45 protein-coding genes (2 of these 45 cut by a window edge) are annotated in these 57,671 nt (G+C 43.1%); 12 read left to right on the forward strand and 33 right to left on the reverse strand.

The features are described 5' to 3' along the window. From F6K46_RS09720 to F6K46_RS09775, 12 genes are all read right to left on the reverse strand, one after another. Positions 1-674, reverse strand: the 5' portion of a protein-coding gene (locus tag F6K46_RS09720; RefSeq protein WP_293052024.1) for a glycosyltransferase family 2 protein. 337 nt of this gene lie to the left of the window's left edge; the window shows 674 of its 1,011 coding nt (coding positions 1-674); it begins with the start codon at positions 672-674; its stop codon lies off the left edge, out of view. A gap of 223 nt (positions 675-897) precedes the next feature. Further along, positions 898-2,313: an O-antigen ligase domain-containing protein gene (locus F6K46_RS09725; protein WP_293052021.1), complete on the reverse strand. Its 1,416-nt coding sequence runs from the start codon at positions 2,311-2,313 to the stop codon at positions 898-900. 238 nt (positions 2,314-2,551) lie between these two features. Beyond that, positions 2,552-3,346 carry a 2OG-Fe(II) oxygenase gene (locus F6K46_RS09730; protein ID WP_293052018.1) on the reverse strand — a complete coding sequence of 265 codons (795 nt, stop codon included), beginning with the start codon at positions 3,344-3,346 and terminating at the stop codon, positions 2,552-2,554. A gap of 146 nt (positions 3,347-3,492) precedes the next feature. Next, on the reverse strand, positions 3,493-4,851 hold the full coding sequence (locus tag F6K46_RS09735) for an oligosaccharide flippase family protein (RefSeq protein WP_293052015.1): 1,359 nt from the start codon (positions 4,849-4,851) through the stop codon (positions 3,493-3,495). A 136-nt stretch (positions 4,852-4,987) separates the two neighbouring features. Further along, on the reverse strand, positions 4,988-6,010 hold the full coding sequence (locus tag F6K46_RS09740) for a glycosyltransferase (RefSeq protein WP_293052012.1): 1,023 nt from the start codon (positions 6,008-6,010) through the stop codon (positions 4,988-4,990). A 63-nt stretch (positions 6,011-6,073) separates the two neighbouring features. After that, complete coding sequence (locus tag F6K46_RS09745) at positions 6,074-7,339, reverse strand: glycosyltransferase family 4 protein (protein ID WP_293052009.1); 1,266 nt, start codon at positions 7,337-7,339, stop codon at positions 6,074-6,076. Between the two features lie 261 nt (positions 7,340-7,600). After that, complete coding sequence (locus F6K46_RS09750; protein ID WP_293052006.1) at positions 7,601-7,801, reverse strand: hypothetical protein; 201 nt, start codon at positions 7,799-7,801, stop codon at positions 7,601-7,603. A gap of 235 nt (positions 7,802-8,036) precedes the next feature. Next, positions 8,037-10,229 carry a polysaccharide biosynthesis tyrosine autokinase gene (locus tag F6K46_RS09755; protein WP_293052003.1) on the reverse strand — a complete coding sequence of 731 codons (2,193 nt, stop codon included), beginning with the start codon at positions 10,227-10,229 and terminating at the stop codon, positions 8,037-8,039. Between the two features lie 619 nt (positions 10,230-10,848). Beyond that, positions 10,849-12,072 carry a glycosyltransferase family 2 protein gene (locus tag F6K46_RS09760; protein WP_075901544.1) on the reverse strand — a complete coding sequence of 408 codons (1,224 nt, stop codon included), beginning with the start codon at positions 12,070-12,072 and terminating at the stop codon, positions 10,849-10,851. 38 nt (positions 12,073-12,110) lie between these two features. After that, on the reverse strand, positions 12,111-12,329 hold the full coding sequence (locus F6K46_RS09765) for a hypothetical protein (RefSeq protein ID WP_293052000.1): 219 nt from the start codon (positions 12,327-12,329) through the stop codon (positions 12,111-12,113). Between the two features lie 230 nt (positions 12,330-12,559). Then, positions 12,560-13,603: a glycosyltransferase gene (locus F6K46_RS09770; RefSeq protein ID WP_229415390.1), complete on the reverse strand. Its 1,044-nt coding sequence runs from the start codon at positions 13,601-13,603 to the stop codon at positions 12,560-12,562. Between the two features lie 353 nt (positions 13,604-13,956). Next, positions 13,957-15,684: a cellulose-binding protein gene (locus tag F6K46_RS09775; protein WP_293051994.1), complete on the reverse strand. Its 1,728-nt coding sequence runs from the start codon at positions 15,682-15,684 to the stop codon at positions 13,957-13,959. A gap of 442 nt (positions 15,685-16,126) precedes the next feature. On the opposite strand from F6K46_RS09775, the gene F6K46_RS09780 reads away from it, so the two are divergent. Further along, positions 16,127-17,794 carry an alkaline phosphatase family protein gene (locus F6K46_RS09780; protein ID WP_075906314.1) on the forward strand — a complete coding sequence of 556 codons (1,668 nt, stop codon included), beginning with the start codon at positions 16,127-16,129 and terminating at the stop codon, positions 17,792-17,794. A 155-nt stretch (positions 17,795-17,949) separates the two neighbouring features. Here F6K46_RS09780 and F6K46_RS09785 read toward each other — a convergent pair whose 3' ends face one another. From F6K46_RS09785 to F6K46_RS09815, 7 genes are all read right to left on the reverse strand, one after another. Further along, the gene (locus F6K46_RS09785) at positions 17,950-19,092 is read right to left on the reverse strand and encodes a glycosyltransferase family 4 protein (protein ID WP_229415389.1); all 1,143 of its coding nucleotides are present in this window, start codon (positions 19,090-19,092) and stop codon (positions 17,950-17,952) included. A gap of 178 nt (positions 19,093-19,270) precedes the next feature. After that, the gene (locus F6K46_RS09790; RefSeq protein WP_293051988.1) at positions 19,271-20,302 is read right to left on the reverse strand and encodes a GNAT family N-acetyltransferase; all 1,032 of its coding nucleotides are present in this window, start codon (positions 20,300-20,302) and stop codon (positions 19,271-19,273) included. 191 nt (positions 20,303-20,493) lie between these two features. Next, positions 20,494-20,664 carry a hypothetical protein gene (locus tag F6K46_RS09795; protein WP_293051985.1) on the reverse strand — a complete coding sequence of 57 codons (171 nt, stop codon included), beginning with the start codon at positions 20,662-20,664 and terminating at the stop codon, positions 20,494-20,496. Positions 20,665-20,889: 225 nt separating this feature from the next. Then, positions 20,890-22,032: a dTDP-4-amino-4,6-dideoxygalactose transaminase gene (gene rffA / locus F6K46_RS09800; protein WP_075901536.1), complete on the reverse strand. Its 1,143-nt coding sequence runs from the start codon at positions 22,030-22,032 to the stop codon at positions 20,890-20,892. 133 nt (positions 22,033-22,165) lie between these two features. Further along, entirely contained in the window at positions 22,166-23,353 is a 1,188-nt protein-coding gene (locus F6K46_RS09805; RefSeq protein WP_075901534.1) for a glycosyltransferase, read from the reverse strand. A 755-nt stretch (positions 23,354-24,108) separates the two neighbouring features. After that, the gene (locus tag F6K46_RS09810) at positions 24,109-24,732 is read right to left on the reverse strand and encodes a hypothetical protein (protein WP_075901532.1); all 624 of its coding nucleotides are present in this window, start codon (positions 24,730-24,732) and stop codon (positions 24,109-24,111) included. 216 nt (positions 24,733-24,948) lie between these two features. After that, the gene (locus tag F6K46_RS09815; protein ID WP_293051977.1) at positions 24,949-26,388 is read right to left on the reverse strand and encodes a nucleoside transporter C-terminal domain-containing protein; all 1,440 of its coding nucleotides are present in this window, start codon (positions 26,386-26,388) and stop codon (positions 24,949-24,951) included. Positions 26,389-26,609: 221 nt separating this feature from the next. On the opposite strand from F6K46_RS09815, the gene F6K46_RS09820 reads away from it, so the two are divergent. Both F6K46_RS09820 and F6K46_RS09825 read left to right on the forward strand, forming a co-directional pair. Next, positions 26,610-26,870 (forward strand): hypothetical protein, encoded by a 261-nt coding sequence (locus F6K46_RS09820; protein WP_070394031.1) that lies wholly within the window; start codon positions 26,610-26,612, stop codon positions 26,868-26,870. Positions 26,871-27,016: 146 nt separating this feature from the next. Further along, the gene (locus F6K46_RS09825) at positions 27,017-28,984 is read left to right on the forward strand and encodes an ABC transporter ATP-binding protein (RefSeq protein ID WP_293052213.1); all 1,968 of its coding nucleotides are present in this window, start codon (positions 27,017-27,019) and stop codon (positions 28,982-28,984) included. Between the two features lie 175 nt (positions 28,985-29,159). On the opposite strand, the gene aroF is transcribed toward F6K46_RS09825, so the two are convergent. Further along, positions 29,160-30,068 (reverse strand): 3-deoxy-7-phosphoheptulonate synthase, encoded by a 909-nt coding sequence (aroF, locus tag F6K46_RS09830; protein WP_293051974.1) that lies wholly within the window; start codon positions 30,066-30,068, stop codon positions 29,160-29,162. 539 nt (positions 30,069-30,607) lie between these two features. Between aroF and F6K46_RS09835 the strand changes: the two genes are divergently transcribed. Next, entirely contained in the window at positions 30,608-32,212 is a 1,605-nt protein-coding gene (locus F6K46_RS09835; protein WP_366510653.1) for a helicase C-terminal domain-containing protein, read from the forward strand. A gap of 93 nt (positions 32,213-32,305) precedes the next feature. On the opposite strand, the gene F6K46_RS09840 is transcribed toward F6K46_RS09835, so the two are convergent. Continuing rightward, positions 32,306-33,451 carry a succinylglutamate desuccinylase/aspartoacylase family protein gene (locus F6K46_RS09840; protein WP_293051971.1) on the reverse strand — a complete coding sequence of 382 codons (1,146 nt, stop codon included), beginning with the start codon at positions 33,449-33,451 and terminating at the stop codon, positions 32,306-32,308. Positions 33,452-33,677: 226 nt separating this feature from the next. Between F6K46_RS09840 and F6K46_RS09845 the strand changes: the two genes are divergently transcribed. Further along, the gene (locus F6K46_RS09845) at positions 33,678-33,830 is read left to right on the forward strand and encodes a hypothetical protein (RefSeq protein WP_293051968.1); all 153 of its coding nucleotides are present in this window, start codon (positions 33,678-33,680) and stop codon (positions 33,828-33,830) included. Between the two features lie 191 nt (positions 33,831-34,021). On the opposite strand, the gene F6K46_RS09850 is transcribed toward F6K46_RS09845, so the two are convergent. The 6 genes from F6K46_RS09850 to F6K46_RS09875 form a co-directional block, all read right to left on the reverse strand. Continuing rightward, positions 34,022-34,444, reverse strand: coding sequence for a polynucleotide kinase (locus F6K46_RS09850; RefSeq protein WP_293051965.1), 423 nt, complete (start codon positions 34,442-34,444; stop codon positions 34,022-34,024). A gap of 461 nt (positions 34,445-34,905) precedes the next feature. Beyond that, positions 34,906-35,541 carry an ATP/GTP-binding protein gene (locus tag F6K46_RS09855; RefSeq protein ID WP_293051963.1) on the reverse strand — a complete coding sequence of 212 codons (636 nt, stop codon included), beginning with the start codon at positions 35,539-35,541 and terminating at the stop codon, positions 34,906-34,908. A gap of 567 nt (positions 35,542-36,108) precedes the next feature. Continuing rightward, positions 36,109-36,480: a roadblock/LC7 domain-containing protein gene (locus F6K46_RS09860; protein WP_009149020.1), complete on the reverse strand. Its 372-nt coding sequence runs from the start codon at positions 36,478-36,480 to the stop codon at positions 36,109-36,111. 261 nt (positions 36,481-36,741) lie between these two features. Next, positions 36,742-37,296 carry a protoglobin domain-containing protein gene (locus tag F6K46_RS09865; RefSeq protein WP_070394025.1) on the reverse strand — a complete coding sequence of 185 codons (555 nt, stop codon included), beginning with the start codon at positions 37,294-37,296 and terminating at the stop codon, positions 36,742-36,744. A gap of 634 nt (positions 37,297-37,930) precedes the next feature. After that, positions 37,931-38,497, reverse strand: coding sequence for an ATP/GTP-binding protein (locus F6K46_RS09870; RefSeq protein ID WP_364305769.1), 567 nt, complete (start codon positions 38,495-38,497; stop codon positions 37,931-37,933). A 252-nt stretch (positions 38,498-38,749) separates the two neighbouring features. Further along, positions 38,750-39,853 carry a saccharopine dehydrogenase NADP-binding domain-containing protein gene (locus F6K46_RS09875; protein WP_075901514.1) on the reverse strand — a complete coding sequence of 368 codons (1,104 nt, stop codon included), beginning with the start codon at positions 39,851-39,853 and terminating at the stop codon, positions 38,750-38,752. Between the two features lie 615 nt (positions 39,854-40,468). On the opposite strand from F6K46_RS09875, the gene F6K46_RS09880 reads away from it, so the two are divergent. Together F6K46_RS09880 and F6K46_RS09885 are read left to right on the forward strand one after the other, a co-directional pair. Continuing rightward, on the forward strand, positions 40,469-41,053 hold the full coding sequence (locus tag F6K46_RS09880; protein ID WP_075901512.1) for a helix-turn-helix transcriptional regulator: 585 nt from the start codon (positions 40,469-40,471) through the stop codon (positions 41,051-41,053). A 789-nt stretch (positions 41,054-41,842) separates the two neighbouring features. Next, positions 41,843-43,201 carry a chloride channel protein gene (locus F6K46_RS09885; RefSeq protein WP_293051954.1) on the forward strand — a complete coding sequence of 453 codons (1,359 nt, stop codon included), beginning with the start codon at positions 41,843-41,845 and terminating at the stop codon, positions 43,199-43,201. Positions 43,202-43,337: 136 nt separating this feature from the next. On the opposite strand, the gene F6K46_RS09890 is transcribed toward F6K46_RS09885, so the two are convergent. Next, the gene (locus F6K46_RS09890) at positions 43,338-44,576 is read right to left on the reverse strand and encodes an RNA-guided endonuclease TnpB family protein (protein ID WP_075901508.1); all 1,239 of its coding nucleotides are present in this window, start codon (positions 44,574-44,576) and stop codon (positions 43,338-43,340) included. 324 nt (positions 44,577-44,900) lie between these two features. Here F6K46_RS09890 and nrtS point away from each other — a divergent pair, with 324 nt between their 5' ends. The 3 genes from nrtS to F6K46_RS09905 all read left to right on the forward strand — a co-directional run bounded on the left by nrtS (position 44,901) and on the right by F6K46_RS09905 (position 51,710). Beyond that, positions 44,901-45,122 carry a nitrate/nitrite transporter NrtS gene (gene nrtS / locus F6K46_RS09895; protein WP_075901506.1) on the forward strand — a complete coding sequence of 74 codons (222 nt, stop codon included), beginning with the start codon at positions 44,901-44,903 and terminating at the stop codon, positions 45,120-45,122. 14 nt (positions 45,123-45,136) lie between these two features. After that, the gene (locus F6K46_RS09900) at positions 45,137-45,946 is read left to right on the forward strand and encodes an aminotransferase class IV (protein ID WP_293051950.1); all 810 of its coding nucleotides are present in this window, start codon (positions 45,137-45,139) and stop codon (positions 45,944-45,946) included. Between the two features lie 523 nt (positions 45,947-46,469). Beyond that, positions 46,470-51,710, forward strand: a complete 5,241-nt coding sequence (locus tag F6K46_RS09905) for a PAS domain S-box protein (RefSeq protein WP_293051947.1) — start codon at positions 46,470-46,472, stop codon at positions 51,708-51,710. A 220-nt stretch (positions 51,711-51,930) separates the two neighbouring features. Here F6K46_RS09905 and ftsE read toward each other — a convergent pair whose 3' ends face one another. Further along, positions 51,931-52,602 carry a cell division ATP-binding protein FtsE gene (ftsE, locus tag F6K46_RS09910; protein ID WP_293051944.1) on the reverse strand — a complete coding sequence of 224 codons (672 nt, stop codon included), beginning with the start codon at positions 52,600-52,602 and terminating at the stop codon, positions 51,931-51,933. A gap of 66 nt (positions 52,603-52,668) precedes the next feature. Between ftsE and F6K46_RS09915 the strand changes: the two genes are divergently transcribed. Then, on the forward strand, positions 52,669-52,836 hold the full coding sequence (locus F6K46_RS09915; protein ID WP_293116974.1) for a hypothetical protein: 168 nt from the start codon (positions 52,669-52,671) through the stop codon (positions 52,834-52,836). A 428-nt stretch (positions 52,837-53,264) separates the two neighbouring features. Here the strand turns inward: F6K46_RS09915 and F6K46_RS09920 are convergent, their stop codons facing one another. Further along, positions 53,265-54,044, reverse strand: coding sequence for a WecB/TagA/CpsF family glycosyltransferase (locus tag F6K46_RS09920; RefSeq protein ID WP_293051938.1), 780 nt, complete (start codon positions 54,042-54,044; stop codon positions 53,265-53,267). Positions 54,045-55,402: 1,358 nt separating this feature from the next. On the opposite strand from F6K46_RS09920, the gene F6K46_RS09925 reads away from it, so the two are divergent. Then, positions 55,403-55,549, forward strand: coding sequence for a hypothetical protein (locus F6K46_RS09925; protein ID WP_293051935.1), 147 nt, complete (start codon positions 55,403-55,405; stop codon positions 55,547-55,549). On the opposite strand, the gene F6K46_RS09930 is transcribed toward F6K46_RS09925, so the two are convergent. The 3 genes from F6K46_RS09930 to trpC form a co-directional block, all read right to left on the reverse strand. Continuing rightward, positions 55,550-56,704, reverse strand: a complete 1,155-nt coding sequence (locus F6K46_RS09930; protein WP_293051932.1) for an alanine--glyoxylate aminotransferase family protein — start codon at positions 56,702-56,704, stop codon at positions 55,550-55,552. Between the two features lie 411 nt (positions 56,705-57,115). Continuing rightward, positions 57,116-57,400, reverse strand: coding sequence for a DUF5340 domain-containing protein (locus F6K46_RS09935; RefSeq protein ID WP_293051929.1), 285 nt, complete (start codon positions 57,398-57,400; stop codon positions 57,116-57,118). Positions 57,401-57,466: 66 nt separating this feature from the next. Beyond that, positions 57,467-57,671 carry the end of an indole-3-glycerol phosphate synthase TrpC gene (gene trpC, locus F6K46_RS09940; RefSeq protein ID WP_366510656.1) on the reverse strand. Its footprint extends 686 nt past the window's final position, so the window shows 205 of its 891 coding nt (coding positions 687-891); the start codon falls outside the window, past its right edge; its stop codon occupies positions 57,467-57,469.

The following is a 57,671-nucleotide window of genomic DNA, read 5'->3' on the forward strand; positions in this document are numbered from 1 at the left end:
AGGCAAAAGTCCATTTCCTCGTAATACATGAAATAAGCTTCATCGATCAGGCCAACCTGCTCAAACACTTCCCGACGAATAATCATACTTGCCCCAGCTACCCAATCCGTTGGACAGGGTTGCTCAGGTATCGGTGGCCAAACTACCCACTTCGATAATAATCTGGATACGATACCGAGACGCAAACCAGAATCTAGCTCACTGAGGACGGTATGAAACCGAAATGCTGAACACTGAGGGGTACTGTCAGGCTCTTCCAGGCGAGAGCCAGCAATACCCACCTGGGGATGGTCACTCATAAACTCGACCAGGGTTTTGATTGCCCTAGGACGAACAATGGTGTCTGGATTGAGCAACAACACATAATCCGGTGGGTGATTAGACTTCAGGGCTGGGCGGATCACAGCGTTATTGCCAAAGGCAAATCCACCATTGTGCTCTAGTGCCATCACCGATGCCCAACTACCCCAGTTTTCGTTTGCGATCGCATTTTTAATGGCTACAGCCGATCCATCCCCAGAGGCATTATCTGCCACTACTACCGTAGTATTCGATAAACCTGGGATTTCATCCGCTAGAGAGCGTAAGCAGTCTATAGTTAAACTAGGGGTTTTGTAGTTAACAATTACTATAAGTAAAGAATTTACGTTATTGTTTTTTATTTCATTAGACATAACTAAATTTTGCTGTTTTTTTTCTTAGATAAATAATTATTATTTGTTAGTTACTTTAATTTTTTTTTTATAAAAAAATAGCGTTTTTAATCGTAATAATTTAAACAGATTTTTTACCCGACTCCCGACTCCCGACTCCCGACTCCCTATTCCCTATTCCCTATTCCCTATTCCCTATTCCCTATTCCCTATTCCCTACTCCCTACTCCCTGCTATATCATCCCTAATTCCGTTGAACTTGTCTTCGTTGATTCCGATTTTGATTCCGATTTTGATTCCGAGAACGCTGGGCTACCAATGCCGGGACTTTTTTAACCTTATTGGTTGTAGGTTCTTGGATCACCAATCCTGATAGTCCTCCACAAGCCAATACAAAGACAGGATTACCATGGGCATTGAGCAGAAATTCCACCATGTACAACGCTACAGCCACGGTCAGCACCGCCACTGGTGCCGCTTGCCGCTTTGGCCACAACTCCGCTGGACAACGGAACCAAAACATAGTCAACACCGGCATTAGTAAGGATGTGGTCAGGCTGGCTAGTCCAACGGTACCAGTTTCACCAAAAGCAAGAATCCACAAACTATCTGGAACTGTAACTTGCTCACCCTTGTCATTAAAGATCAGACTTCTTCCCCATCCTCCCCAGCCAAACACGATCCGTTTCCGTGCTTTATCTACAAGTAGCTCTTCATTATCAAATCTAAACTGTAAGGATTGGATACGGTCTGCAGGAACCACATTCGATACATGTGAGATAATCTGATCACTAACGTAGGTTTCAGTCTGTGAGTTAATGTATAAGTAAGAACAAATAACCCCAATTAGGATAAAGACTGGCAAAGCAGTACGAAATTGCTTGCCCACAAACAAGATCCCAACTCCTAAGAGTAGTAAGAAATAGGCACCAGTGGATTTGCACAATATAAATGTGATCAACACGGCAGCTACCAGCCACTTCATCGGAATATTCCACAGTTGTTTGATCACCCCAGTGTGCCATAGCCAAATTCCCACTAAACTAGCTGCCATCATCCACAGACCCACTGGCAAACCGTGGATCATAAATACTGTCGGTCTCCATCCCCCGTAACGCATTGTTTGGCCAAAGTCAGGATGAGCATGGAAGCCGTATAATATCCTATGGAGCTGGGGACTAAAGCGAATTTCGAACAAACATAGGGGAACATATACCAACCCGCCCATGAAAATGCCAATTGCCAATTCACGTAATCCACTCAAGTTATTGAGATAGATTCGACCGAGAAAATAGGGTACTCCCCAGGTCAAGGTTTGCGTCAAAACAGTAGAGAACCCATCGTAAGCCCCCAAGCCATTCGTAATAGATGAAGCCAATGGACATAGGCACCAAATCAGCATGGGCAAGTCAATCCAGCTGAATTTAAAGGAGCTAAAACGCCCAACATCGTATATAAACGTAGCCAACAAAATACCGTAGCAAGTTGCCGACATCTTAGTATAGTCAGGTAGACCAGGCAAAGCATATTCTGCCACGGGTAGGAATAGCCATGCTACGATAAAACTCACAATGACTGCCCGCTGAGCTGGAATTCTCATGAAGAGATAAAGCACAACTGGAATCCAGCCGAACATGACGATGGGGACTAAAAAACTCATTGGCTTTTTTGGGCATGAACGTGAACAGAGTTGCTTGAGTAATTATCAGCTATCAGTTATCAGCTATCAGCTATCAGCTATCAGCTATCAGCTATCAGCTATCAGCTATCAGCTATCAGCTTATGGGCTACGCCCACGCTACTTGAGGTGCCAAAGGCCAACGGCTGACGGCTGACGGCTGACGGCTGACGGCTGACGGCTGACGGCTAACCACTGACCGCTGACCACTGACCGCTTACTAACTAATTAAGTTATTCAGAAATTTTTTGACTTTGGTTACTGGAGATTTTTTAAGTTGTAATTTTTCTCCTGGTCGAGCCTTAAATAATGTGGAATGATCGCCACCCTTGGAAAGCTCTTCAGCTGGTCTGCCATTGCTGTAGTAGTAAAGTGCCAAAGATTTCCGAGTCCTTCCTTCTGGACAAGTTAATGGATCAGGATGTCCGTGATAGGAAAAATCTGTAGTACTGAATATGACACATCGGTTGAAGATGGGGAGAATTTTTTTCTGAGACTTTGTCATCTCTTTATCCCACATTTCAAAATAACCACCATAGTCTTCTTCCCAATCTTTGTTGAGATATATCAGAAGATTTAAGCGGCGGTCAAGGCGCAATTTTGTATGGCGATTGAAATCAGCATGGATTTTTAAGTAACCACCTTTTTCGATCTGATGCAAGCCACCACCAACAAAATGAGGGTCAGGGATGATTCCATCAATGCCAGTTAAGGTTTCTAAAAAGTTAAGGAAAGTTGATGAATTGAGCTGATACAAAAAAAATCGGGTGTATTCTCCCATTTGAATTTCCGATTTTGAGGCCAGTTTTTTTTCTGGGGCAGCCTCAAACTTTTGCCAATCAATTTCATCAGATTTAGGAAACTCATTCAGAATATTATCTAGGATATCCTCTGGAAAGAAGTTATCCATGATAATGTGTGGAAATGGCTCAGCCTGGGCGTAGGCTTCACAATTATCCTTCGCCAAGTTAGTTAACTTTTCTGGATCTAGGCAATAGTTTAATTTTGAATCCATTTTATTATCCAATTTTAGTCTCTTAGTCAATTTATATGGGTGGTATTTTTTTGATTAGTAATTAAGACTAGTTATTTTTGTAGGAATTGTGATAATTTTTATTTTCTGCTCCCTGCTCCCTGTTCCCTGCTCTGCTGTTCCCTGTTTTAAAAAAGTCCACTGATGGGATATCCAAACCCCAACATATATCGAGCCCAAATCACCCACATCAGTAATGTCAACAGTAGTGAAGTAGCCCAGAGGTCTTGCTTAATAAAGGAAAGCCCTTCACGACAAAGACCATAAGTTATTACTAGATAAGGGAGAATGTCATTGAAGGCAATCACGACTACTGCTCCGAGTGGTCCATTGCCAAACTTTTGCATCACATAAAATCCTAGGGGTATACCAATACAAACATTAAGACTCTTGACTAGTTGACTGTAAGCGTTATAGTTTGGCTTTCCAAGAGCCATCAGAGCTTGCTGAACTGTATCAATCAATAATGCAGGCCAGATGCCTAGGGTCAAGATTGGTAACATCCAAGCTGCTTCATAAAACCTCTCATCATATAAGACAAAAATCGCAATATCTCCAAAAGCAGTACTGACTGTCAACATCAATGCTGCAACCACTAGGATAAGTTGGCGATTGTACCAAATCTTAATCCGAAAGGTTTCCCGAGGCAAGTCAGCCAGTTGAGAAAACGTTGGCAAAAGCACCTTGGAACTAATTGCCGAGATTACCTGAGAAGGTAGGTACGCTAAATTAAAGGCAACACCATAAATTCCCAATAACTCAAATGAAAACAATTTGCCTAGAATTAGTCGGTCGGCTTGGGTCGCGAGAAAGGTAAGCGCCGTTGAAATAAATATCCATTTCCCGAAGGAAAAGATGCTGTTGGCTGCCTCTTTCTCCCAGGTAAAGCGGTTTGATATTCCGGGAATTAACCAATGACTCATTACCATTTTGACCAATGCCGTCAGCACATTTCCAATAGCAAGAGCCCAGATTGTCCGATTGACAAAAGCCCAAGCGACCATCAAGATCAGGCCGGACACTTGCCCCACCAGCTCAAACATCATGATCTTGCCAAATGCCATGTGGCGGTTGAGGCTCCACACAGCAGTGGAGTTGAATCCCTCAATCAGTGGGATCACACCAATGACTGGCATCAGCCCTAACAGCTGCGGGTTATCATAGAAGTGGGCAATCGGCCAAGTAATTATCAGACAAGCCACCCACAGCAAAATCCCCCGACAAACCTGAATAGTCCAGATAGTATTCAGAAAAACTGGGTCATCCCCACGTTTATTCTGGATGATGCTTGCACCAATCCCGACATCGGAGAATAACCGTAAGCCAATGATGAAAACGTTGGCTAGAGCCATTAAGCCGAAAAACTCTGGTGCAAGCAGGCGGGTCAGAACAAGATTACTTGCCAGTCTCAGAAACTGACTTGTTCCATAACCAGCTACTGTCCAAATAGCCCCACGGAGGAGTTGTTTTTTAAGTGATGAGGACATGGTTAGATTTCCGAGTAGGTAGACGGGATGGGTGGGGTTGCAGACTTAAAGGCATCAGATAATTTGGTTAGTTTTAAAGATTGGCTCTACAGCTGATATCTGAGCATGTTGTGTAATGTAGGTTTTAGGTTTTAAGTTACAGCGACGTAGATACTACTTGTTGAGCACCAGATGAATACTCGCGAACGTTTTTTTGCCAAAAACGGGCTGGCTCTTGAGATGAGAAATAACGACTGATATAGTCGTGAGCATTGCGTGAAATATTGTCACGAAGTTCTGCATTCTCTAGTTCCAAAAGACATCGTGCTGCAGCCTCAGGAGTCTCGGCAGCCATAGCAGTCTTACGGTGTTCCATGCAGAAATTTGCCCCACGGGCAGTCTTACCGACTACCACAATTCCTGCTGCCATGGATTCTTGGGGAGGAAGGGCACAACCCTCAACCTCTGCAGATGCCAGGAAGACTTGTGCTCGTCTAAACTGCTTTGCTAGTTCGTGAAAGGGAAGTCCATCCACACGCTCAAATTTCCAGTAGGTACCACCTAGCTTTTGATACCATTCCTCAGTCTCGGTGATGAACTCAGGACCTTTTCTGGGAAAGGCGAAGACCAAACCTGCTTCTCTTTCTGCTTGAGGAATAAATGGAAATGCCTTGTTGTCAACGACATTGGGAACGATCTCAATGTCCTTGCCAGGATAAGTAGCTTCGCATATTTCCTTCATGAAGGGAGAGTCTGTCCAAAGAGCCACACGGCTATCTCGATAGTCAAAATCAGCTTTAACTAAAATTGGAACCTGCAGATAAGCGATCGCTGGTCCTTTGACATCATTGATCAATAGTGTGAGCCAATCAGGAATAATGCATACATCATCCGGACGACGATCTGCCCAACGGATAAAGGGTAAATTGTGAATCCCCCAAGTATTACCAAAGGTGTTACGACCAGTCATGGTGGCAATTACTGCATCAGCCCCAGATTCCCGAGCGGCCAAGCAGTGACGCATGATATTGAGGTCTCCGCCGTTTACTTCGGATTTATAAAGCCACCTACGCCTGACCCAACTCTGAATTGGCTTTAGCTTAGGACGACGAAGGACACGGTATATGAGCTGCCAAGTGGTGCTTGTGGAAAAGTCTGAAAGCAAAAATACAAAACGCATCAGCTAATTTTTATAAATAAGGGAAATTATTAAAAATGCTTATATCTTGCCCCGATTCACAATTTAAATGCGTGAGAGCTTAGGATTGCTTGGTGGTGCCTCAATGGGAACTTGCTTTGGAGGTAGTTCAGGATTAGACCGAAATAGGGCTGACAATTTCTTAGCTTCTGTTGCGACATCATGCCGCTTAGCAACCCGCTCCGCCCCAGCTTTACCCATTTCCTCCAGGGTTTCCACCGGGGAGTTTAAGGCTTGAGCCATTGCTGCGGTTAAGGCTTCAACAGAACCGGGTGGCACCAGCCAACCACAGCTGCCATCACCCACCAACTCCGGTATCCCGGCAACATAAGTAGTAATCACTGGACGAGCCAGGGCTAACGCTTCCATGAGCACGACTGGTAATCCTTCCGCAAAGCTGGGCAGTACCAGGGCTCGTGCTGCTAAAATTTGTTGCTGAACCTCAGTATTACTAGCCCAGCCAGTAATCTCAATGTGGTCTTGCAAACCCAACTGGGCAATAGTCCCTTCAATTTGCGTACGCAACGGTCCATCACCCACTAGTACCAACTTGAACTGCAAGCCCTGAGCCGCTAACTGATGCGCCGCTTCAATCAAGAGTAGATGTCCTTTTTGTTCACTGAGGCGACCAACGCAAACTAAGCGTGGCACGTCTGGTATGGGGGTGTGGGGTTTACTCAAAAACATCTGATCCACACCACAGTGGATCACATGGATTTTTGACCACTGATTGTGGCTGCACCATCGATAAAGCTGGCTTTTGCCAAAGGAACTAACAGCGACCACAAAAGCAGCTCGGTTGATTTTTTCTCTTAAAGCTAAAAGTTGAGATTTATCAAACTCTTCTGGACCATGAACTGTGAAGCTGTAAGATGGTCCACCGAGAGCATGACATAACATCGCTACTGTAGTTGAGTTTGTTCCGAAGTGGGCGTGAACCCTTTCAATATCTGACTCAGAAAACCAACCCAGCAGAACGCAAGCCTCAGCTAAGTAGGCTAGATGATTCAAAACTCCTCGGTCTGAACCCCAGCCGATTTTGAGGGTCAGCCCTAAGGTCTTCAAAAGACGTATCGGTCTGGTTAAGGCAGTGCGTAATAGGCTAAAACACAAGCCCACGATGCCAACTCCTAAGACAAATCGAGTCTTCTGTAGCTCTAGTTGATCGGCTGGATCAACTAGTTGAGAGGCGCAGGAACGGATAGAAAAACGTTTGACTTGAATACCGCAAGCCTCAAGACCTGCAATCTCTCGCCGGATGAAGCTGTGACTTACCTTAGGATATTGATTAACTAGATAGGCAATTGTCATCGTGAACTCGGGGCAACGGTATGTCTGTTTCTAGGAATTTTTCGTAGATTGACACCTTATCTAAGAGATGGAATAGATCGAGAAAAATCTTCAAATGTTTCAAGGGATGTCACCCCTTCATTAACATCACTTGATTAGACTCCATGTCCGTACCAATTTTGCTGCTTCCTCAGACTAAAGCAAGTTTGGTGACAGTATCTTCCTAATTGTTCTTACTAAGTGTGAACTCAGAATCCGGATTGCGATCGAATCGGGGATAGGTCATATCCTGTCCGGCAGAATAAGTTTTGGTTGTTCGCGCACGCGTGGCCTTTTGGCCAAGGTTGGCAGGTTGAAGGTTAGTTTTGGTTGTTCGCGAAGCGTGGCCTTTTGGCCAAGGTTAGTTTTGGTTGAAGGTTGAAGGTTAGTTTTGGTTGAAGGTTGAAGGTTGGCTGGTTGAAGGTTGGCTGGTTGAACGCGCACGCGAACAACCAGCTAACCTTGGCCTTTGGCCACGCTACGCGAACAAACCTTCAAATTCAACCTTAAAACCTTAAAACCTTAAAACCTTGGCCTTGGCCTTTGGCCACGCTACGCGAATGGCCACGCTACGCGAACAACCCTTCACCCCTTCAACCTTCAACCTTCAACTTTCAAATTTCAACCTTTAACCTTCAACTTTTAACTTTCAACTTTCAACCCTTCAGCAACCGATGTTCTAGGGTGAGACAGTCAGGGAAGATGGTTGGACACGATTAACTACTACCCCCAGACAGGTTAAGCCAAACCTGTCTATTTGATCGAGGACTTGCTTGAATTGAGATTTCTTAGTTCCTCTTAATCCGACCACCATCAAGATTCCATCAGTATTGGCAGCCAGGAAATTGGCGTCTGTATAGTTCAGTAGATTAGGAGTGTCATAGATAACCAGGTCAAATTTTTCCTGAAAATGCCCCATAATCTTTTCCATGCGAGTAGACGCCAGATCTTGAGCAGAATCTACTAAAGATTGCCCAGAAGTCAACACAAAAAGATTATCTGAGAAAGGCGATCGCTCCATCACAACCTCTTGGTCGTTTGATAGCAAATCCCTCAGTCCTGGCAAGTTCTGTAAATTCAAATTGGTGTGAAGTTGAGGTGAATGGAGATTAGCATCTACTAATAGAACTCGCTGACCTTTGGAGGCTGCCATGTGTGCTAGGTTTAAGGCTACACTAGACTTACCATCCCCAGCCATAGCCGAGCAAATGGCGATGGAGCGCAGGGGTGGATTACAGAAGCGAAAATGCATGTTAGTGTAGAGAGAGTCGAATGCTTTTTTAAATCGATGATCCTCAGATTTATTGTCATCATCATTGTTAAAATCTACACTATAATTATTGAATAGTTCAGGATTTTTACTAAATGGTATTTCTCCTAAAACAGGGAAATTATGGCCTTCTTCAATATCCTTTATTTCATAAAATATATTCCGAGACTTATCATAAAGGATAACTGTACCCATCCCTAAGCTTAAACCGCCCATAACTCCTAGAAATATCAACTTATTCTGACTAGATTCTGCGATCGGTTGACCGGTCGGATCGCGTAAAAGCTGAGGTTTAGAAACTATCTCCCAAGGCACTTCACGTTGAGCTTTCTCCACCTGCAAGGTCTCTTTCTGAGTTTCCAGTTGGTTGAGAGTTTGAGTAGCAATTTGTAACTGCCGCTGTAGATCATTATACTTACGGACAAAAATCGGGAATTCTTGGACTTCGCGATCAACAGTGTTTTTGGTTTGTATCAGTGCCTGATTACGAACCTGTAGTACCTCAATTTGGTTGGTGGTATCAACCAATTGTTGAATCAGTTGTAAACGAATTGGATTTTGAAGGCTTCGCACTCGGGGGTTAATCGGTTGACCTCCTAAGTTCTGACCCAGAATCCGTTGTACTTCCCGATTGAGAAGGTTTTCTAGGTTTTGCCGTTGCTCTAGTAGGGTTTGAATATTAGGGCTCTCTGGCTGAAAGCGGGCGGATTCTATCGCAATTTGACTTTCTATTTCTTTAAGATCTGCCAGTAACTTCTGATAGTTTGGATCTTCACTCAAGGCAGAAGAAGCTAAAGCTTCCGTTGGCGATAGTTTTAATTGTCTTTGTAAGCTGTTTTTTAATTTTATTAGCTCTTGTAGCTGCCTGGTTGTATCTCTTGTTTGATCGCCAATTTGACGAACTTTATCTGACAATTGTCCCCCATCAAATTGAGGATTAATTAGCTGATACTGCTGTTGCAAAGTTTGCAGATTTCCTTGGAGGCTACTAACTCGATTCTGTAATTGAGGAAGTTGATCATTAATAAATTTTACCCCTTGACCAAGGCGGGTTGTGCGGTCTTCTAAACTATACTTTTCATATTCTTCAGCTGTTGTTTCTAAGACCAACTCTACTAGTTTGGGATCTGTCCCACTATAACTAACTGATAGGATTTTAGTATTTTCACCTTGACTTTCTTCTTCGAGACGTTCAACTGTTAAAGAATACTGAAGTAGCCCAAGGTTAAACTCTGGATACTGGAATTTAATTTTGTTGACGATTTTAGATAAGATTTCAGGACTGGTTAGGATTTTAATCTGAGTTGCATAGTCCAGTTCAAAATTTCCCGCACCAGGTATTGTTCCCTGACCCCGAGTAAGTGTCATTGGTTCAGTGGATATTGCTGCAGCAGATGTGACTGGTTCAACTAACAGCTGAAAATTACCTGAATATGTAGAGGGAGATTTGCTACTCAAAAAGGTAGCAGCAACAGTCACTAAACCTGCAATCCCTGCAACCACCATGGCTTGGCGTCGGGCAATCCTCAAAAGCGGACCGAGATTTAATCCTTTTTGAGGAGTATTTAACTCATCTTGCTCGTTTAATGTTAGTTGTTGCAATTGTCTGCCCCTTTACTAGTTGATAAGGTTTCAGCCCCCTGTTGTATATCCAAGAGGATGCTAATTTTTGCAGGGAGACACTAATAATTACCAACTCTCAGGGCAATAATCCGGATTGTCCAGGTTTATAACCCTTTTCACATCGATGCTATAGTTGATCGATGTAGAAGCAAAATTTATCCATATTATGGAGTGCCGTAAACTCCTTTTGTTTCGGTTATTTATAGTATTTTTTTTACAATACTTTTGTCATGTCAAACTTGATTAATATTAATAAATGCAAATCAAGTTGATACCAATTATTTTAATTACTGCTACAGATAACTTTAATCTTACCATCTCCTCATATCGATCTGTAGTCCGACTGTAAATACTTGGTAATATCCACCAGTTTACTTTTAGTTAATTATACACTTATGATCCTACTATATTTTATAGTATTTATGGGCAAAATATAAAATATTTATCTCCAAAATAGGTAAGCCCAAGGATACTTCCGTGGGCTAAATAATGATATTAAAAATTTAATTAACCCTGACTCTCAAACAATTACTTAACAATCCTATACCTAGGCTAAAGAAGAGACCAGATAATGATCTCTCCTAGTAGAATCAGTTGATTACGATGATGGGGTATCGACTGCATCTCGTTCTGTGCGAATCCACTTGGTCTGAGGTTCCACCAGAAAAGCCAGATAGAGAGGAATTTTCCACAGAATGTAAATCGGCACAGCTAAGAGCATCAGGATCGGAAAGTCTGCTCGGCAAAATTTAGCCCAACCTTCAACAATCGCAATTAACAGCAGCACTCCTTCTATGAGTAAGACAATAGTACTTATCCATGATCCTCCTAAGGCTACCCCGAGTAAAGATCCCCCTGTAGCAGCCACCCAAATTAGAACCAATAGGGACAATGGTGGCACACATAAGTCTAATGCGATCGCTAATAGGTCGAAACGTCTTTGACGAACAGACTCTTTGAGCAACTTAGGAACTTGGTTGAGCAAAGTCTCGATATGACCATGCTCCCAGCGTGACCTTTGACTTTTTGCTGAAGCGTCTTTCATCAAACGACCTGTGACTCCTGCTTGTTGGCAATATATTGGGGAATGTCCAGTGATCGCTAAATCCAAAGCCAACTGCATATCATCAACTGTTTTACTGCCAGCCAAACAGATTTTGCTAATCACTGACCAGGGGAACGCCATTCCTGAACCTGTTAACAAACAAGGTAAGCCCAGTCGATGTAACCCACTCGGACGGACTGTATTTTTGAATTTCACCGCCAGGGTAGAGATCAAATCCTTTACTACCGGTTTGTCTGGTTGTGTCATTAAGTAAGTTGACTGAACCGGTCGTTGTGTAGCGATCGCAAGGCGGGAAATCCGTGAAATTGTTCCTTCAGCAACCATACAGTCTGCATCAACCACCACCACGACATCCGGTGGATTAGGCTCAATAAAGCCCATACCGAAGTCTAAGGCATATCCCTTACCTCTACGCTCATGATCCTGTCGTTCAATTACAATAGCGCCAGATTTCCGAGCCACTGCTGCCGTGTCATCAGTGCAATTATCAGCAATGACTATTAGTTGGTCTTGCTCTGTAAGCTGAGGTAGTAATGTTTCCAGGGTGGCACTGATATCAGAGGCTTCATTGTGAGCTGGAACTAAAACAGCCACCGTTGGTCGGGGTTTGCTAGCATCCCACCATGGCTCAGATGCCTTAGGCAAAATTGCTGCACTACATTGAATCAAAAGAACTGTAATTGGAACGATCAGGGCAAATGCTATTACCAAGAATGGAATATCAATCAATGAGATTAATGGCTGATTAGCTAACACAATTGAACATCCTTAAAGCTTAAACTAAGTTATTTTTTTTAGGGAACAGGGAACAGGGAATAGGGAACAGGGAATCGGGAATAGGGAATAGGGAATAGGGAATAGGGAATCGGGAATAGGGAATAGGGAATCGGGAATCGGGAATCGGGAATCGGGAATCGGGAATCGGGAATAGGGAATCGGGAATCGGGAATAGGGAAGATTGAAAAAATCCTGTTTATCTCATACTTATGAAAAACCCTGTATATTACATCCACTAAATACTCGTTATTTTTGTCAATTTAACCAGTTATAAATTATAGAAAATTCGCTAAACTTATATAGATTAAATAAAAAAATAAAAAATTAAATAACTATCAAATTTATAGAGGTTTTAAAATCTCATCATATCTGTTTTATAATGTTCCCGATTCCCGATTCCCGATTCCCGATTCCCTGTTCCCTTTTTCTATCAATCCTTTGTTCACAACTCAAATACAAACGCTATCTAACTGTTACTATTAAGTACAGTTTTGTACTCAACCAAGTTACTACGCTGTCCTAGCAATCGATTTAGGTGAAATTGAATCTGACCTTGGACTTGAGGAAACTTGCCGATCATGCAAGAGAGACTATAAAGTAAAGCATCTTTTGAGCTCAAACCTGTTTGGGACTTATGACGATAGATCCGGTAACTGATCAGAGGATAACCAAGCAACAGCAATAAGCTCAAGCCATGGGTGAGCCATGCGATCGCAAATACTAACAGGGGTAAGAGTAATCCCCAGAACCAAATGCTCCGGCTTTCTTTCACCCAATGGCGTTCTGGAGTGTGACCGTGTAACCAGGCTCCCTCAGCGTAAGCATGACCTGCTCTTAAGAACCGCTTCCAGCACTGACTAAAACGAGTCATTTGGGCATCATGCCAAGTCATTTCAGCATCTAGGCGAAAAATCTTCCAACCCCTTTGGCGCAGGCGCAGGCACAGTTCCGGTTCTTCACCAGCAATTAGGGTAGGATTAAACCCTCCGACTTGTTCAAAAGCTTCTGTACGCATCATGGCATCACCACCACAGGCGGAAGCTTCACCCACTGGTGTATCCCACTCCATGTCGCACAATCGGTTATATATAGATTTTTCAGGGAAGCGTTCTCGTCGGCGACCACAGACTACAGCGACATTAGGGTTGGCTTCCAGTTCCCCTTGAGCATAGTCGAGCCATCCCCCTACTACCTCACAATCCCCATCCACGAATTGGACAAACTTAAGATTTGGCTCTAAATGTTTGAGATAGATATATCCCGCATTCCTAGCACGAGCTGCAGTAAACGGTTTAGATAGGTCGAGTCCAATCACCTCTACCCCTAAAGAATGAGCGATTTCCACACTGTTATCTGTGGAGCCAGAATCGACATAAACCACACGAGCGGCGTTCTTAATCACAGACAGTAGACACTGACGTAGGCGTTCACCTTCATTGCGTCCAATCACAACTAATCCAATTTGCTTCACACCTTGGGGTTTGTATTCTACAGCTGAGAGATTGTTCATCGTTTAACTGCTTTGAGAATTTAGCTCTTTTCTTGGACGAGGCAAAGAATTGAAACGTAGAGGTAGCACTGAAACGCTGTTTCCCTGTAAGCATATGCGCTACGCGCACGCGTGCGCGTTCAGCCGTCAGCCGTCAGCCGTCAGCTTATTTTATTCAAAAACACCGATTGCGCTACGCGCACGCTGCGCGAACAGTAGTGTGGCCATAAGTTTTTAGCTGATAGCTGATACGCGACACGCTGATAGCTGAATGCTTATGTTTCCCTAACGCTATCGTTGTTGGTGAAAGATTTTAGCCAGATTAAACTGTAGCAGATTCACCCTTGTACAGCTTTCTAGGGAAGTTTACAGAATCAGGAATTTTGATCGATAAAGTCTATGAGAGCATCATACTTGGGTGAACTCTTTTGGTATACATGTTCTAAAGCACCCCAGCTCCCCCATTTAGTCGGCTTCTTGATATCAGAAAAGTGCATAAATAAGCCACCGCCCTGATTCTTCCATTCATTCAGGAGTTGTGTATAAATTTTGTACATTTCTGGATGTCTATTAAGCTCAATGAAAAACTCAGTTAGTTTTTGATTATCGGACTTGACAAGATGTTGACCACCTTCGTAAACCACTAACTGTAGTTTTCTCTTAGCTGCTACTTTTTGATGATAGTTAAAAATTTGATCAATATCACTTAAACTCTCATAGTCTTCTTCTGTGGGAAGTAAACCCCCGGATTTGATCTGCTTAAACGCTTTTGACACTCCGCCATCGGGTTCATTCAACCAAGATTCTATGGTGCTTTCGTTTTCTTCCGCGTTTAAGCTGCCATTAAAATATCCCGCGATCGCAAAAGCATCAATACTATGTTGATAACAAGGAGTATTACCCTCTGCTACCCACAAAGGACAATCCAAAGCAGCATTTTCCAAACCAAGCCATACGGTATGGGTAGCCATAACAGACACAACGTTATTGCTGTCACTACCAAATACCTTTTTCCAAATATCAGACATTTGAGCAGTACGCATGCCATACCATTGCATGTATGCATCTCCTTTATCCTTGCCCCACCTAGCTTGACCTTGAGCTAAGGCATAGTTAGCTTGTTGGAATTGCCAATTCCACACTTCATTAGACAGTTCCACATAAACCCTTAGATTTGGATCTAAGGTATCTTTAACTATTTGGGAAAAATTAGTTATATACTCATCTGTAGCTTGATGGGGCATATTAAACCATGGATCAGCACCAATTCGATTGGCCAGTTTAACCATGATTTCTACAGGTACACCTTTACCGTAAGCGTAGGAGGCATCATCTACTTTTGGTCTATTTGCCCATTCCCCTTGCTTAGAATGATTGGTTTCCATCCAGTCCATAAAACGGATGGCTTTAAATTTTTTAATTTTATTGATGAATTCAGGATTAAATAGTTCAGACTCGTAAGTATCTTCATACTTAGCTTGAACAACACGAATGTTGCGAATATAATTCCCTGTTTGATTAGGATCCGTAGAGGTAATTATTAAATAGATACTAGCCCCAGATGGAGTGACATTAATTACATCTCTTCCTGGCCTTGACGCTACCTCATCTTTGGTAGCATCAAACTTGTATTCTATAGTGCCTTCTCCATCGTATAAAACCACATACTTTCCAGCTGGATAATTTTTCATCCCTGTAAAAAGTAGTGTAGCCACACGAGTATATTCAGGAGAAGCTTCTGGAGCAGGTAAAGACTTAACCCAGCCGTGTTCGTCTAAATCGAGTTTATCGTATTCCTCAGTATCCCATGAACCACTACAGCCTGTTTCTCCAGAGACACATTGAGTAATCCATGGTCTCGAAGATTTGAAGGCATCTAAGAAAGGAAGTTCAGTTGACCAATCAGCAATTCCATTCAGGTTAGTTCCTAAGTTACTAGTTTTATCCAGAGAGTTTTGAACCGTTGATTTACTTAAAAAACTATTAAATTTTTGATAAAATTGTTCAGGATATGTTGGATTAAGCGCAATGAATAAAGTTATACAAAAACTAAAAAAAAATAATGTAATTATTTGGATTTTTTTAAAAAATCTACTGTACACTAATTTTAACTATCAGGGCTAGCAAAACTGACTTTATAATTGGAAGTTATTGGTAAGCTGACTTCACTCAAGTAGCGTTCGTGGCACAGGCTTATAGCCTGTGACGCACGCGCATTAGCTGACTGCTTACATGGCTGGTAATTATCACCACTAATATATACTTAATAAAAAACAGCTATCCGGATTTTTGCTCTAGAGATTTTTATCAAAAGCTTACGCTATATATGAATTTCAGTTAATCTTGTTATAAAGTTATAATAACGAGAAGGATTTTTATAAATCCATAGGTAAAGATCAAAGCAGGGGTATAACGGTAAACTTAGCTGTTGTATAACATAGACCAAATCGAGTTTAATGTCACTCTAAGACTTGCCAAGATTCACGAATGCCCCTGGTTAAGTTGCAGGTTGCATCTCCAGTATTAACATTTACTTTCAGAGAAATGAACAAGCCCGTTATTGCCATTGGACTGGATGCAGCTGAGCCCTCTGTCCTTGAGAAATGGATGTCTCAGGGACATCTCCAGACTATGCGTCGTCTGCGCGACCAGGGAACCTATGGACGCCTAAAAAACTTTGAAGCGTTTAGTGCAGAAACCCCTTGGACAACATTTTTGACTGGCTGCTCGCCTCACACAACTGGGTACTGGTCTCCCTTGGGATTTCGAGAAGGTAGCTATGAGTGCTACACCAAGGCCGCCTATGACTATAGTGAGTATCCTCCATTTTATGCCCTGGGTGAAGATTATCGAGTGGCAGTTTTTGACATGCCTCAAACTCGGCTTTCTGAGAAGGTAAATGGTCCGCAGGTTTTAGCTTGGGGAGCCCATTCTCCTCAAGTAGCTAGTGGGTCTTTACCGACTTCACTGTTTCAAGAACTGGTTGACAAACATGGAGAACATCCAGGACTCCATAAAGACTATGCAGTGTGTCTTGATTTAAAAGGAACACTTCGACTTCGGAAAGTTCTTGAGACAGGGATCTCCCGTCGCGCTACTATTTGTCAAGATCTCTTGCAACGAGGTTCTTGGGACTTGTTTTTAACAGTGTTTGGCGAAGCCCATGCACTGGGTCACAATTTCTGGCAGTTGAGTCAACCGGAGCATCCTCTGTATGAGCATTTTAGTTCCCGTGTTTCAGGTGATCCAATGCTCGAAGGCTTTCAAGCCATTGATCGGGCAATCGGCAAGATTTTAGCCAAAGCACCAAAGGATGCTCATGTCGTCATTTTCTCCGCTCATGGCATGGGTCCTAACACCATGGATACCCCCAGCACGACCTTCCTGCCTGAGTTTCTATATCGCCTGAGTTTCCCTGGCAAATTTGGCCTGGCTAATGGTACTGAGTTGGGAACACCCCCTGAACCGATAATTACCAAAATGAAATGGAACTATTGGGAGCGGCATCTGTGGGGTACCAAGTACGATCCTAATCCCATTAAAAGGTTTTTGAGACGAGAAACTCCCACCAAGCTTTTCAAACTAATCGAGCCATGGTTAGATTCTTCTCAAGAACCCGATCTAATCTCGCCATTCAGGCTAGCTAAGCAAACCGATGTAGTACCTTTCCAACCAGCCGCTTGGTATGCACCGGTCTGGCACAAGATGAAAGCGTTTGCCCTACCAAGCTTTTCAGAAGGATATATCCGCATCAATCTTCAGGGACGAGAACCCCAAGGATTGGTACCGGAATCCGAGTATGATGCCTTCTGTGATGAACTGATCCAAAAGCTTTACGCTCTTAAAGATGCCCGAAAAGGTGTACCGATGGTCAAGGATATCATCAGGACACGGAAGTCGCCCACTGAGCGAAATTGTAAGCTGTCTGATGCCGACTTGGTACTTGTCTGGCAAGATGAGTATGCCACAGATGTGGTGGAAAGTCCTGATGTTGGACGTATTGGTCCTGTACCCCATTATCGTTCTGGCAGCCATCGCCCTGAGGGATTTATCATCGCCGCAGGTCCAGATATTGCGTCCGGTGTTGATTTCGGAGGCGGTCATGCTCTTGATCTTCCCCCCACAATTTTGGAATTGATGGGTGCACCAATTCCTGAATACTTTGAAGGTAAGCCACTACCATTGCTAGCAAAAGAGCTTGTCAACGGTTAATATGCTTACTGCCTTAGAGTGTGGTCAGAAACATTGCCCTCATAGTTAAGTCTTTGTAAATTAGAAATGAGGGATAAGGTAAAGAGGGGATGAGGAGATTTTTACTCCTCTTTCCCCTCTTCATTTTATTCCAAATCTCACAAATCCGACAGGAATCAATTGAACATGCTTATCATCACACGATGTATACGTTCTGCCCATGTATCCCAATTGAGAGACTGATCGTATTCCTCTCTAGAAGACTTGACTAATTGTTCATAGACTGCCCGATCACCAAAGTTATTTGCTATCACACTAGCATACTGATCACTTGAGGCAGATAACGGTAACATATAACCATTTTTCCCATCTTTAATAATTGTCGGAATTCCTCCGACATCAGTTGTGATTACAGGGAGACCAAATGCATTAGCCTCACAAATCACAATTGGTGAACAATCAGCACGGGTGGGAAACATCAAAAAATGGGATTGCAAAAATAATTGATTAAGTTCCTCTCGTTGCTTAGGATTATTTTTATTCAAAAAAGGAATGACCTTTAGCCGCTCATGCTTAATGTCATCCGGTGGCACACAACCAAGCATAACTAGCTCAGCGTCAATTCCCATGTTCAGCAGAGACATCAGAGTTTCAAAGGCAATATTTCCACCTTTTCTCTGCCAATCTTTACCAATAAACAATAAACGGCAACGGGAAGCATTACACTTGGAAAATAGTTGATATACTGACGGGATATCATCTAAATTTGCTCCAAAGGGAATTACTTCAACTTTCTCTGGATCTGCCTGATAGTCGCTAATGGCAGATTTTGCAGCCCATTCTGAAGAATAAACTAGTTTATGAGATTTTGATAATACAGCAAATTCATGTTTTTCTCCTAGTTCAAATTCTTCTATATTTCGATAAATTTGATAGTAGTCATTGTTGATTAGCTTCGGAGTAGCATCGGATAAAAAAATAATAGGAATACTAGTGTCAATTAAACTTAATTCTCCTGATGCAACGGGGGCAAAAAGTAAATCACATGGTGTTTCCTTTAACTGTCTTTGAACGTTAATTATGAATCGATTGAGCTGTTCATTGTGATCAGAAGACTTTAAACCTAAAAATGAATCGATTAATTGGATAGGCTTGACTAGCTTATGCCAATAGGATACTTTTCTGGGATTGCCGAGATTAATCAACTTAAGGTCTCTTGATGCCAGAGACCTATGCATATAATAAAGGGTGCCAGAAAAAGTATTTTTATCTAAATAATTCTGAGAAGAGAAAAAACCAACTTTCAAGGGCTGCATCATCGGTTTTACAAAGGTTGAATCTTGCTATCAAACGTACCGCTTAAATTATAGCTCACTATTAGTTTATGATTTGATGTTGCACCATGACTATTATTCAAATAATTGATAATTTATTGATTTACCAGGATTTAGCTGGTTAATGTCATGGTTTTTAGATATAAAAAATAAACCCTTTGGCCTAGTTAGCTCTAGGGTAATACGGCATTAGGATTTTCTTTAAAGGTTTTAGGGGTTTGACCATGCGCCTCAACTTATGATCAACATAGATCATATAACAGTCAAGAGGCTCGGCTCCAAAACTTTTCTTAAATGCTATAACTCCTGGCAATCCACCACTAGGATTAAAATCAAACCAAGAATATCCTTGTTCACAAGAATCTTTGACAATTTCATACATAACTAAGTTAACTGGTCTTAGATTCAAGTATTTTTCTAAAGATGAGCCATGCCAATACACCACATGTTTCTTGGCGTAGAAGCATAGTGCTCCGCTAATAATTTGGTCTTGATAGTGGGCTAGCCAAAGCTTAACGTTAGGTGACTTAAGTTGAAAAATTGTTTTAAAAAGTTCCCAACTATAGCTACCAAGACTATTATCTCCCCATCGTCGTAATGAATCTTGATAAACTTGATAATATTCCCACCATTGATCTAGGGTAGATGCTGTAGTTACTGAAACTCCTTCCTTGATAGCTTTTCGGACTTTTCGAGCCATAGAACTACCGCCCTTTTTCCAAGTTTTGGAAATTGTTTCAAAACCCACGTCTAAGTTAATGGCGTGAGTGGTATCCTCCTCTTGTTCACTGACACAACTTAGGGCTACAGCTTTACTAGCTAGTTCATTGTAAGGATTTACTCGCCAACTTAATTTACCCCAAAAATTTGTATCTAGAAATTTAACGATTAAAATGGCATGGTCAATGGTAAGTTGGTCTACAGAAATCCATCCTCCAAAGGTTCCGTCTGGTGAGGATGAGTATTTCTTGATAAATTTCTGATTTCCAAGTTTATATGAAAGGGGAATTAAAGCTTTTTTTTGATCTGAGAATAGGATGATTAGAGGATTTGGGCGAATTTCTCCTTGAGTATAGGTATTCCAGATTTCCGCCCATTCTCTTGAATGAAAATAAGTTGAATAATTGCATTGTTGCCAAATTTCATCCCATTCTTCAGAATTAGCGAGATAGCTTTTAGTAATTGATAGGCTCATTGACTACTCCTATAATTATTTTTTGTGATCCTAAGTATTATAAATTTCCTAGTGAATTGCTTGATTAATCTTGACCAAAGGTAAGACAAAGTAAGCGTTCGCGAAGGCTTGAGTATTGGATGTATAGATTTAGATAGCTGGGCTGATTTTGGCCTAGGCGTTGCTTAATAATGGAATGATTTTAAGAGTGTTTAGGTGCGCGCCTCCAAGGCCGCGAGGGATTGCTCGCGGCCTTGGGTCGCACCTGTGGAATAGGCATCTTGCCGTGGAATGGGCATCTTGCGTGGAAGCGATGCAGCGCGGTCTTGGGGGTTTCCCCCATGAGCGACTGCATCAAGACACTGGCATCTTGCCAGTTTCATGCTTATTTACTGGCATCTTGCCAGTTTCATGCTTATTTTCGGGCGGGCAGGATGCCCACTCTACTGCTATTCATTATTTGACTGACGCAACGCCTTTGCCTATCTATTTATTTCAGGACTTAGGCAGGAAGTATACTTGTAGGGTCTCACTCTGGACCCTACTATTTATAGTGTTTGTTACCGAGTTTTACCTCAGTTATGTATGTCTTAGAGTTCTGCTAGAGTTCAGAAAAATTTCTTGATTGATGCCACAACCCTTGCTTGGTCAGCCTCAGTCATATCGTTGTAAAAGGGCAGACGAAGTAAGCGATCGCTTACATCCTCAGTCACCAAGCAGTCTCCTTCTTTGCCCCCAAACTCTCGTCCCATATCAGACAAGTGCAATGGCAGATAGTGAAAAACGCTGTAGATGCCTTGAGCTTTCAAGTGAGCAATCAAGGCTTGGCGCTTCTCTAGGGACGGTAAGAGTATGTAGAACATATGGTATGCCTGGTCACAGTACTCTGGCACAATTGGCAAGCGGATACCGTACTCCGGTGCCCAATCCTTGAGATTTTCGTAGTAGTACTCCCAAATTTGCTGTCGCTTGCTCTGAATCTGTTGGCGACTTTTTAGTTGAGCATACAAGAAAGCTGCGAGTATGCCTGAGGGGAGATAACTTGAACCAATATCTACCCAGGTGTACTTATCAATTTGACCGCGATAGAAGCGAGTGCGATTAGTTCCTTTCTCGCGGATAATCTCAGCACGTTCGATATACTGGGGGTCGTTGATCAAGAGTGCGCCACCTTCTCCACAAGTAAAGTTTTTAGTCTCGTGAAAACTCTGGGTAGCTAGACAACCAAATGTACCTAGATACTTGCCTTTGTACTTAGCAAATAGTCCATGAGCATTGTCCTCAACAACTGGTATACCATAGCGCCCAGCAATCTCCAAAATAGTATCCATCTCGCACGCGACACCGGCGTAATGTACAGGGACAATGGCTTTGGTGCGGGGGGTAATCAGTGATTCTAATTTCTCTTCGTTTAAATTGAGGGTATCCGGGCGGATGTCGATAAAAACAGGTTGAGCACCTCGTAAGACGAAGGCATTAATGGTAGAGACAAAGGTGAAGGAGGGAACAATGACTTCATCCCCTGGTTGGATATTTAATAGTACTGCCGCCATTTCCAGAGCATGGGTGCAGGAAGTGGTTAGCAGAACCTTCGGCACTGACAATATTTCTTCGAGTAGAGCATGACATTGTTTGGTAATAGCACCATCACCGGAAAGATCCATGTTCTTGATGGTCTGTTGGATATACTCAAATTCTGTTCCAACAGTAACAGGGCGATTAAAAGGTATTTTTGACAAAGTAACTTCCATTTTTAGTTAGTAATGATTAGTTTATACTTGGTATTAATCCGAACAATTTTTAAAATGCACCTTAAATCCTATAGATTAGGAATTCTTTATCTGGCTTATTCTTTTTAGTCATCATAATTATTATGAAAAATTATTAGGGAGATGTTGAGTTGTAGCGCCCTGAACTTAAGCGATGATCAATTAACCACTGTTCATTTTCTGGTGAGTCATGTAGCCATCGCTGAATTAGGTCAGCAAATTTTACTGGAAGCTGCAAACTCTTCCAGGTTTCGTAAGAGGCTATAGACAGATTATGGTAAAGATCTGAATCTGAAAGCAGCTTTTGAATAGATTCTGCTAAAGCAACAGAGTTGCCAGCTTCGAAAATTTTCGCACTGATGCCATCTTTTAGTTTATTGATAAACATCGGGTGATCTGAAGCAATGATTGGAGTTCGAGCGCAAAGGGCATGAGTAATTGCCAGTGGGAAACCCTCTGGAAATTCGTGGCGACTAGGAACTAATACCAGATCAGATTCTCTCATCAGAGGAACTACGGTCTTATTTGGTACTATTCCGAGAAACTCTACACAGTCTTCGATTTGTAGCTGCTTAGCTTTATTGACAAAGAAACCTGTTTTATCGTTACCAGCTATCTTCAATTTGATTGGAAACTTATTAGCTTTTAATTTAGCGATAGATTCTAATATATCGCCAACCCCTTTAGCTTCAATCATTGACCCAATGTAAAACAGTTGCCAGGGCTTAGCCTGTGCTGGTAGAGTTTTTGGTGACAAGGATTCTGGGGTTTCAGTAACAATAAAAGTCCAAGGAATTATCTTGTCAGATTGGACTCCTATCTCCTGGAGTACTCGGGAGGAATCAATCCCATAACTACCAATCCATTGGATTCGATCATTATTTAATAATTGGCTTAGTAAATAATTACGAAACTTGTTACGCACCTTTCTGGTGGGAATAGATTCAGCAAATAGGGCTAGGGTTGGAACAGTATTGTTAATTGCCCAACGAAAAACGTCCCGAATGGGTGTGCGAACAACTAAATGAGTGGGATGGTAATCTTCAATCAATTGGATTAACTTTTTAACGTTAATCTTTCCATCAAACCCTGCACCAATAGCACGAACTCCTTTTTCCAGTAGCTGATTGTAGGGTTTTTCGGTCATACAACAGAGAGTTGCAACTTCCCCAATTTGTTTGCCAATTTCAGCTACCGCATCTACAGAATATTTCTGAGCATAGTATGTTTCAGGTCCACCGTTAGCTAAGCGTTCAAAGGCTTCACGGTAATCTCCAGCATACTGAATTATCAATAAGCGCATGAAATTAATTAAATTATTTTAAACATTTTTAATTGAAAATATTTGATATTACTTTGTATTAAAAATCCCGATTAATTATGGAATAATTAGCTTATCAAATATCTATTATAAATCTTTACTATAATCAAGGCTTAATTTTAATTAAATATAATAGCTACTAATAGAGTACCGAAAATATAAACTATTCAATAAAAAACCTGAAGATTATTTAAAGCTCAAATCACCTATTAATTACCTAGAAAAAGATAAAAAAAAAATCTAGATAGCATCAGGGATAATTATCAATACAATATTAATTAAATAGATCCGGATTATTGATACTTTTTTGAAAAAGAAATAAAGTCACACTGACTCTGATGCTCTATACAGTAATTTTTGTTAAAGCTAGTTATAGGGTTTTATATGGATTGTAAACACACTTGTTGCAGAAATTGCCTGGCAGACAAGAGGAAAAAAGCAACCTAGGAAAGAGAGCCGGAGTTTTATTTGACAATAAAAAAAGACATATTATATTTACATATCATTTGGAAAACCTATCTTGATTAGTGGTTAGTTTATTTTTTTTAATAACTAATAAATCCTCAAGGAATAACCCCTTCTAAGGAGGTAATTAATCCGATGTTACTTGAAGTGAGCAGCACAGAAAACTGCCTATATTTGGTAAGTAAAGGCAGCTTTGGTGGAGAAAAAATAATGCACCATAGACGATGGACAATTACCAGCTTCCCTTAAGCGTAAGGAGCATGCCATTGACCTTAAAGAGGTTTGAGAGTATTAGCCAAAAGTGCAATGGCATCTTTAACGTCTCCCTGAGCTGATTCTGTGGTGCAAATTAGCATCACCACCACATTTTTACCCAGCTGACGCGCCAAGATCACTCCACTGACTGGCTGAGTCTGACCACCTAGGGTTAAGCTACCTCTCCAAGGAAGAGACACCCCTCCTGGTACTGGCTGAAAATTACCGGTTTGAAATCCTTCACCCCGCCTAAACTGTTCAATAGCAATCTGTGCTAGGGAAGCGTTGCTTAATGGACGATCTGTCGCTCTTTGTTCTACAAGCACCGTGTAGGCTAAGTTACCATCGGGTGCTTCAATTAAGGGGAAACCACCTATGGTACTAACCTTATATCCTTCCAGTATACCCACCTGAAAGCGCTTTGTGAGATCTTTATAAGGTTCTTGATTAAGTCTTAAAGTATGGGCTGAGGTATCAGCAGTAGTGGGCGCTGCTAGGGCAGACAATTGAGCTTGAGCTGGTAATGATTGTATTGGTATAGTCAATTGCTCAGGTTTAGACCCTGGGGTGCGCCCCCCAATTATTAGTAATAGGGTAGTTAGCAGAGTTAGACCAATCAGCCAAAGTTGGTTACGTTTCATGGAATTATGCAGGAGAAATTATGAAATATCAATTACAATTTTTCCCATTTCAGAATGTAGGGTGCGTTAGGGGCGGGCTCGCCCTAATTTTCCACTTCGTAGCCAGCGTTGCAATAGTTCGCCCCGTAACGCACCACCAAGTATAATTTAGAATTTAAAATTTAGAATTTAGAATTTAGAATTTAGAATTTAGACTTCACATTTGCTGACTTCAGACTATTTTCCCAAAATTGCTGGGTTGCCAAAATCAAACACACCAGCAATACAGCCAGTCATGTATGTAGCTAAAGTTGCTGCCCAGAGAGCTTTCCAGCCAATGGCGCTAATGTCAGCACGACGTTCGGGAACCAGACTCGCTAAACCACCAACAAAAATGCCAAAGGATGCAATATGAGCAAAGCCACAGAGGACATAGCTGATAATCAAAATAGCGCGATCGCTAATTAATCCCTGGGCTGATAGCTGGGCTAACCTAAGATAGGAAGGAATCTCGGTTTGTAATAACCGTTGACCGATCAGCACAGAGGCTTGCCACAGTTCTTGCCAATCTAGGGAAACACCAGTGAGAAAGGTCAAGGGCAAAAATAGTACCCCAAAGATATTATCTAAGGTAATCACACTAAAGATATTACCGATTAGCTGTAGTAGGGGATTGTCACTAGCAGCCAAATTAGCCAAATAAGCAAAAAAAGTATTGACGAGTGCCACTAAGCCTAAGATAGCAATGACTACAGCGGCAATTCCCACAGCCATCCTCACTCCATCCCATGCTCCCACAATTAAACTATCGATGGGGCTAGGTTTTTTCTGATTCGGGTCTTGTTCCTCTGTTGGTACCTTCCCTAAGGTTTTGGGCACATCGGTTTCTGGCACAATCAGTTTCGCCATCACGAAGCAGGCGGGAATAGTTAGGATAGAAGCGGACATCAAGTGACCAGTAATGGTGGGGAAAGTCGGTCGCAACAAACTGCTATAGAGAGCCAATACTGTTGAAGCAATCGAACCAAAGCAGCATGTAAGGATAGCACACAGTTCGCTGCGGGTCATATCGGCTAAGAATGGCTTGACTGCGATCGCTGATTCAATCCCTACAAAAATATTTGCTGCTCCTGATAGGGATTCAGCACCACTAATACTCATAGTTGCCCGGAATAGTTTGGCAAAGACCTGAACCACTGGCTGGATCACATGCAGTCTATACAACAGAGCAATCAAAGCGGAAAAGAAAACCACCTGGGGTAGGGAGCGGAAGGCAAAAATAAAGCCGAAATTCAGATTATCTGGAGTGAGGCGATCCCCTGGGACAGAAACGTAAGGAGTTCCCACTGCTCGGTAAATCCAGCGTCCCGCTGGACCAGGACCAACCATCAATTCTGGATCAGGAACAAAGGCAGAATTACCACCACCGAGCATAAACCTAGCTCCTGCTTCTGACGCATCCAAGATAGCATTGAGAGCGTCATTCAAACCGAGGATGAATTGGCGGGTGGGGGCAAACAGGAATATTAACAGTCCCATGACCAGTTGTAAACCAATGCCGAAAATGATCACTTTCCAAGGAATTACGCGGCGATGCTCTGAACTGAGCCAAGCAATGAAACATAGGGCAAAAATACCACAGAAGGAAATAAGATTGAGATATAAGGGATGAGACATGGGCCCTTGTGTTTCCAATTAGGCAATTTAGCCATGAACTAGCACGATCAGATTCTATGGCAGAGTTACTGGGTCAAGCTAGCAGCTATAACAATATACTATTCAGGGCAATTTCTAGATGGTAGAACCCCTAAAATAGTCTCAGGGAAATAAAGAATCCCAAATTAACGTAACTATTGCTAACTATTACCCCCCGAGACCCCCAGAGGATTGCTATATATATGGATGCTTTTGCCCCCTTACCGCCTCAGTGGACCAAATCAGCCACCCATGCCTTGGAATTCTGTTGTCCTAGTTGTCGAGCATCTGTTCTAGAAGCTGAGAAGGTTTGGATTAATCGCTCCTCACCAGTGATGGGTGAAGACCACCGCCGGAAGTGGCAAGAGTTTTATCAATGTAAGTGTGGCTATGTATGGTGGGCTTGGAGTAGCGATCGCCCACCCTCAGAATTGAGCAATCGAGAGAATCCTCCTATCGTTTAACCCTCGATCGTCCTTCCCGTTCTTTGGGTCTTCGTGGTTAGCTAAAACCACTCTCAATTTTATTTGTTCTACTAAATTGTTCAGCAAATTAACACCCCTAGTGTTAGATGACCAGCAGATCACCAGGTAAACAGGCAGCTCCAAAAATGCGATTGACCGAAGGCCACCCTCAGCGAACCCAAGAGAACGACTGGAGACTTTTCCTACGCCTAGTCCCCTACGCCCGTCGCAGCAAAGGCCCGCTATTTATTGCAATTACTTTATTGATACCCCTGTCCGTAGCAAGTGCCATTCAACCCTTAATTGTTGGGCAGGTAATCTCTTTAATTCGTCAAGAAGAGCGAACTTGGTCTTTCCTATTAGAGCGCTCCCTATCACAGAGCCTCAATATTCTGATCACTATACTACTATTAACCATACTAATCCGGTTAGTCTTTGTTGGGATTCAGGGATTCGTGGTGGTGAAGATAGGTCAACGAATCACTGCTGCTATCCGGGAAGACCTATTTGAGCACGTCACCTCCCTAGCCGTGCGATTTTTTGACCGCACACCAGTGGGGAAATTGATTACCAGGCTCACTAGCGATGTGGAAGCCCTAGGCGATGTCTTTTCCACCGGTGCCATTGGCATCGTGGGTGATTTACTATCCATGATAGTCATTGCTGCTACCATGTTTTTGGTGCAATGGCAACTGGCATCGATCTTAGTGGTAATGCTCTTGCCAGTGACTGCTATTATTATTTACTTTCAGAAACAATATCGCAAAGCTAACTACAAATCTAGGGAAGAACTTTCCTCCCTAAACGCCATGCTGCAAGAAAACATCTCTGGCATTAATATTGTGCAACTGTTTCGCCGTGAACAATACAATGCCGAGATGTTTCGCACGGTTAACCAAAAATACATCACTGAAGTAGACAAAACCATCTTTCACGATTCAGCGATTTCAGCAACCCTAGAGTGGATTTCCCTGGTAGCGATCGCAGCAGTATTGTGGAGCGGTGGTCATTTTATCCTCAAAGATCACCTGAGTTTTGGTGATTTATCGGCCTTTATCCTCTATGCTCAGCGGCTATTTGACCCCTTGCGTCGGTTTTCAGAAAAATTCACTATGCTTCAAGCTGGTTTCACTGCCATTGAGCGCATCAGTGACATTATGAATGAAACCATTGAAATTCGTGACCCCGAAGGGTTGCAGGTCAGACGGTTGCAGGTGGTAGGTTCTCCAGAGCTTGAGGAAGGCAAACAAGACCGGAAACAATCTGGAGATTTACCGATAAAGCCTCCAAGCAGCTTGAATGGTGATCTAGCCCATCACTCTTCTAACTTATCCTTCGGCAATGGTTATACTGAACAACCCTTGAACCTTAAACCGTCAACCCTAAACGGAGAGATTTGCTTTGAACATGTTTGGTTTGCTTACAAGGAAGATGAATATGTTCTCAAAGACTTGCACTTTACCATTCATCCAGGGGAAAAAGTTGCTTTAGTTGGTCCAACCGGTGCAGGTAAAAGTTCCATTATTCGGTTGCTGTGCCGCCTCTATGAACCAAGCCAAGGGCGAATTCTCGTAGATGGGATTGATATTCGGGATTTACCCCAAGCAGAACTACGACGCCACATCGGGGTCATCCTTCAGGAGGGATTTCTTTTTGCTGGTGATGTTAAGAGTAATATTTCCTTAGGAGAAACCTACTCCATTGAGGAAATTAAAACCTCAGCGGAGGTGACTAACGTGGCTAGTTTTATCGAAAAACTGCCCCAAAGCTACGATACCCAGCTGCGAGAGCGAGGCACTAATCTGTCTGCTGGCCAAAAACAATTGTTAGCCTTTGCTCGTGCTGCAATTCGTAACCCCCAAATCTTGGTGCTGGATGAGGCAACAGCTAGTTTAGATGTGGCTACCGAGGCTCTGATTCAAGAAGCTTTGGAACGGCTGTTAGAACAGCGGACTGCAATTATTATTGCCCACCGACTGTCCACTATCCGTAATGTAGACCGGATTCTGGTACTAAAGCGAGGAGAGTTAGTAGAGTCGGGAAGCCATGAGGAATTGTTAGGGCAAAACGGATTGTACGCTAGTCTATATAAATTGCAGATGCTAGGAGATTGATGGCTAATCTAGCATTTTCATTTAAGATGTGAAACTACCATTGATGGGAATAGGGAACAGGGAATAGGGAACAGGTAACAGTAGGAAAGAGCGATGCAGGGCTATAAGACCACCCTAAATCATTCCTTGTTCCCTTGTCCGAAGTTCCCTACTCCAGCTCAAGTAGCGCTATAGATTAAGATGCGTTCGCGTAGCGTGACCGTTCGCGTAGCGTGGCCTTTTGGCCAAGGTCAATCGCTAACTCGGGAAGAGTGACAGGTTCTGCGATCTGTCGTCCCACTGCTGCTGCCACCGGCTTTAAGCTATGAACTAAATCCACCATTGCTTCGATAGAAAGCGCCTGTCTAGCATCAGAAACGGATTTTTCTGGTTCCGGGTGACATTCAATAATCAGTCCATCTGCACCAGCTGCCACTGCAGCTTTTGCCAGAGGTGCCACTAATTCCCGCTTACCCACAGCATGGGAAGGGTCTACAATCACTGGCAAGTGAGTCAACTGCTTGAGTGCTACTACTGCTCCTAAATCTAAGATATTGCGGGTATAGTTATCGAAACTGCGGATACCTCGTTCACACAACACCACCTGAGAGTTACCGTGACTGAGGATATATTCCGCTGCCATGACGAATTCCTCAACAGTAGCAGCTAGTCCCCGCTTTAGCAGTATCGGCAAGTCTTGCTTACCCAAGGCTTTGAGTAAGTCAAAGTTTTGCATATTGCGACTACCTACCTGAAGCAGATCAGCGTGGGTAGCAATAGATTCAATTTGGCCAATCGACATCACCTCCGTCACTACTGGGATTTGGTGACGCCTGCGGATATCAGACAAAATTTCTAGTCCTGCTAGTCCTAGCCCTTGGAAAGAGTACGGGGAGGTGCGCGGTTTGAAGGCACCTCCCCGCAACGCTTGTACCGGGGCAGCTTTGAGTTTAGTAGCCACTGTTTCCATCTGGGCGTGACTTTCGACGGTACATGGACCACCAATAATCACCAGTTCTGAGCCACCGAAGACAACTTGTTCTGAGAGTCTAACGATGGTTTGGTGATTGGGGTTAGTAGCTAGTGCTAATTTAGCGTTCAACATGGGTTTCGGACTCCTTAGTTAGAGATTTAGTTAGAGATTTAGTTACAGATATGGACATAAAAAAAACCCGGTTCCTTGAAGGTTCCGGGTTGCTGTGAAAGGTTGGCACGACCATTACTACCCGGAACGATTTCTGGGCCAAAAAAAGTAAAAGCTGTAAAAGCTGTAAAGGTAGGTGGTCATGTCTTGCTCCTGTCGCTGCTTTGCCTAAAAAAACAAAGGACCGCAGATTATATTGCTGCGGTCCACCGGGGGGTTCCATATGGAACTATCGTCACCTCCGGTGAACCTCCCTAAACCAAAAATAAAAGTAATAGCTGGGGCTGAACATGTCTCTTTGCGGCTAAGCCATGAAAAATTTGGCAATTTCTTTTTACTGGTACTACCCTAGCAAGGGTAATAGGGTGATGTCAATAGTTACTGGGAAATTAGGAAAATACTGAGCTACTACCTCTGGCTTCGATGCAGCCTAATCCCATATATGCTCATCTAGTCTTTCACGATTTTTGCCCAATACATGATTTAAGATCACAGTATAAGTGCTCATTGCTCAGTTTAACGAGGCAAAGCCGTTGAATGCTAGTTTGATTGAAGTCAAAGTTCATTCCTCGTTACGAGATTTTCTGCGATCGCAGGGTCAACCCAATTGGCCTCACCAATTGACTATGGCGAGGCTAGTGGCACGAGCCTTGCGGTTAGGGCGTTCTGCTTTGATTCAGACCGGTTTAGAACCCTTGCAGGAAACCTCTCTACAGTCTTCCTATCGCCTGAGTTACCTGGCACCAGCCCTGGTTTGGTCTGGACCTGTGATCGTAGTGGCACCCTTATGGATACAAGAATGGTTGCTGCAAAAGGAAATTCCCCTTTTACAACAGTGGTTTGGTACCGATAAGGTAATTCATACCAGTGATAGGTTTCCCGATCAACCGTTCCAAGGACTGTTGATTACCTCACCAGAATCGTGGCTAACAGACCGCTTGAAGAACAAGGGCTGGTTTCCTAATCACATCCCTACTGTGATTGATGGTGTGGATGACCTAGAATCTTGGACTAGTAACCAGCTTAAAGGCTGCATCCAGCCCCAAGACTGGGACGCACTGATGCAAGCCCATCCACAACAGGCTGATTTGATTCGAGATGTGCGGGTCAGGCTAACCAAAGCCTTATTTCAGCGCCCTGCTAACCCCTATGAGTGCTACTTGATTGAAGCAGATCAGCAAGATGGCTTGGAACAGCTATTTGATCGACTAAGTTCCCTCAGCAGTGAAGCAGAATCTCTCTATTTGCTGAAACCCTGGGAAAAGTTTTGCCACTTCTGGCAGCAGTCAGGTCAGCTAATGTGGGCAACCGTTGCGCGATCGCAAGGTCAGTTTTCCTTATATAGCGCACCAGTAGAAGTGGCTACAGCCTTAAATCCCATTTGGTCGAGACAGCCAGTAGTGCTAATCGGTGGGGCTCTAGATTTAGAGAAAAGTGCCTCTGTGTACCGTCAGCAGCTCGGATTAGGGGAGTTAACCTGTTTGAAGTTTTCCCCTCACCGACAGATTCAACTGTATTTGCCCGATCGTCTACCCATGCCCAATACAGAGCGATTTCAAAACGCTCTGACTCAAGAAATTCGCACCCTACTAAACCTAAGTCCTGACATCACCAGACCAGTAGTTATTTTAGTTGGAGATGTCCCCCTCAAAGCCCAGTTAGGGGCAGTCTTAGCAGCAGAATTTGGTTCCCGGGTGCAGGTAGAAACCACCAGTCTCAGTAACAGAGGTATTTTGATTTGTGGCTGGGAATTTTGGCATAGGTATCAAGCTCAAATCCCCTCTCCCCAACTGTTGATGATTGCTACCTTACCAATTCCCTCTTTAGAAAATCCATTAGTTGCTGGTCGAGTCGCTTACTACAAGCAGCAACGTCAGGATTGGTTTCGTTTATATTTGTTACCAACAGCATTAAGAGAATTACAACGAGCAGTGGCACCAGTAAGAGCTACTCAAGGCTGTGTTGCCATCTTAGATAATCGTGTAAACCGCCGCAGTTATGGACGTCATGTGCTATCAGCCTTAAGTCCTTTTGCTCGAATTAATTATTTAGATGCCAGTTGGTTGAATTCAGATGCCCCAGAAGGACAAGATAGTTGGCTTTAGAAAGTCAGTAAGTTGGTCACATTAACGCCAAGATGTTGAGCAATCCAAGTCCTAATTACAATCCAAGTTTTAATTAATTTTTCCTACCCCTACCTAATTATAAAATTGCCTTATTGATAGCACATATTCCCCTTGATTCGCACTATAATTTGTTGAAACATCAAAAACTAAACCATCTGTTTCTGCCTTGATATCAATTACATTCGGGAGATTTCCTTCTTTATTAAAGCTCAGTAGCTGATAAAGTCTATCTTCTACTTTGACAACACTCCCTAACTCAACTCTCGATTGAATCATTCCTCCAGCCGGAGCATAGTATCTCTCGATGTTATCTTTAGACGCTAATTGCATGTGGTAAGAGTCTGGATCAGTTATCGGAAAATCAGGCAATTGTAATATACCTTTTTTCGACAAATAGTTTTTGATCCCGTATACTCCTCTTTTAACCGACTCTGGATTCATTTGCATCCCAGAGCCCAATTCTAGGGTCCATGATTCAATATCAAACTGAAGCGTTCTGCCTAACTTAGCCAAAGCTTTCTCTAACCCTTGCCAAGGCTTAATAAATGCCTCATCGAAAGCATCACCATCATACTCATCCTCATGCATCACAATTCCATAATCGAGAAGAAAGTCTTTGGCGCTTTCTTCTCGAGAGTAGAAGCCATACAAGAAATCAAGTCCTTGATTAGTAGAACTATGGATATCAATTACATAGTTAGCATCTATACATAAAGATTGCAGTTGATAGCGATAAATGTGACGAAACGGTAATCCCCTCGGGGAGTAGCAGTCTTCTAAGTGTTGTTTCAAGCTAGACTGGATCCGTGCTAAATAGTTATTTCTGATTTCATCAGGGTTAAAATTAAGTTGAGATTGGGCGAAATCCTCTAAATCATCACACTCCTTTTCATAGTCCCAAAAAATCCGATTCCAGTCTTGACCATCGTAAGGATTGAATCCTCCTGTGGCAAAGAAATGACTACGCTGATTAGTACTAGCTGGATTACAAACAGGAACCAGCCAGATTTCCCCAATCAGCTGAGTGTCATCCAGAGTGCTCAAAAAGTCAATCAACTGGTGAATGACCGCATTACCAACAATTTCACAACCATGGAGATTGCCTTGTAAATATGCCTTCTTTCCTGGTTGGGAGCCAACGAATTTATAGACTTGGAGCGAAATGCGATCGCCTGAGGTTAGTTGCTGAATTGGAATAGTAGAAATAGTTGGATTCATATAGCAGTTTTAAATTGGGTTAGGTAAAACGTCCTGGGTTTTAGGGAGTAGGGAGTAGGGAGTAGGGAGTAGGGAGTAGGGAGTAGGGAGTAGGGCTAATATAATTGACTGTACCTCATAAGGATACCATTTAAAAATCGGTCATTTACAAATAGGTCATGAACAATATTGCTGCATCGCTTTCTCATAACATCAAAAACTCTTCGGTTCTCTTTCCTACTGTTCGATGTTCCCTGTTCCCAAGTTTCCTTTTTCTATCAATCCTAATCAGCCCTCACCTCTACGCGGATATTCTACAAGTGGCGGGAGAGTAACTGGCAACCCGAAACAGATGCGATTGGCCTATGGCCACGCTACGCGAACGCTTTCCCTATGGTGAGTTTCTCAATAGACCTCTGTCAGCTTCCATATTTGGCTAGCCAATCCAATGTCCACATAAACGGAATTCCAGCTGCAACGGCTGCCTCAGCATCTTCGTTGCGTTCGCTTTTAGCGGAAGCTTCGCTTCATCGCGAAGCGTGACCGTTCGCGTTCGCGCAGCGTCGGCTTTGCCGAAAGCGTGACCGAAGGTCAATCGCCAACCATCAAAGCTGAAGAGCCGTTCGTTTTAAACTGCAAAATCATTCCCGGCTTTGGTTTTCGGTATTCTCCAGCGTATGCTTTACTGGTTACTTCAGAAAAGTAGTGCCGCTCGCAATAATAACAGGTTGTCCCATAGTCAGGACAAAAAATAATTCCTTTGAGCTGGGGAAGCAATTTAAGAGTTTTCTGTTGTTCTTTAATACAATTCTTCAGGGTTTTATGTCGGGCTGCAACTCCAGCCTGATTGGTCACCCCAAGAATGATATAACCCTTATTTTTAAAACATTGCAGAGCTTTATCAGCTCCTTCAATAACTTTTTGCTGGTCAGGGTAGTCAATAAATCTACCTTGACCACTTGGCTGGCGAATGGTCCAGTCGCAATCTACAAATAGCTCAAGTTTTGAATTCATGAAGCTTGCTGGGTGGTAGACCAATGACGGAATAGAGTTATTAGCCGATGATGGAAATGTAACTTATCAAGATCATAAGACGCTAGATCGTCAGCAGCCATGGATTCATCCTTGCTCACCCCATCCATGAGCTGTTTAGCTTCATCAAGGTCAATCCACTCCCAGGCAAAGTAATCCCTTGGTTCTAACTTGGTGTTAATTGCGTCTTATCCAAGTCTTTTTTATCAAAGCTTAATCTAGTTACTGGTTTAGTTGCTGAATTTAGATCTATTATAATTGCTTTTAAAAGAAAATTCAGCGATCCAATTCAACTAGTTCATTGAACTCCTGGATCGCTGTTCGCGTAGCGTGTGCGTAGCCTATTACCTGATAGCACTTCAAGTAGCACCATCTGTAGCGCATTAGCACCTCAAGTAGCGTGGCCAGAGGCCAAGGCCTTTAGCTCAATGCTTACTCGCTGACTAACCCCCTGATAAAAACTGAGGCTTCGGCCAATGATATTGGTTCTTAACAGGTAGCGGAGCTGCCTGACTTACTTTTTCTTTCCTAGCACCTTCAATAAAACTCCCTTGGCAAAGCATCTGAGCCATCAAAATCATTACAGCTTCAAATACTGAGGTCTTATTATTGGGATTAACAGCTACAATGGGGGGTTGATTAGGATCGCCGATGTATGCCATGCGCATCATAATTTCCTCTGGAGTCCATGCCCCTGCAACATCAGTATGAGTCAGACCAATAATCATTGGAATAGTGACCCGCTCCTGCATAAACGATAAAATCTGACGAGCACTAGCAAAATCACTGGTTCGATTAGCTGCCATCAATAAAATATAGGCGTGAGCTCGGCGAATCAAAATATCCCACATAAAATCAAAGCGAGCTTGACCAGGAGTTCCATACAGGTGCAAATCCAAGTTCCGATTTAAGGGACGCAAACCAAAGTCTAAGGCAACGGTCGTTTTTTTCTTAAACAATGATGTGGCATCCGTAGCCGTTCGTTCTGTTTCAATAACCGCACCTTCGCTGAATGTTCTGACAAAGGTAGATTTGCCAGCCCCTATTGTTCCCGTTACTACAATCCGTATATTGTCCATTGGGTTATGCTTCCCTAGCAAATACTACAGGTTATCAACTGTGCCAGTAGGTTGGGGTGAATCAAGGTAATTTATTGACGGTTAATGGTTGATGGTTGATGGTTAACTGTTATAGCACTACGCTTAGGACATTTATAAAAGCTGAAAAGCTGTTATGGTAAACTCTTGCCTTTTGCCTTTTGCCTTTTGCCCTTGCGCATAGCGCTATAGTGGTCAACCTTGAACACAAAATACCTTACATTGAATTTCACACAGCCACTGACGTTATACCAATAATCCAGAATCCGAACAACAATTTAACAAAAAAATTTACCATTTGTAATGGGTAATGGGTAATTAATACTAGTCTATTAATTACCCATTACCCATTATCTATAAGCCATTAATAATGACTATCAATTACTATAATTTATCCCTTTTATAGCAATTATATATCCCATAAGGTACAAATTAATCTCCCTAAATACCCCTTAATAAGGGGGAATTTGAGGTTGAAAAGCGTACCTCATAACTGCGAACAACTCTATATAAACTAAAGGTATTAGTAGAGTAATTTCCACAAATTTACTATAGCAACATTGGTTTTAATTCAGCCAGAGTTCGTTTAATTTCTAACATCAATACTCCCTGCTTAGCTGCTTTACTAGCTAGAACCAGAAATACCGCTTCTTCACCACAACTGGTCAAAACGCTAAATCCCTCTTTACCCTCAACATAGATTCGGTCGATGTCTCCTCTAGCCAGTTCTGAGCCAATTCGCTCACCCAAGGAGAGCATAGCCGCAGACATGGCTGAAACCCGTTCTTCATCCATTTCTCCAGGCAGACTAGATGCTAACGGTAAACCATCGGTTGTGACTACAGCTGCTCCTTGAATATCAGCAGTGGATGTCACAAAATTATGCAGGATATACCCCAATTTTTGAGAATTGATCGCCATTGTTCCCTTACTCCAATTGCAGAATGTGTAATTCGATTAGTTTGTGTTCCTCGAAACTGATAGCTGATAGTTAAGTAGGAGTAGTGCCAATTTGCCAGAACTTATAGACTATTGATTTAGTTTCCAACAAAAACGACACGTAATCTAGCAATCCTATCGGAAAAGTGAACAGTCACAGCTCTTACTCAGGAATCATAATTCTCCGAGTCAGAACTATTTTATTCAGAGGTATTGTTCAGAAATGATTTAGGATTGCTCTAGTTACATAGAGCTAGCGCCAGTACTAATCAGACGTCTAAATAGACCCTCTGTCCAGCCAGTTTCTCTGAGAACCGCTGCCGAACTCACTTCTACATAGGCTTGCTCAATGAAGGCTAAATCAATCATGCAGATCCGACTGAGAGCATCCCGCAAGGCTTCATCTTTACTATCAGTTTTTATCCGGTTAGTAAATGCCTGTACTACAATTGCCATTGCTGGGACGACATGTTGAGGACCGATACCAATTTTCACATGTACCAAACCTATACGCCAACGACGTTCAGCATAGGCTTGTCCCCAGTCATCCATACCAGTGAACATTTCGTAAAACCATTGCACAAAGGTTACCCGTAGGCGCTCCATACGACCTTCTTTCTCTTTCATAATGGCATCCATTTCTTCATCATTACCTAAGTAAGTATAGAAATGGTCTGCCATTTCAGAAGCAATTTCTTTTCCCCAATCTGCGTGTGATTTCAGAAGCGCTTTGTCTTCACTGGTCAACTTGACACGCTTTTCCATCTTGGTCATAAATTCTTGGGGATCTAAGCTCATAATTACTCCGATATAGTTGAATCTAACTCTAAGTTATTACTTGACTATTTAGCAAAGCACCCTGATTTAAGTTTCTAGTCTTTAAACACTATAGCAATGTTTTTATGGATTATTATCTGAATAGATAATTTTCTGCTAATAGCTAATCCTGTAACTTGGTTATATTTTAGCTTTTTGAATTGCTAAAATAAAAGATTTACAAGTATTTTTTTGTATAAGTTTAGTGAAGTTTATAGTTTAGGTTTACTATAATTTTAAACTATTGAATTCATCTATCGTTGAATGTACCTATAACCTAAACTCCTGGATGTTTAGTAGTTGATACTGCATTTATAGGTAAACTCTATAACGTTTACCTACTAAGCTTTTCACCAAGGGATCCGTTCAATCCGGATTACTTTTTTTAGTGACGCTAATTAATGATTTGTATAGTTTTATAAACACAAATTACAGAAGATGGCAATTCTTATAAACGATAATCCTTGGGGCGAAGTATTCGGCTAGCCAATGTGGGAGCAAACCAAGAATTTATGTGCGAATGCTTCGCCCTGACAAACGTCCTTTGTGCTATGGGTTTCGACCTGACAGGGGCTGGTCAGTTATTTGAGTTGAACGGCACTAGCTACTGACTTGTCTAGCAATCTAGGAGATCGATCAAAAGCACCAAAGCCTCAAGCACTGAGGTTCGCTGATTGGGATTAACTATCACACTTGCGGGTTGATTGTGAGGGTTGCTATAACCGAGAGTTCTGATAATCTCCTCTGAGGTCATTGCCCCTGGACAATCCATATGGGTTAAACCAATAATCATGGGAACATTTACTCGCTCTTTCATAAACAGCAGAAGCTCACGAGAGTGGTTTAAACTGCTGGGTCGATGAACCGGCACAAGTACGATGTAGGCGTGAGCTTCACGAATTAAAATATCCCACATGAAGTCAAAGCGAGATTGACCAGGAGTACCGTAGATGTGAACATTTAGATTTTTACCAAAGGTAAGGCTACCAAAGTCAAAGGCAACGGTAGTTTTTTTCTTTAGCAGAAGTATTTCGTCGGTGGCTTTACGTTCTATTTCCACAGCTTCAACATTACTCGCTGTTCTCACAAAAGTAGATTTGCCAGCTCCTACAGTTCCGGTTACTACCACACGGACACTTTTCATGGGATTTACTCCACTAAGACTAGTTAATATTGAGTAGATTTCACTCTTAGCAGATCAAAAACGTAAATTTGCGGCGTAAATCTTGTGATTTGAGTTAAACTCAGATCTTAAACCAAGTTTACAATTAACCTGTAAAGGTAGGCCACAGCGGATATCAGAACAGGTAAAAGTGATAATATTTGACTATTTGAGGACTTAAATTGATTTTTATCACTGCCATTATTAAGTTTTTTGTACTGGTGTAATATCTCAGTTAAAGGAGGATTATCAAAGCGGATTTGGTATCAACACTCAAGCTTCAACAGTATTAATCTCAAGTCCTCGACTTTGTATAATTTGCTCAAATAACGGCGTACACAGAGCTTGTTCCACTGGCCAAACTCCCGGTTTATTGAGTTGACCAGTAAGCATCAGTTCCGCAATACTACCAGTACCCACCCCAGCAGCGACAGCAGTATTCTGATGGACTAAGGTGGAGCTAGCACGGGCTGATTTACCATCTTTGTAACCACTAACCTCTGAGCGAATTGCAACACCAATGCCACTAACGCGATCGCTTACATCGGTCATGATGTGGCTGACATGGGACAAAAACTCGATTCCAGCGGGATTTTTCAGCCAAGATGAGGGGAAGATGTGGGCAGCTATCCAGGTAAGATGATTATAAAAATCGGGAACTGAGCCAAATTTAGTGATGACGGTGTTAACGGGGAATGAGTCCACTAAGGTCAAGGCTTCTGGCATATCAAACCAGTAGACACCAGCTTTACCATAGGGAGCAGGGAATTGGATGGTTTCCCGTAGGCTATAAGGTTTAACGGTTTGCCACTGATTATTAATCCAAGCTTCAAAGGGTTCTTGCAATCCCAGGAAAGTAGTACGCATTACCGTCACTCCAGCACCACCAGAACCCGCAACTACATAGCTGAGGTGAATCCGTTCTGCAACATCTAACTGTTCCACATCGTGACGCACCATGCTATTGGAGATACCAGGAAAAATGCCAGAATTCACAATAGCGGTGACACCAGCAGCAGTAGCTTGTTCACGGAAGGCTAAGGCTTTACGGGTAAAAGCACGGTTGTCACTGACATCGAGATAGTTAACCCCTTGTTCGATGCAAGTGTTTAGGACAGTAGCGTCTCGGTATAGAAACGGACCAGCACAATGGATGACTAGGTTGTGAGATGCGATCGCATTTTTTAACCCCTCCTGATCAGCTAAGTCTAGAGGGAGAAACTGCACGGGGGGCTGTAACTGTTGTGGCAAAGCTAGGTCAAGTTTACCCTGACGTCCGGTAATCGTAATTTTCGCCTGAGTATGGGCAAGTAAGTCTTGGGCTACACTGTTCCCGATTCGTCCTTTGCCTCCTAGGATTAAAACCTGGTCTGTCATTAGATTATGTCTGCTTGAATACTGATCGCAGTTCTATCTTAGGGTTGCTGGTTTCACGTAATGTCATCATTGGATTCAAGTCTAATTTAATTGTGTCCATTGGATTTTACTAATAGTCAATTTTTGAACTCTAGGTATTTCTGTAGGTATTGTGATAATTTTTGATACCATATTCCCTACTCCCGTCTTGATGCAATAGCGAGTGGGGTAAACCCCCGCAGGTCGGCGCTGCATCGCTACTCCCTACTCCCTACTCCCTTTTAGACTATAGCAATTTTAAGGGATTGAAACGTAAGACAAGTCAGTCCGACTTTGGGTAGATTCTTTCCCATCTTTCCCATCTTCCCCATCTTCCCCATCTCCATCTTCATAAATTATCCCGATGTTGTGCAAACCCCTTCAGGGGATAGGCTTGACTTCCGCCATATAGTTAAGTTTTGTTACAAAAATGCGATATTCTGCATAAACGTTAAGGCTTAATCCTGATAAGTATTAAGACCCTTAAAAATAGCAACTAACTACACTTTGCAGCACATGACCTAGCTCCCCCAAACTGAGCAGTGGGAAATCGCCTCCCCACAGACTATCCAACTTCTTTTAGAATAGGTCTACAAGATGAATACTATCACTAACTCTTTAGAAAGAGCCAATACTCAAGCACAACAGTTACATAAGGTTTTTTTACAAGGGATACTGGAAGGATTTATTGATGGCATTTTGATTCTGAGTACAAAAGGAAAGATACTTCATGCCAATGAATCTGCTCGCCTTCTGTTGGATCAACTCACACCAGAGAGTAAACAATCTAATTTGGTGCCTAAACAAATCTGGCGTATCTGCCAAGCTTTGAAATACAGTTTTAAGTCCTATCATTCTCAGGCAGTTATTATAGATTCTCATCTTACTACGAGTCAGTCAACTCCTGTTCGGATTCGAGTGCGATGGCTCAAATTAGAGTTATCTAAAGAGCCTTGTATTTTAGTTACTCTTGAAGACCAACATCAATCCATTCAAAATCTAGTGCTTGCAGAAGTTTACCACTATGGTTTAACTCCTCGTGAAGCAGAAGTCTGGTTACTGCGTCGAGTCAATTATTCCTATAAAGACATTGCCGCTAAGCTATTCATTACCCTCAGCACAGTGAAGAAGCACATGAAAAATATTCATGCTAAACGTAAGCTGACAGCCGTGAGCTTTTAGCTCACGCTACGCGAACAGCTGTCAGCTGTCAGCTTAAAATAAACCTCTAAGCGTGAGAATTTAATAGTTCGAGATTAATCATAATTGAAAGTCTGGGGAAAATCCCATCAGTAGAAGTAACTCACATGAAACGAATCCTTGCCTCTTTTCTTCAAAAACTGTTCCCGTAGCGCATTAGCTGAATGCTTACAGCTAAAAGCTTATGCCAGTGCTTTGCAGCTAGACCAATAATTTGAAGCGAGCAGTTCTGGACTAGCTGCTGCATCTGGCTTACCAATTAGAGGAGTTGCACTCGGAGGGTTTGTTGTAGTCTGTAGCAACACCCGCGACTCAGGCAAACTCTTGTCAGGCTTACCTCAAGCAATATTAGGTATTGAACCATCAGACTAGACGAGGGCAAAATTCCCCTAACCGATCACCCCTTATTTATTTAGGGTTTCCATTGTTAATGATAACTCAGTTTTCAACGTTATGAAAACTACTTTATGCAAAAAATAGTTTTAATTAATGCAAAATCAACATAAAAAAAAATTGATGTGAAAACAGGGCAAACCCATGTAAATTCTAAAAGCCTTACTCAGACAAAACGGCAAATATAATAAGCAAAATTACTTATTATATCAGTTTCATATCGAGTAAGGATTTCAAAATAAGAGGGATTGACACGGAATGTAAAAATAAATTTATTTTCATGTACTCCATACATAGTGACTCTATCTATTTATGTTATTTTTGTCCATGATGAAGCAATAACCAATTTTCGTAAAAAACAACTGGGTCAAGACAAGAATGACATCAGATACGGCTGAAGTGTTATCGGTAAATCAAAGGACTAATCAGACGGAAAAATCAGATCGGGACAATAAACAAGTCAAGCTAGCCTATACCCAACTAATCCTCTGCGCTACAGGGATTGGTATTGCTGGCGGATTAGTAGCAACTAGTTACTATTTTGTCCTAGAACAGTGTTTGCATTTGGTTTGGCATCGGTTACCGGAATTTCTAGAACCCTATTTCCCGACTTGGCTACCTTCTTGGAATTATGTGTGGATTGCCACTACCATTGGTGGGTTTTTCGTGGGCTTATCCCTCTACTTCTTGGGGTTACCCGGTGAAATGGCGTTGGTGATCGAAAAAGTTCACGATCCAGGCAGGATGGAGCCTCGTCAAACTCCTGGCATGATTGTCACCTCTCTAATTTCCATCACCGCTGGAGGGAGTGCTGGACCAGAAGCACCATTGGTACAGATTAATGGTAGCTTAGGTAGCTGGCTAGGAGTCAAGCTTAAACTAGCAATCAGCCATATCCGGATATTGACCTTCTGCGGGATGAGTGCTGCTCTTGGTGCCTTTTTTGGTGCGCCGATCGGGGGGGCATTGTTTGCCCTAGAAATTCCCCACCGCCGGAGTCTGGAATACTATGAAGCCATCGTACCAGCGATTGTCGCGTCAATTTTTAGCTTCTCTGTTTTCCGCTTTGGTACTGGCTTAGATGTGGGAGGAATTTACCGCTTTAACCTTTTTGATACGTTACCTACTCTGTCCTGGCTAAATTTAATTGAGGGTGGATTACTCGGGGTTGCTGGTGGATTAGCAGCTATCGTGTTTATCTATATCTTTCGCTTTACCAAGTCTTGGATTAAATCGATTGAACATCGGCACATTTTGCTAGCTACACTAGGCGGATTATCGATCGGGTTGATTGCTGTATTCTTTCCCCAAACCCTATTTTTTAGTGAGGAGCAAATTGAAACAGTGATTGAACAAGGTCCCACTTTGGGGGTAACCATGTTACTGGGGATTGCTTTGGCAAAAATGTTTGCGATCAGTTTTACCCTCCACGGTGGGTTTAGAGGCGGATTTATCTTTCCTCTATTTTTCATCGGTGCTAATCTAGGTTTAGCTATCTCCATCGCCTTACCCGGAATTCACCCCACCATTGCTATGCTTTGCCTGATGGCAGCGGTGAATGTTGCGGTCACCAAAACACCGGTCAGTAGTACCGTTATTCTTAGCGTTCTGTCTGATACCTCGATTCTTCCAATTATTGCTATTGCTAGCTTTGCCAGTTTCTTGTTAACTACTAATATTTCTTTGCTGAAAACTCAGCGATCGCGTAGTGAGGAGGGTCTCCCAGTAAGGGCTTAAGAGGGTGTATCTTTTTGTGGTAAATCTATAACTAAAGGAAGTGTGTGGAGGGTGGGGAGAGGGGGAGATAGGGAGGTGGGGAGATGGGGGAGATTTTTATTCAGGGTAATTGTCATCCGTTTTTTTTGTTGAGACGTTAGCTAATTGGTTGACACTCCCCGGTCATTAGACGCGGGGATTCTTCATTCATCGACTCGACTTGCTGAACCTGACCGGAATCAAGAACAGTAGAGGCCAAATCTCCTGAAGCGTTCGGATTAATAATCCAAGTTCCGACGTGCCCCGTCGTACTTATGGCTCTATTGCGGATGTTGATGGCGGCGTTGTGGTCTCTATCAAGTTCACATCCGCATTCACAGACATGAGTCCTAGTAGAAAGGGATTTCTTGACTACCTCACCACATTCAGAACAGTTTTGACTAGTATAGGCAGGATTTACTGCAACAGTTATCCTGTCAAATTTAGTTCCAAAATGTTCCAGCCATTTCCTGAATTGATACCAACCTGCGTCGTTAATAGACTTGGCGAGACAGTGATTTTTTACCAGATTTTTAACTCTTAAATCTTCGTAGGCGACCAGATCGTTAGATCGGATTACGCAACGTGCAAGTCTCTTTGCATGTTCTTGACGCTGCCTACTTATTTTAAGATGCTGTCTACTTAGCCTATTAACCGCTTTTTTGCGATTGGATGAGCCTTTCTTTTTCCGAGAAACCCGGCGCTGATAAAACTTTAAACGTTTCTCCCCTTTTCTGTAGAATCGGGGATTGGGTTCAGAATGACCATTGGAGTCTGTGTAGAACTCTTTGATTCCTACATCTAGGCCAACCATCTCGCCTGTGTGCTCTACTTCCTCTTTCACGTTAACTGCAACGCAGAATTGAACGTAGTACCCATCAGCTCGCTTGACTATCCGAACCCGATTAATTTGCTTCTTGTCGAAGCGCCACAACTCCCAGGTGCCTTTGAGCTTAAGCTTTCCAATCCCTTTTTTGTCTGTGAAGGTTATAGACTTTTTGTCAGGAGATAATTTCCATCCTGACTTCTTGTATTCGACAGACCGAGCAAGTTTTTGGAACCTTGGAAAACCCTTCTTGCCTGGGACTTTTTTCTGGCAATTATCGTAGAAGCGAACAATCGATGACCATGCCCTCTCAGACGCAGCCTGACGAGCAGTAGAGTTTAATTCATTGGCAAAAGGGAACTCTTTTGCCAGTATTTTTGAGTACCGACTAAGGTCGCTTTTCCCTGTCCCTTTATTATCTAGCCACAAACGGATGCAGCTATTTCGGATAAACTTAACAGTCCGGATAGCTTCGTCTATGGCTGAATATTGAGACTCTTGGCCTTTGGCTTTGAACTCTAGAATAATCACCGAATATCGACCTCCTTAACCTTGACCAACGGTCACGCTACGCGAACGGTTACGCTACGCAAAGGATATATTTTTATATAAACAATTTCTTATAAAAATGTCAAGTACTAGCCAAGATTTTTCTCACGGCGACTAAAGTCGCTGGGCACTTTCATCCCCGCTCTAAAGATACGGGGCTTTCAGTGTTGTAATTTCTAGTAATTAAGAGTCAACCGCCAAAAAAAAACATCAGTTAGGTAAAATTGTATCGTTAACAGCTTCCTAGATAGCTACAGGGTGAAACCTCTAAAAGATTTCTGTCTAAGTGTTGTTGATCGCGAATTGATGCCAACTGCGCTGAGGGTGGCTTTGGTGGTTGGCTCAGTTCTGTTTGTGATCAACCATGGTTCTGCTCTCCTACAAGGACAGATGAATCGAGAGCGATGGATTTCAGGGGGTTTAACCTATATAGTTCCCTACTTGGTCAACATTCATGGTCAGTATACCATCCGTTCTAGACAAACCGCTCGAAGAGGAAAAGCAGATTATAATCGCAATTCTGGTTAATTACTATAAGAGCGATGTCAAAACCTTGCTTCTGGTACAATGCCGAGCTAATTGAGGGCAACTCCCTGAGCCTGACCATTGATGAGCCAGGATTTATATATGGCGCTACAGTTTTTACTACCCTACGGGTTTACGATCAGTCATTAGATCACCCACTAACCCATTGGACTAATCATTGCCATCGCCTCCAATCGAGTCTACAAGCATTTGGTTGGCAACAGCCGGATTGGGAGCAATTGCGCCAAGGAGCACAATCACTGATCACCCTTTACCCAGTGCTGAGAATTACCCTATTCCCCGATGGACGAGAATTGATTATGGGTCGTCCTCTGCCAGCACATTTAGCCCAGTGGCAAGAACAGGGTATCACTGCTTGGGTAGCCGAGTCCCCCTCCGTAAAATTTCATCGCTGCTTACCTACTCACAAGACCGGGAATTACCTATCTCCATGGCTGGCGAAGCAAATGGCGCAAAATATGGGAGCACTCGAAGCGATTCTGGTAGATAATTACGGGAATTGGCTGGAAACTAGCACAGGTAACTTATGGGGATGGGGAGATGGTCAGTGGTGGACACCACCAGTGGAAGCTGGAATTTTACCAGGTGTGATGCGATCGCATTTAATTGAGTGGCTGACTTGCCAAAATCAGAGAGTTTGTGAGGAACCTTGGTCACCCGAGTTGGTAAGACAGTTGGATGCGATCGCATACACTAACTGCGTGGTGGAGGTTGTTCCCATTCACCGGGTCATTCAAGAAAATTCTGAACGAGTTTATGACCCACTACACCCAGTTTTACAAGACTTACGTCAGGTTCACTATTAACTTTTAAGTATTAACTATTAACTGTTAATTGACGAAAAAATTCGTACTCTGTTTATTGATCAGGGGTTGCCTGACATTAGCTGACAGCTTTTGAATCAAACAGGTAAGCATTGGTTTAATCTGATTTACGTCAGCATTAGGCTGACGGCTGACGGCTGACGGCTGACGGCTGACTGCTTACCAAAGTAGTTGTTTGTACGGTATACACCCAATGATGATTATCAAAAATTCAATTAGGTATGGATAAATCCACTTATCTTTACCTCTGTTGATAATTATTTGGTAGCTCAAAAAATCTATGCAATTACAATTACCGAGTTTTAAATTTGGTGCTTTCTGATTCAACCAATAGATTAGATTCGGTAAATTTCAGGATATAGCTATAGTAAAAATCCGTATTTATACGGTAAATTAATTCATCAAAATTGTGTAAATTCAAGACATATATTTATAATTACAAGACAATTTTCGTAAGAAATATATCAAAATGGCCCCTAGAGGGTCTGGGAGATAATATCTCGGTATGCCCTACTCAATGGTTTTGGTCTGGCTCAATTTTCTCATAGAAACTGTCCCAATTAGCGATACAGATAGAGCAATGAGTGGTCTCTATGACCTACAGTTAGTTGTTCTATGCATTGCTATCGCCTCGATTGTGACCTATACGGTGCTGATTCTAGCTAGACAAGTAAAAACCTCACAAAAGACTAACCGTAAAGGTTGGCTGATCGGTGGGGCAATGATCATGGGAATTGGGATCTGGTCAATACACTTTTTGGGAATGCTAGCATTCCGCTTCCCCACCCCTATCACTTATGATACGCCAATGGTACTGCTTTCTTACTGGGTAGCAGTGCTAATATCTGGTGCCGTACTCTATAGTGTCAGCCGCATCACCAACCTCAGACAGTTAATGGTGGGCAGTATGGTAATGGGATTAGCGATCGCATCGATACCCTACGTGCTCATCGCTGCCATGAGAATACCAGGGCTGATTCACTACAACCTCTTTTTTGTTGCCCTATCCGTTGTTATAGCCAGCTTGACATCATTTTTCATCTTGTGGCTATCCTTTGATGTGGGGGTAGGAACCGGAAAAGTCCTTCATGGGTGGAAGGTTTGCTGGGCAGTGATCCTGGGATTAGCCATTACCTCTGTACACTATACAACCATGATGGCAGCCAAGTTTCCCGTTAATCCACCATTAGACACTGGGTTTTCTGCGACATTAAATACTTCGGTAGTAACAAGCACCATAGGGATAACTAACCTAATCATCTTCAGCCTCACCTTACTTGCCTCAAATTACGAGCAGAAAACGAATAAAGCACTGCAAGCTCTTAGACAAGAAGCATTGCAAGAAAGCGAAAGGCTATTCCGGACAGTGATTCGAGAAATGCAGGTAGGGGTGTTGCTATTCGAGGCAAAAACTGAATTCATGCTCTTTAATCAGGCGGCTCTGGATATACTGGGCTTCAGCGAAAGTGAATTGTTGGATAAAAGTCCTTTTGGTTCAGATTGGACTATCATTCACGAAGACACCACTCCATTCCCCACTGAAAGTCGTCCTATCCAACAGGCAATTAGCACCCGTAAACTGGTAAGAAATGTGGTTATGGGTGTCCACAATCAAGCGACGAAAGATTGGGTATGGTTACTAGTGAATGCCGATCCCCAGGTGGGGGTGGATGGGTCAGTAGAGCAAGTCATTTGTACCTTTAGTGATATCACCAATCGTAAGCGAGCCGAGGAAGCACTGCAGCAAGCTGAAGCGAATTACCGCAGCATCTTTGAGAATTCAGTAGAGGGCATCTATCAGATTACACCGGATGGGCGCTTTATTAGTGCCAATCCAGCCTTAGCACGGATCTATGGCTATTCTTGCCCAGAAGAACTAGTAGAGTCAATCACGAACGTTTCAAAACAAATTTATGTGGACACTGAGGGTCGTAACGAGTTTACTGACTTGCTAGCGGAAAATGGCGCTGTATCATCCATTGAGGCTCAGGCTTACCGCAAAGATGGTAGTGTAATCTCGATTTTGGAAAATGTGCGCCCTGTCCGAGACACTAATGGAAATTTGCTCTACTACGAAGGCTCTGTTGAAGACATTACCGAACGCAAGCGAGTTGAACTGGCCTTGCTGGAGAGAGAGGAGCAGTATCGGTCAGTGGTGGAAAATGTGCAAGAGGTTATTTTCCAAACCGATGGGGTTGGGGTGTTGACTTTTCTCAATCCAACTTGGACAGAAATGACGGGATTTTCTATAGCAGATAGCATTGGTACTAACTTTATTGATTATCTCCATGCTGATGACCGTCAAACTAATATTGAATTGTTTCAATCCCTAATTACCCACAAACAGGAGTATTATCAGCAGGAACTAAGGTATCTTACCAAGGATGGCGGCTCGGGCTGGCTGGAAATTCATGCACAATTAACCCTAGATCCTGACAGTACTATCACAGGAACTTCTGGCACTATCCGAGATATTACAAATCGTAAATTAAGCGATTCACATCTGAAAGAAAGTGAGAAACAACTGCGTCAAGTGATTGATTTAGTGCCTCATTTCATTTACGCCAAGAACCGAGATGGAGAGTTTCTTCTAGCCAACAAAGCAGTTGCGGAAGCTTATGGTACAACAGTAGATGATTTACTATATCATCGGGACGAAGATTTTGCTCAATCATTCTTAAAATCCTTCGAGTTTAGAGAGGCGGATTTGCAGGTATTGGAGAGTGGAGAACCGACACACCTTCCAGAAGAGACGATCATCTATCCCGATGGAGAAAAGCGTATCATCCAAACTACCAAAATTCCCTTCTCCTTAGCAATTTCCCACATGCCAGCGGTATTAAGTGTATCGATTGATGTATCTGAGCAAAAGCAAGCCGAGCAAGCATTACACCAGCAACTGACTCGTGTGATGCTACTCAAACAGGTTACCCAAGAAATCCGCCAAAGTTTAAACACTAAACAAATTTTTCAGACCACCGCCACACAAATTGGTCAAGTGTTTCAGGTCAATCGTTGCACCATTCATACCTATGTTTCCCAACCCTATCCCCGCATTCCTACAGTGGCTGAGTATTTAGAAAAGGGTTATCTATCGATACTGGATTTAGAAATTCCGATTCTGGGGAATCCTCATTTAGAGCAGTTGTTAGTCCAAGACCGAGCCATCAGTTCCCCTAATGTTTACCAAGATCCCCTTCTGAAACCGATCCTCCCAATATGTCGGCAGATTGGAGTCAAATCCATGTTGGTAATTCGTACTTCCTATCAGGGGGAACCGAATGGTGTGATTGGAATACATCAGTGTGATGAATTTCGTCAGTGGAGTCTGGATGAAATTGAGTTACTCGAAGCCGTGGCTGACCAAGTAGGGATTGCTATTGCTCAGGCTCACCTGCTTGAGCAAGAAACCCGCCAACGAGAGCAATTGACTGAGCAAAATTTCGCCCTAGAGCAAGCTAGAAGAACTGCCGAAGCGGCCACTCAGGCAAAAAGCGAATTTCTAGCAACTATGAGCCATGAAATCCGCACTCCTATGAATGCTGTGATTGGCATGACAGGTTTGCTACTGGATACAGATCTAACGTCCCAGCAACGAAACTTTGTGGAAACGATCCGCAATAGTGGGGATAGTTTACTCACCATCATTAATGATATTTTGGATTTTTCCAAAATTGAGTCTGGAAAGCTGGAGTTAGAAGAACAACCGTTTAATTTGATCACTTGCATTGAGGAATCCTTAGACTTGTTGGCAGCAAAAGCAGCTGAGAAAAAATTGGAGTTAGCCTATCTATTCCATCCCAACACTCCACCCATGATTGTGGGAGATGTGACTCGGCTGCGCCAAATTCTAGTTAATTTGTTGGGGAATGCGATTAAATTCACCGATATCGGGGAAGTATTACTTTCTGTAACCGCCCGAGAAGTGAGCACAGGGGAATGGGTTGATGGCAAAGAAAAAGAACAAACCAATACTGCTAACTACTCCTACCCTTTGGCGTCTGGTCCTGACTACGGAAAACATTACTCTTTGAGTTTCCCTACTCTAGCCAATGGAAAGGACTACACTTTACAAGGAGGATTTGACCAGACGGGGTATATCAACGGGGTCAGGGGAGCTAACGGAATACAGAACAACACGAGAGACAACACGAGAGTATTTTCACCGCCTCACCCCCAGATTTCCTCCCGCAACCCTAACACCACCAGATTTTGTCCTGCTTCCACCCAATCTTCAATCTACGAAATCCAATTTGTGGTCAAGGATACTGGCATCGGCATTCCTGAGGATCGGATCGACCGCCTGTTCCAGTCTTTTTCTCAGGTGGATTCCTCCACATCTCGCCAATATGGAGGCACAGGTCTTGGTTTGGCCATTTGTCAACGGCTCACCACCATGATGGGTGGCAAGATTTGGGTAGAGAGTCAAGTTGGTCAAGGGTCTAAATTTTATTTCACTGTATTGGCTAAACAGCCTGATCCGCTCGAGGAACCTAACCTGCCAGTATCTCAGCCATTGTTAGAAGGAAAGCGGCTGCTGATTGTGGATGATAGTGCAACCAACCGTACGATTATCTCCGAGCAAGCCAAGTCTTGGGGTATGTTTACCCAGACAGCAGCATCAGGTAGAGAAGCTCTCGATTGGCTCAGTCAGGGGGATAAATTTGACATTGCCATTCTGGATGGGTTGATGCCTGAGATGGATGGTTTTACCCTAGCAACCAAAATCCGCCAGCAGTCTGAGGGTCAAGGATTGCCCTTGGTAATGCTGAGCTCAATGAGTCAATCAGATACAAAGCATCATCAGAGTCAGCTAGATATTGCAGCTGTCTTAAACAAGCCTATTAAGCAATCTCAGCTTTACGATGTTTTGACCCAGGTGATGAGCGGACAGCCGATCAAGATTAAGCGCACACCTGCTCAACACCTAAAACTTGACACTGAAATGGCGCAAAAGCATCCTTTGCGTATTTTGTTGGCTGAAGATAATATGGTTAACCAGCAGTTAGCCCTGCAACTGTTGAAACGGATGGGGTACCGGGCTGATGTGGCGGGGAATGGATTAGAAGTACTCCAAGCTCTTAGTCGTCAGCCCTATGACTTGGTTTTGATGGATGTCCAGATGCCGGAAATGGATGGCTTAACTGCGACGCAACAGATTTGTGAACAATGGCCAGCTCATTCACGCCCCTGGATTATTGCCATGACTGCTAATGCCATGGAAGGGGATCGAGAAATGTGCCTGAGTGCAGGAATGGATGATTACATTAGCAAGCCGATCCAGGTACCAGAGTTAGTCCGTGCCTTGAGTCAAGGTCGGCACCATCGTGAACCTCCCAACCAAGTACTAGCTGATCCAGCTGTTGACTTTTCGGTTTTGCAATCCTTGATCGACAGTATCGGAGAAGGGGGGGCGGAATGCTTGGTTGGTTTGATTGAAATTTACTTAAAAGATACTCCGAGGTTAGTAAAAAACATGGCTCAAGCAATTATTGAAGAAGATCCAAAAGCCATGGAAATTGCGGCTCACACATTAAAGTCTAGTAGCGCTACCCTAGGGGGGATAAATCTCTCCAAACTGTGTCAGGACTTGGAAAGTCTGGGGAGGTCGAAAACCATCACTGGAGCAGCGGAAATTTTTCCGCAGCTTGAGTCTGAATACCAACAAGTCAGAGCAGGACTGACCGAGAGTGCTAAGAAAATTCAACAACAATCCTTGAGCCCAGTGCTCACCCATAATGTATGATTTTAATGTATGATTTGGGTAGGGTTAGGGCAACCAGCAAACAAATCGTAATCGTAAACTATAGCAATTATCAGCAAATTGTGAGGAACATTCCTTAGTTTTTTAAGGCAAAAGGCAAAAGGCAAAAGGCAAAAGGCAATAATAAACAAAAAGTTTTTTTGAAAGAGAATCAGTTTAAAAAAATACTGTAAATAATAAGGGCGATCAAAGCTATTGGCTTCTAAAAAGGCGAATACAAACGACCTTCTCGCAGCTGTACTACTGGCTGATTGGAGATTCTGACTAAGTTTTCATCATGAGTTGTGACAATAACTGTAGTGCCTAGGTGATTGAGTTTCCTGAGAATGTTTAATACCTGCCAGGAATTGTCGGGATCGAGGTTACCTGTTGGCTCATCAGCTAATATCAACGGCGGTGTACTAACAATGGCACGAGCTAGACTTACCCGTTGTTGTTCTCCTCCTGAAAGTTGCTCTGGAAAACAGTTAGCTTTGTCTTGCAAACCCACTAATTTAAGGGTTGGTGTTAGCCGTCGCTTAATTTCTTTGCGAGTAAAACTCTGTGCCCACAGCACAAAAGCGATATTCTCTGAAACAGTGCGCTTGGGAATTAGTTTGTAGTCCTGAAAAACAATCCCCAGGCGACGGCGTAGGAATGACAAGCGATCGCCTCGTAATTGCCCAACATTGATTTGATCGACAAATACTTTCCCTTCGGTGGGACGCTGTTCACCATAGAGTAATTTTAGCAATGTGGATTTACCAGCACCAGAAGGCCCTGTGATAAATAAAAAGTCCCCTGACTTGACTTCTAGATTGACGTTAAACAAACCTCGGTTGTTGGGATAGGTTGTTGTGACTCCTTGTAATTGGATTATCGCTTTCTGGGTCATTAGGGATTAGGGAAAGATAGGGAAGTGTGGGGAGATGGGGAGATGGGGAGATGGGGAGATGGGGAGATGGGGAGATGGGGAGATGGGGAGATGGGGAAATGGGGAAATGGGGAGTCAGATGAGGGACTGGTATTCCACGAGGCTGAGAAGGTGCTGAGGCAAGCCTTAGCACACAGCCGCTCCCCAACGAGCGTTCGCGTAGCGTGGCCTACGGCCAATCGCCTTTGGCGATGAAGCAAAGCTTCCGCGCTTATGCGATCGCATCAAGATAATACTCGACAATACTCATGTTGTCAGGTGTATTGATTCAGGTGCAACATTTAACCTGTACAAACCTACTCACAAGCAGATAGGACGATGGTATAGCATTAGTTTTAACTAATGGTTGTTGCCGACAAAGCAATGCCAAAAGCATTGCGCTATTTTTATTAATGGAGGCTCTTCTGCCTACTCTCAAACCGCACTGTAACTTCACTCAGTCCATTATTTTACGTCGCTTAACTTACGACCAGCTGCCAAAGCTTTTAGTTCTTCGTTGGGCGGTAGTGTTCCGAAGTTAAACAAGTTACTAACTTATTTGATTATAAAATAATGGATAATGTTTGACAAGGTTTAGAGAGCTATAAGGCTAATAGTTGCACCTCTATTGATGAGGGATTAGATTATGCCATTCTTTGACCTAAGGCTTTGAGAGCAAACTTAGGCAGAACCATCATTCTTTGACCTAAAGCTTTGAGAGCAAACTGAGGCAGAACCATCATTCGCCGCCAACGGTGAGGTTCTTGATACAACCGATATAACCATTCGAGATTATTCTTCCGGAACCAGGCTGGCGCACGGGTTTTAGCCCCTGACCAGATATCAAAGCTACCACCAACACCAATCCAAGTGGATTGGGGACACAGGTGGCGATTCTGGGCAATCCAAAATTCTTGACGTGGTACACCTAAGCCGACTAGTATGATTTTAGGCTGTTGTTCTTTTAAGGTGAGCTTTAAGTCTTCCTCTGCTTCTGCACTGAGGTAGCCATCACTAATTCCAGCGATCGCTAATTTTGGAACTCTCTTCTGCCAAACCCTAGCTGTTTTTTGGACTACATGAGGGGCTGCCCCATAGAAAAATACTGGGCAAGATTCTCCGTATTGTCCAGCCTTGACCAGTAAAGACTGAGCTAGTTCAATTCCTGGACAGCGCTGCTTTTTTTTACCGTGAAGTCGTAAGTAAAATATAATACCTGCCCCATCAGGAATCACCAATTCTGCCTGCTTGATAACGGCAGCTAGCTCAGGGTTGCGCTCTCCCTGGATTGCCATTTCGGCATTTAGAGTTACTACATGACTACCTAGACCTTTGGTGAGACGATCGTCTAAGTAGTGACTGTAGTTGTCTAAAAGGTGAACGGGTAACCCCAAGACAGGAAATTGTTCAGCTGTTTCAAACATTGGCTTTTGCATACCCTCACGAAGAAAGACGGGAGTAGGACACGCCCCGCGTCTAATGACCGGGTCGGAAAAACGACACTTTCGCGCAGCGTCTCCAAAGGAGAAACGGTTTTCACCGCCTAATGTTATACTTAATTTCAGACCAAAACAAGGCACAAGACACTCTCAAAACAGAGAAACGGCTATTGCCGGTCTAGTATCGGCGCGAGATACGCAAACAAATAAGGGGTCGTCCGGGAATTGTCTCGGTTGTAGAAGCAAAGGTGTTTTATCCTTTGAGTAAGCCGACCTTGAGGTTCAAGCCTTAACCCTTACCATCAATTCAAATCGATTGTGGGCGCGTTGAGTGAAGCTTAGGGCTACTGAAAACCACTGCTCTGAGTCGGGTGCTTTTGCCCCCGTGCTTCAGCCAGGGGTAAGCTTACATCACCCATGTATTTTATTTTACCGAAGACCAGTTAAACCCTTCGGCTCTTCCTAACTTGTTATGGTAAATGGAATTTAACTTATGGTGAAAGGTTTACTGGGCATTGCTTTGAGAGTTAAAAATCTTTTGCTCAAGTGCAATCCTTTTTCCCAATAAGGGGATAACAGATTTGGCCGGTTATTTAGGATGATCTCTTATGGAAGAGCCAAAACTCTTTACTTAACTCCTCAGGATTTGGTACTGATCAGGAAAACTATATGATTGGGTATGTGATTGGGTATGTGATTGGGTCGGAATTGAGAATTGGGATCTGATCGTGGTATTGAACTCAATTAGCACTAATTCGCCCATGCTCGGCTAAGCCGACACTACGTGAACGGCGAACTTAGTTGGGGAAAGTTTGATAAAAAATTAAAAACACGTAAAAAGCGCGGGAGCGTGGTAGCCCCGTGATTTCAATCCGGGGCGGAGCCGAATCCTAGAATAGGGCAGCCTTTATGGTCGGCAGGCTATGCAAAAAAGGGTTAAAACTCGTGTAATAAGGCTGCCCTATTCTAGGTCAACTTCTAGGAAACGCGACACGAGCAGCTAATCGCGGCCTTATAAAGGTGTAGAATAAAGATGCGAGTAAGGACAGACGCCTACGCAATGAAGCGAGTCTAGTACCGGAGAAATACCGACCCTCAACGATTACATCGCGTTAATCCTCTTGTGAACGGGTAAACAATTGCAGATCGCAGAGCGTACCGAACTGGCTGAGTGGTAGTATCCGGAAAGCATACTTTTGAAAAAAAAGTGAAGTAGCGGGAACTGTCAGACTTGTAAACTGACAGAACTCAGTAGGGGCGCTTTGACTACGCCTGTAAGAATTCGTTTGTGGACTCTTAACGAATCCCCGCGTCTAATGACCGGGGAGTGTCAATATTAGGAGTTGACGGTTGACCATTTACCGCAGAGCACAGTCAACCGTCAACCGTCAACCTTCAACCGTCAACCGTCAACCGTCAACCGTCAACCGTCAACCGTCAACCGTCAACCGTCAACCTTCAACCTTCAACCTTCAACCTTCAACTGTTAATCAGCTCTTGGCAAAGACACTAGCAGCAGCAGCAATACCTGCTCCTGGTGTCATGGATTGGTGTCCCAATTCCTGAAGGGTGGCTTCGAGAGCACCAATGACAGCAAGAATATCTTGCTCACTGACAAAACCTAAGTGACCAATGCGGAATATTTTTCCTTTATAGTGGTCTTGTCCCCCAGCTAGAGCAATGTTATAGCGTTTTTTCATCACAGAACGAATTTGTTCGGACTCTACTGATGTGGGAATAACTGCAGTGGCGGCTGGGCTAGCATACTCATCAGAACCAAACAAAGGTAATGATAGGGCTTTGACAGCGGCGCGGGTTGCTTGCATCAGAAGCTGGTGACGGGAAAATATCGATTCTAACCCTTCTCTTTGCATCATGCGCAGTGCAGCCTGTAGGGCAATGACTAGGTTCACTGGCGGGGTAAAGGGATTGCTGTTTTTAGCTGTAGATTTCTTGTAAGTCCCTAAATCTAGATAAAACTTGGGCAGGGTAGCGGTTTTGTAGGCTTCCCAAGCTTTAGGACTAACACTGACAAATCCTAGTCCTGGGGGAATCATGTATCCCTTCTGGGAACCAGAGCCTACTACATCGAGACCCCACTCATCAATGGGTACATTGACTGCTCCAAGGCTGGTAACGGCATCAACAATAATTAGGGCTTCGCCGTGGTCTTTGACGTAACGATTTATGGTTTCTAAGTCGTTGAGAACGCCAGTAGAGGTTTCAGAGTGGGTAACGATTACGGCTTTGATTTGCTTTTCGGTATCAGCTTCTAGCTTTTCACGAAACTGCTCCGGATCTAGGGGCTTACCCCACTCAGCGGTAATGGTGTCCACTTCCAGACCAAAAGCAGTACTGATTTTTCCCCAACGATCGCCAAATTTACCATTAGAACCAACTAAAACGCGATCGCCTGCACTGAGGAAGTTAATAATGCCAGCTTCCATGACTCCGGTACCGCTAGCGGTTACAGTCAAGACATCATTTTTGGTCTGGTGTAGCCATTTGAGGTTTTCATTGACCTCTGCCATGATTTCGCTAAATTCGGGACTACGGTGTCCGATCGGGTGTTTGGCCATGGCCAGTAATACTTGTTCTGGTACTGGCGTGGGGCCAGGAATCATTAGTTTGAGCTTGTCTTCCATCTTTAGTTAGTCTTGGTATCTAGGGTTGTTGTGATCTGATGATTGGTTAGTTACTCTGAACTGACCGATTCAGTCTTGGACCTTACCGGACAAAACCTGAAATTCAAGGTTAATTTAGGGGTTAATTTGGGGTTTCACCACCGGAGCATGGGAGCGGTTATGCCCAAGCATGCTTACACGACCAAACCAGCCGCGCTAGATTTAAACTTGCCTTCAAGTCTGTGTATATTGACACCCTGCAGTTAGGACACTCTTTAGTTCGGAGCCATAGCGAGCATGTGTTATTGATGCCCACAGTGGGAGTAACGCTCCTCAGGAGTAGGTAACAATCTCAAAATATATTGGCTCAAATGAGATACTCTGACTAAATTTCTTAGTTTTTTTTTATGAAGTTGACAATTTGTTGACTATTTAATGGGGGAGTCTTCCTGCTGAATCCGGTAAACCATTTTTTGAGTTATGGGCATCCAATTTGACGCTGTTGAGAGACCAGCGATACTCCATTGGCAAGTTGGCTCGCTGACAGCTTTGTTCTAACTGCTTCTGCTGAACTAGGGCTTTACGCAGAGTACTGATCAATTGATGAACCTGCTGTCGCAATTGGGGGTTTTGACTGGTAGCAAATGCTGTTTGGCGCTCTAGCAGTTGGAGCAGCAGTTCGTAGTGAATATAAGATGGAAGGGGAATTGGATCCATGAAATTTGCTGTACCTCGGTGAGTCGGAGTCTGCCATCAAAATTGACTATTTTTTTGGGCTATGGGTCACTGATGGCTAAACAAGCTGGCAATAGCAACTGCTGGGTCTGGCTGTTTTACCAATGACTCACCAATGAGGACGGCTGTGGCTCCGGCAGATGCTACCTGATCAAGGTGAGCGTTGGTATGAAGCCCTGATTCACTGACTACCAGAATGCCACGTTCGAGTAGTTGGTTAGCCCTTGCTGCTAGTAATTGACAGGTTGTTTGT

It is taken from the genome of Moorena sp. SIO3E8 (assembly GCF_010692445.1).
In the GTDB taxonomy this organism is placed as follows: domain Bacteria; phylum Cyanobacteriota; class Cyanobacteriia; order Cyanobacteriales; family Coleofasciculaceae; genus Moorena; species Moorena bouillonii.

What these genes read in the sequence shown, in the direction of transcription:
- F6K46_RS09780 (WP_075906314.1), top strand. Translation starts at nt 16,127, where the DNA reads ATGAACAAGCCCGTTATTGCCATTGGACTGGATGCAGCTGAGCCCTCT.
- F6K46_RS09855 (WP_293051963.1), bottom strand. Translation starts at nt 35,541, where the DNA reads ATGGACAATATACGGATTGTAGTAACGGGAACAATAGGGGCTGGCAAA.
- F6K46_RS09875 (WP_075901514.1), bottom strand. Translation starts at nt 39,853, where the DNA reads ATGACAGACCAGGTTTTAATCCTAGGAGGCAAAGGACGAATCGGGAAC.
- F6K46_RS09770 (WP_229415390.1), bottom strand. Translation starts at nt 13,603, where the DNA reads ATGAACAATCTCTCAGCTGTAGAATACAAACCCCAAGGTGTGAAGCAA.
- F6K46_RS09885 (WP_293051954.1), top strand. Translation starts at nt 41,843, where the DNA reads ATGACATCAGATACGGCTGAAGTGTTATCGGTAAATCAAAGGACTAAT.
- F6K46_RS09850 (WP_293051965.1), bottom strand. Translation starts at nt 34,444, where the DNA reads ATGAATTCAAAACTTGAGCTATTTGTAGATTGCGACTGGACCATTCGC.
- F6K46_RS09915 (WP_293116974.1), top strand. Translation starts at nt 52,669, where the DNA reads ATGGGGAGATGGGGAGATGGGGAGATGGGGAAATGGGGAAATGGGGAG.
- F6K46_RS09725 (WP_293052021.1), bottom strand. Translation starts at nt 2,313, where the DNA reads ATGAGTTTTTTAGTCCCCATCGTCATGTTCGGCTGGATTCCAGTTGTG.
- nrtS (WP_075901506.1), top strand. Translation starts at nt 44,901, where the DNA reads ATGCCAACTGCGCTGAGGGTGGCTTTGGTGGTTGGCTCAGTTCTGTTT.
- aroF (WP_293051974.1), bottom strand. Translation starts at nt 30,068, where the DNA reads ATGTTGAACGCTAAATTAGCACTAGCTACTAACCCCAATCACCAAACC.
- F6K46_RS09825 (WP_293052213.1), top strand. Translation starts at nt 27,017, where the DNA reads ATGCGATTGACCGAAGGCCACCCTCAGCGAACCCAAGAGAACGACTGG.
- ftsE (WP_293051944.1), bottom strand. Translation starts at nt 52,602, where the DNA reads ATGACCCAGAAAGCGATAATCCAATTACAAGGAGTCACAACAACCTAT.
- F6K46_RS09730 (WP_293052018.1), bottom strand. Translation starts at nt 3,346, where the DNA reads ATGGATTCAAAATTAAACTATTGCCTAGATCCAGAAAAGTTAACTAAC.
- F6K46_RS09785 (WP_229415389.1), bottom strand. Translation starts at nt 19,092, where the DNA reads ATGATGCAGCCCTTGAAAGTTGGTTTTTTCTCTTCTCAGAATTATTTA.
- F6K46_RS09740 (WP_293052012.1), bottom strand. Translation starts at nt 6,010, where the DNA reads ATGCGTTTTGTATTTTTGCTTTCAGACTTTTCCACAAGCACCACTTGG.
- F6K46_RS09790 (WP_293051988.1), bottom strand. Translation starts at nt 20,302, where the DNA reads ATGAGCCTATCAATTACTAAAAGCTATCTCGCTAATTCTGAAGAATGG.
- F6K46_RS09815 (WP_293051977.1), bottom strand. Translation starts at nt 26,388, where the DNA reads ATGTCTCATCCCTTATATCTCAATCTTATTTCCTTCTGTGGTATTTTT.
- F6K46_RS09735 (WP_293052015.1), bottom strand. Translation starts at nt 4,851, where the DNA reads ATGTCCTCATCACTTAAAAAACAACTCCTCCGTGGGGCTATTTGGACA.
- F6K46_RS09820 (WP_070394031.1), top strand. Translation starts at nt 26,610, where the DNA reads ATGGATGCTTTTGCCCCCTTACCGCCTCAGTGGACCAAATCAGCCACC.
- F6K46_RS09880 (WP_075901512.1), top strand. Translation starts at nt 40,469, where the DNA reads ATGAATACTATCACTAACTCTTTAGAAAGAGCCAATACTCAAGCACAA.
- F6K46_RS09810 (WP_075901532.1), bottom strand. Translation starts at nt 24,732, where the DNA reads ATGAAACGTAACCAACTTTGGCTGATTGGTCTAACTCTGCTAACTACC.
- F6K46_RS09900 (WP_293051950.1), top strand. Translation starts at nt 45,137, where the DNA reads ATGTCAAAACCTTGCTTCTGGTACAATGCCGAGCTAATTGAGGGCAAC.
- F6K46_RS09840 (WP_293051971.1), bottom strand. Translation starts at nt 33,451, where the DNA reads ATGAATCCAACTATTTCTACTATTCCAATTCAGCAACTAACCTCAGGC.
- F6K46_RS09930 (WP_293051932.1), bottom strand. Translation starts at nt 56,704, where the DNA reads ATGGAAGACAAGCTCAAACTAATGATTCCTGGCCCCACGCCAGTACCA.
- rffA (WP_075901536.1), bottom strand. Translation starts at nt 22,032, where the DNA reads ATGGAAGTTACTTTGTCAAAAATACCTTTTAATCGCCCTGTTACTGTT.
- F6K46_RS09865 (WP_070394025.1), bottom strand. Translation starts at nt 37,296, where the DNA reads ATGAGCTTAGATCCCCAAGAATTTATGACCAAGATGGAAAAGCGTGTC.
- F6K46_RS09935 (WP_293051929.1), bottom strand. Translation starts at nt 57,400, where the DNA reads ATGGATCCAATTCCCCTTCCATCTTATATTCACTACGAACTGCTGCTC.
- F6K46_RS09920 (WP_293051938.1), bottom strand. Translation starts at nt 54,044, where the DNA reads ATGTTTGAAACAGCTGAACAATTTCCTGTCTTGGGGTTACCCGTTCAC.
- F6K46_RS09795 (WP_293051985.1), bottom strand. Translation starts at nt 20,664, where the DNA reads ATGAAACTGGCAAGATGCCAGTGTCTTGATGCAGTCGCTCATGGGGGA.
- F6K46_RS09805 (WP_075901534.1), bottom strand. Translation starts at nt 23,353, where the DNA reads ATGCGCTTATTGATAATTCAGTATGCTGGAGATTACCGTGAAGCCTTT.
- F6K46_RS09905 (WP_293051947.1), top strand. Translation starts at nt 46,470, where the DNA reads ATGCCCTACTCAATGGTTTTGGTCTGGCTCAATTTTCTCATAGAAACT.
- F6K46_RS09745 (WP_293052009.1), bottom strand. Translation starts at nt 7,339, where the DNA reads ATGACAATTGCCTATCTAGTTAATCAATATCCTAAGGTAAGTCACAGC.
- F6K46_RS09845 (WP_293051968.1), top strand. Translation starts at nt 33,678, where the DNA reads ATGTTCCCTGTTCCCAAGTTTCCTTTTTCTATCAATCCTAATCAGCCC.
- F6K46_RS09860 (WP_009149020.1), bottom strand. Translation starts at nt 36,480, where the DNA reads ATGGCGATCAATTCTCAAAAATTGGGGTATATCCTGCATAATTTTGTG.